This window comes from Dactylosporangium sp. NPDC005572 (assembly GCF_040605515.1).
GTDB lineage: Bacteria > Actinomycetota > Actinomycetes > Mycobacteriales > Micromonosporaceae > Dactylosporangium.
In genome coordinates this window covers 1-48605 of record NZ_JBEXCY010000075.1, presented here as the reverse complement: position 1 = coordinate 48605, position 48605 = coordinate 1, and the positions used below count along the sequence as shown (strand labels likewise).

The window sequence follows — 48605 nt, the reverse complement described above, 5'->3', positions numbered from 1 at the left end:
ATCGTTTCTTTCGGGTGGGAGAGGTTCACCAGCCGCAGCACCAGCCCGATCCCGGTGACCAGGATCGCGACCAGCCAGAAGTTCGGCGTGAACCGCCCCGGCCCGGCCAGTCGGCGGCGCACGATGTCCGGGACCGGCGCGGCGGCGCGCAGCTCCGGCTTGGTCGCTTCGGTGAGCACACCCGAGGTCATTGGGCGATCGTAGGGGGCGGGATGCCACCATCGCACATGTGCCATTGATTCTCCTTGGAGCGCCGCTCGGCAACCCGGACGACGCCTCGCCCCGGCTTCGCGAGGTGCTGGCCACGGCCGACGTGGTCGCCGCCGAGGACACCCGGCGGCTGGGCCGTCTCGCGCAGCACCTGGGCGTTGTGATCACCGGCCGTCTGGTCAGCTATTTCGAGGGCAACGAGGATCGCCGTACCCCGGAACTGGCCGAACTCCTCCGGGAGGGCCGGACGATCGCGGTGGTCACCGACGGCGGCATGCCGAGCGTGTCCGACCCCGGGTTCCGGCTGGTCCGGGCCGCGGTGGCGTTGGGCGTGCCGGTGACCGCCGCGCCGGGACCGAGCGCCGTCACCACCGCGCTCGCGGTCTCCGGGCTGCCCTGCGACCGGTTCTGCTTCGAGGGCTTCCCACCCCGCAAGCCGGGGGAGCGGCGCGCGTACTTCACGGCGCTGGCCGCCGAGCCGCGCACGCTGGTCTTCTTCGAGTCACCGCACCGGATCGCCGACACGCTGCAGGACCTGGCCCTGGCGTTCGGCGAGGACCGGCCGGCCGCGCTGTGCCGCGAGCTGACCAAGACCTATGAGGAGATCCGCCGGGGCACGCTCGGCTCGCTGGCCGAGGACGCCGGGACGGCCCGCGGCGAGATCACGCTCGTGGTGGGCGGCGCTCCGGCGGTCACCGCCGAGCGCCCGTCCGACGCCGCGCTGGCCGCCGAGGTCGCCGCCCTGGTGGCCGGCGGCACCGACCGCAAGCAGGCGACCCAGGAGGTGGCCCTGCGCCACGGCGTACCGAAGCGGGACGTCTACGCGGCGGTCGTGGCCCACAAGTAACTTTCAGTAGGACGCCAGCACGATGCCCGCGGCCAGCACCAAGGGCGCCGCAGTCGTGAGGGCCCAGACGCCAAGCCGGGTCCGCAGCCGGCCCAGCCGCCAGGCGCCGGTCAGCCACGACAGCGTCAGGCCGCACAGCACCACCAGGCCCAGCCCTACGGTCCAGCGCACCCGCAGGCCGGACGGCGCGCCGGCGTAGGCGATGCGGCCGCCGGGCACCATGCTCGCCTCGACCGAGTCGCCCGGTGCCGCTTCGAGGCCGACCAGGCCGACCAGTGGCACGCCGCTCTGCTCGTGAAACGCGGCCTGGCAGCGCCGCAGCACGCCCTTGCCCTCGCAGGCGGTCACCGTGGCCGGGCCGCGCACCTCATGGCCCATGTCGAGCCAGAACGGCTCGGCGCTCGTCCACGCGAAGAAACCGGTCAGCAGGGCGAGCAGCAGCATCGACGCGAGGCCGGTCGCCGGGTGGCGCGGCTGCCTGGGCGGCGGCCGCTTCGACCGCCCCGGCGCGACCCGCATGACCGGACGATCCCGTACCGCCACGGCGCCCGCCAGGCGCGCCGCCTCGACCGTCGGGTCGTCCGGCACCGCCACGGCGGCGGTCGTGGTGGCCGGCCAGAACAGGAAGTCGTCCGGCTCCGGCCCGGGCTCGGTCACGTCGGGAATCGTGATGGTCGACGGGGCGGGCGGGATGCCGGCGGCCTCGCCGCGCCACCACCCGGCATCCGGGCTCGGCGCCGGCCAGGGACGCTGCGATGGCTGGTCACTCACGATTTCAATTGGACAACGGGCGATCGCCGACGTTTCGGACGTCACCTCGCGTGTCGGGAGAAACTATCCGTTCGCCGAAGCACGGTACGGGTCACTACGCTTTCAGGTCATGAGTCGTGTTCTCGCCGCGGTCGCCTGGCCTTATGCCAACGGGCCGCGCCACATCGGTCACGTGTCCGGATTCGGGGTGCCTTCCGACGTCTTCAGCCGCTACATGCGGATGGCCGGTCACGACGTGCTGATGGTCTCGGGCACCGACGAGCACGGCACGCCGATCCAGGTCCAGGCCGACGCCGAGGGCGTGAGCCCGCGCGAGCTCGTGGACCGGTACAACCGCGTCATCGTCGAGGACCTGCACGGCCTCGGCCTGTCGTACGACCTCTTCACCCGCACCACGACCGGCAACCACTACCAGGTCGTCCAGGAGCTGTTCCAGGGCCTCTACGACAACGGGTACATCATCGCCAAGACCACGCTCGGCGCGATTTCCCCGTCGACGGGCCGCACGCTGCCCGACCGCTACGTCGAGGGCACCTGCCCGATCTGCGGCTACGAGTCCGCGCGGGGCGACCAGTGCGACAACTGCGGCAACCAGCTGGACCCGGAGCAGCTGATCAACCCGCGGTCGAAGATCAACGGCGAGACGCCGCGGTTCGTCGAGACCGAGCACTTCTTCCTCGACCTGCCGGCCTTCGCCGAGCAGCTCAACGCCTGGCTCGACACCCGCACCGACTGGCGCCCCAACGTCCTGAAGTTCTCCAAGAACCTCATCGACGACCTCCAGCCGCGGGCGATCACCCGCGACCTGGAGTGGGGCGTGCCGATCCCGCTCGAGGACTGGCGGAACCGCGACGACAAGCGCATCTACGTCTGGTTCGACGCGGTGATCGGCTACCTGTCGGCGTCGATCGAGTGGGCCCGCCGCTCCGGCGACCCCGAGGCGTGGCGCAAGTGGTGGCAGGACCCGCAGGCCCAGGGGTACTACTTCATGGGCAAGGACAACATCGTCTTCCACTCCGTCATCTGGCCGTCCATCCTCCTCGGCTACTCGGGCCCGAAGCCGCAGAGCCTGGGCGCCCTCAACCTGCCGACCGAGGTGGTCTCGTCGGAGTACCTGACGATGGAGGGCCGCAAGTTCTCCTCGTCCCGCCGCGTGGTCATCTACGTGCGCGACTTCCTGGAGCGCTACGACGCCGACGCGCTGCGCTACTTCATCGCCGTGGCCGGCCCGGAGTCCAACGACACGGACTTCACCTGGTCGGAGTTCCGCCGCCGCAACAACGACGAGCTCGTGGCCGGCTGGGGCAACCTGGTCAACCGCTCGATCTCGATGGCGGCCAAGAACTTCGGCGAGATCCCCGCGGCCGGCACCCTGACGCCGGAGGACGAGACCCTGCTGGCCTCGGTGCGGGCGGGCTTCGACAGCGTCGGGGCACTGCTGGCGAAGCACCGCCAGAAGGCCGCGATCACCGAGGCGATGCGGATCGTGGGCGAGGTCAACAAGTACTTCTCGGACCAGGCCCCGTGGAAGCTGAAGGAGGACAAGCCCCGCATGGGCACGGTCCTCCACGTGGCCCTGCAGGCGGTCCGCGACTGCAACACGCTGCTGACCCCGTTCCTGCCGCACGCGGCCCAGCGGATTCACGAGCTCCTGGGCGGCGCGGGCGTGCACGCCCCGATGCCGGAGATCGTGGAGGTCGAGGACCTGGACAACGGCCGGACGTATCCGATCCTGACCGGCGACTACACGGTCGGCGCCCGGTGGGAGCCGGTGGCGATCACGGCGGGCACGGCGCTGCAGGCCCCGACCCCGGTCTTCCGCAAGCTCGACGAGTCGATCGTCGAGGAGGAGCTGGCCCGCCTGTCCTCCTGACGAGCGCCTGCTCGCGTCGGCCTGGCGTCCATGATCAAGGGAAACTTCTGGCTGTCCATAGCAACCAGATCGTTCCCTTGATCATGGACCAGGACCGACGTCGGCTACAGGGTGTACCAGTGGTCGCTCTCGTGGGCGTCCGTCACCTCGCTCGCGGGGGCCCAGGCCTCGTAGACCCCGCGCTCCACGCAGTGTGCGCCCAGCCGGGCCACCTGGTCGCCGTCCGGCCGGGACAGGCGCAGGCGGAGCCAGTCGCCCTCCTGGCGCACCACCGTGCAGCGGGCCTCGCGCCACGTCGCGCGGGGGACCCGGCGGGCCAGGGCCTCCAGCGGGTAGCGGGCCGCGCGGGTCTTCGCCGCCACGCGGAACTCGCCCGGCGGGTCGACGATCGCCTCGAACATGTTGTCGCGGTACTTGCCGATGTAGCGGGTCAGCGGCGGCGCGACCGGGAAGTACTCCTGGTCGGAGGCGTCCGGCAGCAGGTGGCGCCACTGCGGGCCGTGCATCCGGGACCACGCCCGCTGCTCCGGCAGGTACGTGTAGAGCGTGACCTCCGTGCCGTCCGCCGTGTAGGCGACCAGCGACGTGTTCGCCGGCACCGGCAGCTCGGCCAGGTCGGCGGTCACGAACTCGGGGACGATGTGGCGGCCGCTCGGGGCGAAGCCCGTGCCGATCACCGGGGGGCCCAGGCGGTCGTGGGGCGGCATCGCCACCAGGCCGCCGTAGGAATCGGCGAGGGGCACGTCGTAGTCGTACGCGTCGACAGCGCGCCAGCGGATCGCGAAGACCACCTCGGCGGCCGGCTCGCCGGAGAGGATGGCCAGGTCGGCCGGGGTGCGCAGGTGGGCGACGTCGAAGGCGCGGTAGCAGAAGCCGCTGATCGGCCAGCCGCGCAGGTAGCCGGCGAGCTGGGTGCCGGTCAGGAACTTGATCATGCGGGTGCCACGGCGGACCGCGGCCGTGCGGCGGATCGGGGCCAGGCTGGCCGCCGCCGACGGGGTCTGGCTCAGCTTGTGGATCGCGGCCCAGTCCATCGCGCGGGTCACCGGCATCAGCAGCGGCTCGTCCTCCAGGCCGTCGAGGGCCGAGGCCACCTCCGTGGCGTGGATGAACCGGCGGTACGGCCAGCGCGCTCCCGGTCGCGGATTGGGAAGGAAGCCGGGTGCGGGCGTCGTGGCGTACACCTCGAATGCCGCGCCCTGGGCGATCTCCTCGGCCGGATAGGCGACCCCGTCGATGGTCACGCTGTGGGTCGCGGATCCCTCCGCGTGGCCGATGACTGTCACTTTTGCGACGCTAGGGGCGGGTGGTGTGCGTGAGGTGAACGAATGGTTAACGCCGGACCGGGGGTGGCATGCTTGACGCCGATGAGTGCGAGAAAACACAGTCGCGAGGGGACGTTCCCCCCGGCCACCGAGCCCCTGCCGGTCGCGGTGCCGGACAGTCACACCCACCTCGACATCACCCTGGAGGATGACGGCCGGGGCGGCCCCGCCACCGTAGCGGATGCCGTCGATGCCGCGACGGCGGCCGGCGTCGATCGGCTGGTGCAGGTCGGCTGCGACGTCGAGTCGTCGCGGTGGGGCGTCGAGGTCGCCGAGCAACACCCGGCGGTGGTCGCGACCGTCGCACTGCACCCGAACGACGCGGCAAGACTGACCGACCTCGACGGCGCCCTGCGGGAGATCGAGCGGCTGGCCGCGCATCCCCGGGTCCGTGGCATCGGCGAGACCGGCCTCGACTACTTCCGCACCGGCGAGGACGGCCGCAAGGCGCAGCACGAGAGCTTCCGTGCGCACATCGCGATCGCCAAGCGGTACGGCAAGACGCTGGTCGTCCACGACCGCGACGCCCACGACGACGTGCTCGCCGTGCTCGACGAGGAGGGCGCGCCCGACCAGGTCGTCATGCACTGCTTCTCCGGCGACGAGCAGTTCGCCCGGGAGTGCCTCGACCGCGGCTACCTGCTGAGCTTCGCGGGCACGGTCACCTTCGGCAACGCGGCCCACCTGCGCCGGGCGGCGGCGGTCACACCCCTCGACGGGCTGCTGGTGGAGACCGACGCACCGTTTCTCACGCCCACGCCGTACCGTGGCCGCCCCAACGCCTCGTATCTCATTCCCCTGACCGTCCGCGCCCTCGCCGACGTCACCGGCCACGGCCTCGACGCCCTGTGCGCGGCCATCTCGGCCAACGGCGACCGGGCCTTCGGGTCCTGGCGGTGAGCCTGCTCGGCCCGGCCGAGGTCCGGGAACTGGCGCACAAGCTCGGCATCCGCCCGACCAAGCAACTCGGGCAGAACTTCGTGCACGACCCCAACACGGTGCGGCGCATCGTGCGGGCCGCCGACCTCGCGCCCGACGACGTCGTGCTGGAGGTCGGCCCCGGCCTCGGCTCGCTGACCCTGGCCCTGCTGGAGCACGGCAACCGGGTGCACGCCGTGGAGATCGACCCGGTGCTCGCCGCCGCGCTGCCGGACACCGTGGCCCGGTTCGCTCCGGAGCAGGCCGACCGCCTCACGGTCATCCCCGGCGACGCGCTGCGCGCCGAGGTGCCGGCCGGCCCGACGGCGCTGGTGGCGAACCTGCCGTACAACGTGGCCGTCCCGGTCGTCCTGCACCTCCTGGCGAACCTCCCCACCCTCCGGCACGGGCTGGTGATGGTGCAGAAGGAGGTCGCCGACCGGCTCACCGCAGGCCCGGGCAGCCGGGTCTACGGGGTGCCGAGCGTGAAGCTCGCCTGGTATGCGACCGCCCGGCAGGCCGGCAAGGTGCCGCCGAGCGTGTTCTGGCCGGTCCCGAACGTCGACTCCGGGCTGGTCGGGTTCACCAAGCGAGCGCAGTCGGAAGGCGACCGCGAGGCGACCTTCGCGGTCGTCGATGCCGCGTTCGCCCAGCGCCGCAAGATACTCCGGGGCGCCCTGGCCGGCTGGGCGGGCGGCCCCGACGCGGCCGAGCGGATCCTCCGCGCGGCCGGCGTCGACCCCGGCGCCCGCGGTGAGCAGCTCACAGTGGAGGACTTCACCCGCATCGCGAGCCAGCGTCGGGCCGGCGGGGCGCCCGGGTAGGGTGCAGCAGTGACCGAGCCGCTCTTCTCCGAGGACGAGGAGTTCGACCGGCCGCGCCTGGCCGCGCACGGACCGGTCCGGGTCCGCGTGCCCGCGAAGATCAACCTCCACCTGCACGTCGGGCCTGCCCGGCCCGACGGTTTCCACGAGCTGACCACCGTGTACCACGCGATCGGTCTCTATGACGAGATCACCGCGCGGCGCGGCGACACGCTCACGCTGACCATGGAGGGCGAGGGCACCGGCGAGCTGTCGCTCGACGAGGACAACCTCGTGATCCGCGCCGCTCGTGCGCTGGCCGCGGAGACCGGGCACGAGCCGCACGCCCGGCTGCACCTCAAGAAGCAGATCCCGATCGCGGCCGGGCTGGCCGGCGGCAGCGCCGACGCGGCCGCCGCCCTGGTCGCCTGCGACCAGCTCTGGGGCACCGGCATGTCCCGCGACGACCTGGCCGCGATCGCCGCGACGCTCGGCTCCGACATCCCGTTCCTGGTGCTCGGCGGCACCGCGCTCGGCACCGGCCGGGGCGAGCTGGTCAGCCCGGTCCTCACCGGCGGCCACACCTGGCACTGGGTGCTCGCCGTGGCCGAGGAGGGTCTGTCGACCCCGACCGTGTACCGCACGTTCGACCAGCTCGGCGGCAACTCCGGCGCCGGGACCCCGGACGGGCTGCTCGCCGCGCTGCGCCAGCGCGACCCGGAGGTGCTCGCCGGCGAGCTCGCCAACGACCTCCAGGCCGCCGCGCTGCACCTGCGCCCCGAGCTCCGGGGCGTGCTCGACGCCGGGCTCGACGCGGGCGCGCTGGCCGGCCTGGTCTCCGGCTCCGGTCCGACCTGCGTCTTCCTGGCCGAGGACGCGCGGCACGCGGCGCTCCTGGCGGCCGAGCTGGAGTCGCGCGACTGCTGCCGCGCGGTGCGCACCGCCGTCGGCCCGGTGCCCGGGGCGAGGGTGCTCTGAGATGGCCAACATCGTCAACCTTGACAAGGTCTCCAAGTCGTACCCCGCCGGGCGCATCTTCGACGAGGTGTCCCTCGGCATCGACGACAGTGACCGCATCGGCATCGTCGGGCTCAACGGCGCCGGCAAGACCACGCTGCTGCGCATGCTGACGAAGGTCGAGGAGCCGGACGAGGGCCGGGTCACCCACCGGCGCGACCTGCGCGTCGCGGCGCTGCCGCAGGCGCTCGACCTGCCGCCGGCGGCGACCGTGCGCGACGTGATCGTCGGCACCGCCTGGCTGCCGGCCGGCTTCGCCGCCGAGCACGAGTGGGCCGGCGACGCGGGCGTGCGCACGGTCCTCAACGGTCTGGGCATGCCGCACCTCGGCCTCGACGCGCCGGTCGGCCCGATGTCCGGTGGTGAGCGCCGCCGGGTGGCGCTGGCCGCGCTGCTGGTCCGCCCGGCCGACCTGCTCATCCTCGACGAGCCGACCAACCACCTCGACGTGGCCGGCATCGCCTGGCTGGCGCGGCACCTGCTCCAGCGCCGTGGCGCGCTCATCGTCGTCACCCACGACCGCTGGTTCCTCGACGCCGTCTGCACCACCACCTGGGAGGTCGCCGACGCGACCGTCCGCGCCTACGAGGGCGGCTACGCGGCCTGGACCCTCGCGCGGGCCGAGCGGGTGCGGGTCGCCGCCGAGACCGAGGCCCGCCGGCAGAACCTGCTGCGCAAGGAGATCGCCTGGCTGCGCCGCGGCCCGCCCGCGCGGACCAGCAAGCCCAAGTTCCGCATCGACGCGGCCAACGCGCTCATCGCCGACGTGCCGCCGCCCCGCGACACGGTCTCGCTCCAGCGCCTCGCCGTCACGCGGCTGGGCAAGCAGGTGTACGAGCTGGCCGGGCTGGAGCTGCGGGCCGGCGACCGGGAGCTGCTGGCCGGCGTGGACTGGATCGTCGGCCCGGGCGACCGGATCGCGATCCTGGGTGCGAACGGCGCCGGCAAGACCACGCTGCTGCGCGTGCTGGCCGGCGTCCGCGAGCCCGACGGCGGGCGGGTGCTGCGCGGCACGACGGTCCGCCCGGCGTTCCTGTCCCAGGAGCTGCGCGAGCTGCCCGGCGACCTGCGGCTGCTGGAGGCGGTCGAGGAGGTCGCCAAGCGGGTCAAGCTCGGCGACCGGGAGCTGTCCGCGGCCCAGCTGGCCGAGGTCTTCGGCTTCACCGGCGCGCGGGTCTGGACGCCGGTCGCCGACCTGTCCGGCGGTGAGCGGCGCCGGCTCCAGCTGCTGCGGCTGCTCGCCACCGAGCCCAACGTGCTGCTGCTCGACGAGCCGACGAACGACCTCGACATCGACACGCTGGCCGCGCTGGAGGACCTGCTCGACACCTGGCCGGGCACGCTGATCGTGGCCAGCCACGACCGCTACCTGGTCGAGCGGGTGACCGACACCGTTTTCGGCATGTACGGCGACGGGCGCCTGGTCCACCTGCCGGGTGGCGTCGACGAGTACCTGGCGCACGTCTCCTCGGCGGCGGAGACGGGCTTCGCAACCGAGTCGAAGGCCGCGTCGACCGCCGCCCGCGGCGCCGACCTGCGGGCGTCGGACAAGGACCAGCGCGCCGCCAAGAAGGAGCTGGCCAAGCTCGAGCGCAGCATCGACCGCCTCACCCAGAAGGAAGAGGCGCTCCACGCGCAGCTGGCCGAGCACGCCACCGACTACACCCGGATCACCGAGCTGGACGCGGAGCTTCGCGCGATACAGCGGGAGAAGGCGGAAGCCGAGGAACAATGGCTCGCCCTGGCGGAGATCGCCGGTTGACCCGGCCTTAGAATCTCGACCATGGCCGCACACTTTCCGATCAACCACCACCTCCGGCCGCTCTACCGGCTGCTGGCCGGGGTGGCGGGCCTCTACATGCTGGTCTTCGGCGTGGTCGGCTTCGCGCAGACCTCCGGCGCCGAGTTCTTCACCCGCGACGAGGCCGAATGGGTGCTCGGCCTGCGGACCAACCCGGCGTTCTCGCTGCTCTCGCTCGTTGCCGGGGTCGTCGTGCTGGGCGCCAACCTCATCGGGCGCAACGTCGGGCACGCCATCAACACCCTCGCCGCTGTCGTCCTGACCGTCGTCGGCATGGCGTCGCTCGCGCTGTTGCAGACCGAGGCCAACGTCTTCGCGTTCTCGATGGTCAACGTCATCGTGACCTTCATCCTCGCCGCCATCGTCGGCACGGCGAGCCTCTACGACCGGGTCGGCTCCCACGCGGAGGCCAAGGCGGAGGAGGACTTCCGCCACGGGCCGAGCACCGCCCGAAGCGCCGCCTGACCTCAAGAATGCGAAAGGGGGCGCGCGAGGCGCCCCCTTATTCACTTGCCTTGCCGGGTCACCAGCGTCGGCTTGCCCTTCATGTTGGACAGGCCGTTCCAGGCCAGATTGACCAGGTGCGCGGCGACGACCTCCTTCTTCGGCTTGCGGACCTCCAGCCACCACCGGCCGGTCAGCGCGACCATGCCGACGAGCGCCTGGGAGTACAGCTCGGCGAGTTTGGGGTCGAAGCCGCGGCGCTTGAACTCCGAGCCGAGGATGTGCTCGGCCTGGTGCGCCACGTCGTTGAGCACGCTCATGAAGTTGCCGGTCGGGGACATCACCGGCGCCTCGCGCACCAGGACCCGGAAGCCGTCGGTCTCCGACTCGATGTAGTCCAGCAGCGCGAGGGCCGCCTGCTCGAGCAGCTCGTGCGGGTGGCCGGCGGTCAGCGCGTTGGTGATCCGGTCGAGCAGCGACCGGACCTCCCGGTCGACCACCACCGCGTAGAGGCCTTCCTTGCCGCCGAAGTGCTCGTAGACGACCGGCTTCGACACCTTCGCCCGCGACGCCACCTCCTCGATGGAGGTGGCGTCGAAGCCCCGCTCGGCGAAGAGGGCTCGCCCGATCGAGATGAGCTGTTCACGGCGTTGCGTGGAGGACATCCGGACCCGGCCTTTCGCGGGGGCCGGTGGCGGCGGTGCCGGCGGGCGCAGGTCGTCTTCTTCCGGGCTGTCGGTCACCCGTTCATCGTGCCAGCAGCGATCCGCTTGGCGTCGATGCGGTCCTTCTTCGGCCAGCGGACGTCGCTCGCCCAGCCGAACTTCTCGAAGATCCAGATGAGCCGCGCGTTGATGTCGATCTGGCCCTTGTCGACGCCGTGGCGGGCGGAGGTCGGGTCGGCGTGGTGCAGGTTGTGCCAGCTCTCGCCGAAGGACAGGATCGCCAGCGGCCAGAAGTTGCTGGCCCGGTCGCCCTCGCGGGTCTCGAACGGGCGCTCGCCGTAGACGTGGCAGATCGAGTTGATCGACCAGGTGACGTGGTGCAGCAGGCCGATGCGGATCAGGCCGGCCCAGAAGAACGCCGACAGCGCGCCCTGCCACGACCAGGTGACGAGGCCGGCGATGATCGCGGGCAGCGTCGCCGACAGGATGACGATGACCGGGAACAGCTTGTCGATGCGGCGGATGTCCTTGTCGGCCATGAGGTCGGGCGCGAAGCGCTCCCGGTTGGCCAACTCGCGGTGGAACAGCCAGCCGACGTGCGCGTAGAAGAGGCCCTTGGTCAGGCCCAGGAACGACTCGCCGAAGCGCCAGGGGGAGTGCGGGTCACCCTCGCGGTCGGAGAACGCGTGGTGGCGGCGGTGGTCGGCGACCCACTGGGTCGGGTTGCCCTCGATCGCGGTGCTGCCCGCGATGGTGAGCGCGATCCGCAGTCCGCGGTTGGCCTTGAACGAGCCATGGGTGAGGTACCGGTGGAACCCGGTCCCGATGCCCAGTCCCCCGATGACGTAGAAGACCACGCCGAGCACGACGTCGAGCCAGTTCAGCCCCCAGCCCCAGGCCACCGGAACGGCGGCGAGCAGGGCGACGAAGGGCAGGACCACGAAGCCCCACAGCGCGATCAGGATGCCGACGCTCTGCTTGCCCTCGGTGAGCGGCTTCGGCGCGCGCTCCGGGGTGTCGGCGGGGGTCGGGTCAAGGACCGATACGGACATGGCACCTCTCAAGGTTCGTCGCCGGGCGGGGGCTACGCTTACGTCACCGTAACTTACGGATGCGTAGGTTCGCCAGGCGAAGCTCGTGTCAAGTCAGTTACCCCGAGTTTTGTGTGATCTTCCTGCCAGCAACTTCACCCCGACCGACTGACTTCCAGTGCCCGTAAGGGGAAGCGGCCCTGGGGACGAAACGGATCGAAGGGCAAGCTAGGCTTCCAACGCGGCGTAATGGGGTGTGGGGTAACGGCAGCCCGCAGGCCTTTGGAGCCTCGCAGTCCTGGTTCGAATCCAGGCACCCCAGCGTGTTCGCCCGCGCATCCGTGGTGTCCGGGGCGCCTGACTACGATGAGGCCGCACCGACAATCCGTCGAGGGAGCGCGCCCGTGCGAAACGTGATCATCCTGGCCGCCGGCGAAGGCAAGCGCATGAAGTCGGCGCTGCCGAAGGTCCTCCACCCCCTGCTCGGCCGCAGTCTCGTCGGCCACGTGCTGGCCGCCACGGAGTCGTTCCTGGACAACGGGACGGTGACCGTGGTGGTCGGGCACGGCGCCGACCAGGTCCGCGCCCACCTGGCGCAGGTCGCCCCGGCCGCGGTCCCGGTCACCCAGGCCGAGCAGCGCGGCACCGGCCACGCGGTCCGCATCGCGCTGGACGCCAACCCCGACATCACCGGCACGGTCGTGGTGCTCAACGGCGACATCCCGCTGCTGCGGGCCGACACGCTCGCCGCGCTCGTGCACACCCACGAGACCACCAAGGCGGCCGCCACCGTGCTGACCGCCGAGGTCGCCGACCCCACCGGCCTCGGGCGCATCGTGCGCAACCGGGGCGGCGAGTTCTCGGCGATCGTCGAGGAGCGCGACGCCACACCGGCTCAGCGGGCGATCCGCGAGATCAACTCGGGCGCCTACGTCTTCGAGGCCGCCGCGCTGCGCGACATGCTGGGCAAGCTGTCGACCGACAACGACCAGGGCGAGGAGTACCTCACCGACGTTATCGGCCTGCTGGCCGAGGCCGGCTCGCCGATCGTCGCCCACCGCGCCCCGGACGCGACCGAGACCCTCGGCGCCAACGACCGGGCCGAGCTGGCCGGCCTGCGGGCCATCATGCGCGACCGGATCAACGACGAGTGGATGCGCGCCGGGGTGGCGATCATCGACCCGGCGACCACCTGGATCGACGTGACGGCCACCCTCTCCCGCGACGCCGTCGTCGAGCCCAACACCCACCTGCGCGGCACCACGAGCATCGGCGAGGGCGCCGTGGTCGGCCCGGACACCTCGCTCATCGACGTCGTGGTGGGCGCGGGCGCCACCGTGGTGCGCACCCATGCGCTGTCCTCGGAGATCGGCCCCCAGGCCTCCGTCGGGCCGTTCGCCTACCTGCGCCCCGGCAGCAAGCTCGGTGTCAAGGCGAAGGTCGGCACGTTCGTCGAGACCAAGGCGGCGACGCTGGGCGACGGCGCCAAGGTCCCCCACCTCTCTTATGTCGGGGACGCCGAGATCGGCGAGGGCACCAACATCGGCGCGGCCACCGTCTTCGTGAACTACGACGGGGTGAAGAAGCAGCGCTCGGTCATCGGCGCCCACGCCCGGACCGGGGCCGACAACATGTTCGTCGCGCCCGTGCACGTGGGTGACGGCGCCTACACGGCCGCCGGCAGCGTCATCGTCAAGGACGTCCCGCCGGGCGCCCTGGGCGTCTCCCGGGCCCACCAGCGCAACATCGAGGGCTGGGTCGAGCGCAAGCGACCTGGCAGCGCGGCAGCTGTCGCGGCCGCTGAGGCTAACGCTGTGTTTCAGGAACGTGAAGAACACCACGTCGACCCAGGTCCGGTGGTCGAGCGGCCCGCGCCCGACGAACAATGAGGCGCAACCACGAGACCGGGAGCGGGCGACCCCAGATGGCCAGCATTTCTTCGGAGAACCGCAAGAACCTGATGCTTTTCTCCGGCCGCGGGTTTCCCGCGCTCGCCGAGGAGATCGGCGCGGTGCTCGGGGTCGACCCGACGCCCATGGACGCATACGACTTCGCTTCGGGCGAGATCTTCGTGCGGTACCGAGAGAGCGTCCGCGGCTCGGACGCGTTCGTCGTCCAGTCGATGGTCGCGCCGATCAACGACTGGCTGATGGAGTCGTTGATCATGGTGGACGCGCTGAAGCGGGGCTCCGCCAAGCGCATCACCGTGGTGCTGCCCTTCTACCCCTACGCGCGGCAGGACAAGAAGCACCGTGGCCGCGAGCCGATCTCGGCCCGCCTGGTGGCGGACCTCTTCAAGACGGCAGGCGCCAACCGCATCCTCACCGTCGACCTCCACACGGCTCAGATCCAGGGCTTCTTCGACGGCCCGGTCGACCACCTGTTCGCGATGAACACGCTGGCCGACCACATCGAGGCCAAGTACGCGGGGCGGCCGATCACCGTGGTCGCCCCCGACTCGGGCCGGGTACGGGTGGCGGAGCGCTGGACGGACCGGCTGGGCGGCTGCCCGCTGGCCTTCATCCACAAGACCCGCGACCCCTCCAAGCCCAACCAGGTGGTCGCCAACCGCGTGGTCGGCGAGGTCGAGGGCCGCGTCTGCCTGATCGTCGACGACATGATCGACACGGGCGGCACGATCGTCTCGGCCGCTGACATCCTCTTCAACGAGGGCGCGGCCGACGTCGTGGTCGCGGCGACCCACCCGGTGCTGTCCGACCCGGCCTGCGACCGCCTGGCCGCGAGCCGCATCAGCGAGGTCGTGGTGACGAACACGCTGCCGCTGCCGGCGGACAAGAAGGTGGAGAAGATCACCCAGCTCTCCATCGCCCCGCTGCTCGCCCGGGCGATCCGCGAGGTCTTCGACGACGGCTCCGTGACGACCCTCTTCGGCGGCCTGTCGTAACCCGTAGTGGCCGTTCGGTTCGCGGTGAGCGACGTGTGCACGACAGGGCAGCGTGATCTGCACAACCGGGCGGGGAGGGTGTGAACGCCGTCTGGCGTCTCGGGTAAGCTAGTGCGGTTGCCACGGCGAGGGTGCTCCCGCGGGGCCGGGCATGCGGTTCCTGCGCAGTCGCGCAAGAAGGCATGACGGTCCAGCGAGCTCCGTGATCGACGCGGTGCTCCGGGCTTGTGCCCTGCGCGCCCCCTCGCCCGAGCGCCGCACGAGACAACTGTTACCGGTCGCGCCGGCCGGTGCCCGCCGCACCAACGCATCAGGAGTTTTCTGTCGTGTCCGAGGTAAAGATCAGCGCCGAGCCCCGCACCGAGTTCGGCAAGGGTGGTGCCCGCCGCACGCGCCGGGCCGGCAAGGTGCCCGCCGTGCTGTACGGCCACGGCGAGAAGCCCCGTCACATCGCACTCCCCGCCCGTGAGTTCGCCGCGGCGATCCGCCACGGCGGCATGACCCAGGTCTTCAACATCGAGATCTCCGACGGCAGCGCCGCCCTGGCCCTGCCGAAGGCGATCCAGCGTGACCCGATCAAGGACACCTTCGACCACGTGGACCTGCTGGTGGTCCGTCGTGGCGAGAAGGTCACCGTCGACATCCCGGTGCACCTCACCGGCGAGGCGGCCCGCGACACGCTGATCATGACCGAGAGCACCACGCTGTCGGTCCTGGCCGACGCGACCAAGCTGCCCTCGGGCCTGGAGGCCTCGATCGAGGGCCTCGAGGCCGGCAGCCACGTGACCGCCGCCGACGTTCAGCTTCCGGCCGGTGTCGAGCTTGCCGCCGACCCGGCGCTGGTCATCGCGGTCATCACCGCCGCGCCGACCCAGGTCGTCGAGGCCGAGGGCGCCGAGGGCGAGGCCGCCGAGGCGACCCCCGAGCCGGTCGAGGCCTGATACACCAGCACCACCGACGAGAAGGTCGCGGGACCGCCCTGGGCGCCCGCGACCTTTCCGCATGTTCCGCATGTTCCGTTTGAGGAGAGAACGCCGTGCCGGACACCGAGCCGTGGCTGGTCGTCGGGCTGGGGAACCCCGGGCCTGAGTACGCGCGCCACCGCCACAACGTCGGGTTCATGGTCGCCGACCTGCTCGCCGAGCGGGCCGGGCTGCGCTTCTCGCGGCACCGGCGGGTCGTGGCCGAGGTCGCCGAGGGCCGGCTGCGCGTCGGCGGGCCGCGGCTCGTGCTCGTGAAACCGATGACGTACATGAATCTTTCCGGTGGCCCGGTGGCCGGCCTGGCACAGTTCTACAAGGTGCCGGTCGGGCAGGTCATCGCCGTCCACGACGAGCTCGACGTGCCCTGGACTCAGCTGCGCCTGAAGCAGGGCGGCGGCGAGGGCGGCCACAACGGGCTGCGGTCGATGTCGAGCTCGCTGGGCAACAAGGACTACATCCGGGTCCGCTTCGGTATCGGGCGCCCGCCCGGCCGGCAGAACCCCGCCGACTTCGTGCTGTCGGACTTCTCCGCGGTCGAGCGCAAGGAGCTGGACTACTTCGTGGACCGCGCGGCCGACGCCGTCGAGATGGTGATCGAGCGTGGCCTGGAGCCGACCCAGAACCAGTATCACGCGACATAAGAGCCGATAAGGGCCCGCCTGACCGGATCACCCCGATCCCCGGCCCCTGCGCCGCCGTCCTCCTTCCGGTCCCGGCGGCTCCACTTCTGGCTGGTCTCGCGCTCGCGGTTCGCGTGGAATCGAGGGGGCCGGTACTGTTCCGGCAGATACGTGTGGGCTAGGACGGTCGCGAGCTCGTGATCTTCAAGTTCCGCACGATGCTCGTGGACGCCGAAGCCCGCCTGGCCGAGCTGCGGCATCTCAACGAGGTCGACGGCGCGCGGTTCACCCGCGTCGGACGGCTTCTGCGCAAGTTTTCGCTCGACGAGCTGCCGCAGCTGCTCAACGTGCTCGGCGGCAGCATGTCACTGGTCGGGCCCCGCCCGCCGTCGCCGGAGGAGGTCGCCGTGTATCCGGTCGACGCCCGGTGCCGGTCGGCCGTGCGGCCCGGGATGACCGGCCTCTGGCAGGTGTCCGGCCGGTCGGGCCTATCGTGGGACGAAGCGGTCCGCCTCGACCCGCAGCATGTGGAGAACCGGTCGCTCTCGTTCGACCTGGTGATCATGCTGCGGACGTCGTGCGCTGTGACCCGAGGTGCTGGAGCGTACTGAGATGACCGACCTACCACCCGCCACGGACGGCGGGTTCGCGCGCTGGCTCGCCCAGCGGGCCGGCGACCTGCTGCTGAAGCTGCGCGAGGAGATCGGGTATTCCGACCCCGCCGCGCTGCGCAAGGCCGGCGACCGGCTGTCGCACGAGCTGCTCGTGGCCCAGCTGGAGCGCTGGCGCCCCGCCGACGCCGTGCTCTCCGAGGAGGGCGCCGACAACGCCGCCCGGCTCGCGGCCGACCGCGTCTGGATCGTCGACCCGCTCGACGGCACGCGCGAGTTCGGCGAGGAGGGCCGGGCCGACTGGGCCGTTCACGTGGCCCTCTACGCGAGCCGCCGGCTGGCCGCCGGCGCCGTTGCGCTGCCGGCGCAGCACTGCGTGCTCGGCACCGACTCGCCACCGCCGTTCCCGCCGATGCCGGGCGTGCAGGGCGAGCCGATCCGGCTGGCCGCGAGCCGCACCCGCCCGCCGGCGCTGCTGGCGCAGCTGGCCGAGAAGCTGCCGATCGAGCTGGTACCGATGGGATCGGCCGGCGCCAAGATCGCCGCGGTCATCGACGGGGCCGTCGACGCCTACGTCCACGCCGGCGGCCAGTACGAGTGGGACTCGGCCGCACCGGTCGCTGTGGCGGTCGCCACGGGTCTGCATGCTTCCCGTATCGACGGGACTACGTTGGAATACAACCAGCCCGACCCACGGCTACCTGACCTGGTCGTATGTCGGAAGGCACTGGCGCCGCAACTGCTGGCCGCGATCAACAGCTGAAAGGTCCCCGCCAATGAGCGGTACGAAGCGGAGCGAAGTGGCCGCTCATCATGAACTCAGTATTCAGCTCAGGCGGCGCCGGAGCGAAGCGGAGGTGACCGCGTGAGCCGCGCCCCATACCGCGTCTCCCACCTGGACGCTCTCGAGGCCGAGAGCCTGTTCGTCATGCGCGAGGTGGTCGCCGAGTTCGAGCGGCCCGTGCTGCTGTTCTCCGGCGGCAAGGACTCGATCGTGATGCTCCGGCTCGCCGAGAAGGCCTTCGCCCCGGGCCGGATCCCGTTCCCGGTGATGCACGTCGACACCGGGCACAACTTCCCCGAGGTCCTCGCCTACCGTGACCGCCGCGTCAACGAGCTCAACGTGCAGCTCATCGTGGCGAGCGTGCAGGAGGCGATCGACAGCGGCCTGGTCCGCGAGTCGGGCGACGGGATGCGCAACCGCATCCAGACGCCCGTGCTGCTCGACGCGGTCGAGAAGTACCGCTTCGACTCGCTCTTCGGTGGCGCCCGGCGCGACGAGGAGAAGGCGCGCGCGAAGGAGCGTGTCTTCAGCTTCCGCGACGACTTCGGCCAGTGGGACCCGCGCAACCAGCGGCCCGAGCTGTGGGCGCTCTACAACGCCCGGATCGCGCCCGGCGAGTCGATCCGGGTGTTCCCGCTGTCCAACTGGACCGAGCTGGACGTCTGGCACTACATCGCCCGCGAGGGCATCGACCTGCCGTCGATCTACTACGCGCACGACCGCGAGGTGGTCGATCGGGGCGGCATGCTCTACGCGATCAACGAGTTCCTGCCGCTGAAGGCCGGCGAGACCCCGTTCACCGAGCAGGTCCGCTACCGCACGGTGGGTGACGCCTCGTGCACGGCGGCGGTCCGCAGCGACGCGGACACGATCGAGAGGGTCATCGCCGAGGTCGCCGCGACCCGCATCACTGAGCGCGGCGCGACCCGCGGCGACGACAAGGTGAGCGAGGCGGCGATGGAAGACCGCAAGCGTGAGGGGTACTTCTAGAGTGACCGCCGTGATCGAACGCCAGATGGACCTGCTCCGCTTCGCGACGGCCGGGTCCGTCGACGACGGCAAGTCGACCCTGATCGGGCGCCTGCTGTACGACTCGAAGGCCATCTTCGAGGACCAGCTGGAGGCCGTCGAGGCCACCTCCCGCTCCCGCGGCGACGAGTACACCAACCTCGCGCTGCTCACCGACGGCCTGCGGGCCGAGCGGGAGCAGGGCATCACGATCGACGTGGCCTACCGCTACTTCGCCACTCCGCGGCGGAAGTTCATCATCGCCGACACCCCCGGGCACATCCAGTACACGCGCAACATGGTCACCGGCGCGTCCACGGCTGACCTGGCGCTGATCCTGGTCGATGCCCGCAAGGGCCTGGTGGAGCAGTCCCGCCGGCACGCCTTCCTGTGCTCGCTGCTGCGCGTGCCGCACCTGGTGCTGTGCGTGAACAAGATGGACCTGGTCGACTACTCGCAGGAGGTCTTCGAGCGCATCGCCGACGAGTTCACCTCGTTCGCGGCGAAGCTGGAGGCCCCCGACCTGACGGTCATCCCGATCTCCGCGCTGCACGGTGACAACCTGGTGACGCGCAGCGAGAACATGCCGTGGTACGAGGGTCCGTCCCTGCTGCACCACCTGGAGCACGTGCACATCGCCTCCGACCGCAACCTGGTCGACGTGCGCTTCCCGGTCCAGTACGTGATCCGCCCCCAGTCCACGACGGTGGCGGACTACCGCGGCTACGCGGGCCAGATCGCGTCGGGCGTGATGAAGCCGGGCGACGAGGTCATGGTGCTGCCGTCGGGCTTCACGACCCGCATCACGAACATCGAGACGGCCGACGGCGAGCTCCAAGAGGCCTACCCGCCGATGTCGGTGACGATCCGTCTCCAGGACGAGATCGACATCGCCCGCGGCGACATGATCTGCCGCCCGAACAACGCCCCGTCGGTGGCCCAGGACATCGAGGCCATGGTCTGCTGGATGGACGAGACCCGCCCGCTGACGGTGGGCGGAAAGTACGCGATCAAGCACACGACGCGATCGGCCCGGACGGTGGTACGGGGTCTGCAGTATCGTCTGGACGTCAACACGCTGCACCGGGACGAATCAGCCACGCAGCTCACGCTGAACGAGATCGGTCGCGTCCGGCTCCGCACGACGGTCCCACTCCTCGCCGACGAGTATCGCCGCAACCGCACGACGGGCGGCTTCATCATCATCGACGAGACCACCAACCGCACGGTCGGCGCCGGCATGATCATCGAGGCCGCGTAACGCTTGTTCCTGGCTCGGGTCCGCGGAAGTTACGACCGTCGCTCCCGCCAGACACCGCTCGTGGCGCCGGTGCATCCGCCCCGGCGCCACGGACGCTGCCATCGCCGTCGCCCCAAGAACCCGCGACCTCCGGCCGCGCCGGACGCCCGCGCGTGGTCGCGCCCCGCGGCTCCTCCCGCCTGCCGGCTGCATCCATGATCGATGGCGACTTTTGGCTGCCATGGCAACCAGAACTCGCCATCGATCATGGGCCTGACTCGCCCACGCCGGCGCCGCCCCCGGTTGCGGTCAAGCCGGCCCAAGATCGGCAACTCTGCGCCTTGAACGCCGATCTTGGAGCCTCTGGACGATGCCCGGGTCCGGGAGGTCGTGGGCGGCAGGACCCGCTGATGGCCACCACCGAAGTGTGTACGGCATTCGGAGCGGAAACCGCGATCATCGAGGGGCGGGCCATGATCCAGGGAAACTTCTGGTTGTCAACGCAGCCAGATGGTTCCCATGATCATGGGGCCTCGGCCGCTCCGGGGAACAGCGACGCATCCGGCCAGGACATGCGGAGCTTGCGCGGCGTGCCGTTCAGCCGGGCCGGGTCGCCGTCCACGATCGCCGTTTCGACGTGCGCCGCGCCCGATGCCAGGTAGAACGCCTGGGCCGCCCGGTTCTGCTCCAGGACCCACAGGTACAGCGCCCGCGTCGAGGCCTGCGAGGCCGCCGACCGGGCGGCGAGGGCCAGCAGCCGGCGGCCGATGCCCGTGCGGCGCAGCGCGTTGGTCACGTGCAGGTTGTCGACCAGGCTTCCCCAGCGCGGGTCCTGGTCGAACCGCACGTGGGCGAAGCCCAGCAGCCCGCCCTCCGACGACTCGGCCAGGATGGTTGCCGTGCCGGCCCGGGCGGCCAGCCGCGCCGACCAGACCGACCGGCGGTCGGACTCCACGTCGCCGTCGAGGAACGCGTCGGAGTACGCGCCCCGGTAGTGGCGCCGCCAGCTGTCGGCGTGCAGGGCCGCCACCCGGGCGGCGTCGTCCGGAAGCGCATCGCGAAATTGCACGCGGTCGATCCTTGCAGGCATCCGCGCGACGTCATCCGGATTTCCCATCAGGTCGGCGAGCGGGGCGGAGGGACCGGCCGGGCGACCGCGACGCGGGCCACCCGGCGGCCCTCGACGGTGCGGACGTGCAGGTGCCAGCCGTCGTGGCGGACCTCGTCCCCGACGGTCGGCAGCTTGCCGAGCCGGGCCATCACGAAGCCGGCCACGGTCTCGTACGGGCCGGCGGGCAGGGTCAGCCCGGTGCGCTCCGCGAGGTCGGCGAGGTTCAGCAGCCCGTCGACCTCGTCGACCCGGTCCGTGGGCGGCGGCGGGTCGTACTCGTCGCGGATCTCGCCCACCAGCTCCTCGATCAGGTCCTCGAGGGTGACGATGCCGGCCGTCCCGCCGTACTCGTCGACGACGACCGCCAGGTGGTGCCCGCCCCGGCGCATCTCCGACAGCGCCGTCAGCACCCGCTTGCTCGCCGGCAGGCGGTGGACCTCGCGGGTCAGGCGCCGCAGCGGGACGGCCGGGTCGGGGGAGGGCAGCAGCGTGAGGTCGCGGACGTGGACGAAGCCGAGGACGTCGTCCGGATCGCCGTCGATGACGGGGTAGCGGGAATGCCGCGCCCGCCGTACCAGAGCGATCGCCTCGGGCAACGTGAGCTGGCCGTCGAGGAAGACCACCTCGGTCCGCGGCACCATCACCTCGCGGACGTGGCCGGAGCCGCTGTTGGCCGTGATCAGCGACCTGAGCTCGGCCTCGCTGACGTGCGGCGCCTCGGGGGTAGCGTGAAGACGGCGTGCCCAGCGCCGCAGCAGGGCAGCCACAGCCTGCCGTATGGTTCCGGGGGCAGGCTCCGGCATGGACGAATTGTAGGCGTCCCGCTCCCGGTCATTCACCGGCGAAGTGTAAATTTGTTGGTTCACGATGACTTTTGTGGAGGTAGGCCGTGAGACTGCTCGTGACCGGGGGCGCCGGCTATATCGGCAGCGTCGTCACCGCGCTGCTGCTTGATGCCGGGCACGAGGTGGTCGTGCTCGACGACCTCTCGACCGGCCATCAGGAGGTGGTACCGCAGGGCGCCACCTTCGTCCGCGGCCGCGTCCACGACGCCGTCGCCGACGTGCTCACGCCCGACTTCGACGGCGTGCTCCACTTCGCCGCCTTCATCGCGGCGGGGGAGAGCGTCCAGAAGCCCGAGAAGTACTGGGACAACAACGCCGTCGGCACGCTGCGCCTGCTCGACGCGATGCGCACGAACAACGTCCGGCGCCTGGTCTTCTCCTCGACGGCGAACGTCTACGGCGACCCCGACACGGTCCCGATCCCGGAGACGGCCGCCGTGCGCCCCCCGAACCCGTATGCGACCTCGAAGCTCGCCGCCGACCACGCGCTGACCGGCGAGGCGATCGGCCACGGCCTGTCGGCGGTGAGCCTGCGGTACTTCAACGTGGCCGGCGCCCTCCGCCGCGAGGACGGCTCGATGATCGGCGAGCGGCACGACCCGGAGACCCACCTGATCCCGATCGCGCTCCAGGTCGCCGCCGGCCGCCGGGAGAAGCTCCAGCTCTTCGGCGACGACTACGACACGCCGGACGGCACCAACATCCGCGACTACATCCACGTCGCCGACCTGGGCGCCGCCCACCTGCTGGCCCTGGCCACGATGGACGGCCCCGGCCACCGCGTCTACAACCTCGGCAACGGCAACGGCTTCTCCAACCGGCAGGTGGTCGACGTCGTCCGCACGGTGACCGGCCACCCGATCCCGGTCGAGATGGCCCCGCGCCGCCCGGGCGACCCGGCCCAGCTGGTGGCGTCGTCGGAGAAGGCCAAGCGCGAGCTCGGCTGGGCGCCGCAGCACGTCGACCTGGCCACGATGGTCGGCGACGCCTGGGCGTACATGAACTACTGAGCGTCCAGCTTCTGCCAGGTCAAGCCATCGACCGAGAACGCCGTGTAGATGTTCGACATCTCGTACGCCACGTAGCCGGCCTGGGTCCGCGCCAGCCGATTGGTCTGGTGCAGGCCCTCCAGCCGGTGCCAGTTCTCCCCCCGGTCCTCCGACACCAGCCAGTGCCCGACGCCGTCGACGATGAGCAGGCGGCCGTCGAGCATCGGCACCGCCTCGCCGCCGATGGTGGCATTGCCGGCCGTCGGGTGGACCGGGCCCCACGTGACGCCCCCGTCCGCCGACGAGGCCACGCCGAGCAGCCGGGCGGGAGTGGTCGCCGGGTCCACCAGGAAGGCGTACACGTCCGTGCCCAGCATCGCCACCCGGGCCTGGCCCGGCACGTCGAACTTGCGGGTCGTCCAGTTCCGGCCGTCGTCGCGGGAGACCGACAGCGCCGCCTGGCCGCCCGAGCTGCCGCCGACCCACCAGGACCCGTCGCCGGCCCGGACCGGGGACGTCCAGCACACCGAGATGTCGGAGGGCTGCTGCGGCGGCGTGATCAGCCCGGTCGGCGTGACGGCCAGGAGCGGCTGGCCGCACCCGGTGCTGTAGAGGTGGGCGGCCCCGGACAGGGGAGTGGTCGCCGGGGACGTCGAGGACACCAGCCAGGGGTCACCGACGGCGACCGTGGTACCGGAGACCAGCGCGACCTGCGAACCGGTGACCACCAGGGCCGGCACCGAGGCGAGGTCCGTCGAGCCGAGCGGGGCGGGGACCGCCTGCAGGGACCAGGTGCGGCCGCCGTCGGTGGTGGCGTAGACGCGGTTGGTGCAGCTGCCCGCGCAGTCGGCGGTGAGCAGGAAGCCCCGGTCGGCGTCGACGAACTCGACGTCGCGGATCGTCCCCGGCAGGTCGGTGGGCAGGTGCGCCAGGCCGTTGACCGTGACGTTCTCGGCGGTCCAGACCCCGGCGGGGTCGTTGGAGGCGCCCGGTGGCTGCGGCGGCTCGCCGCTCCCGCCGGCCCCCATGACGGCGACGCCGCCCGCGATCACGGCAGCCACCGCGGCGACCACCCCGCCCTGGGCGAGGCCGCGGCGCCGGCGCAGCGCCGCGGCCCGCGCCGTGATCACCGCGAGCGGCGGCTGGTCGATGTCGAGCCGGTCGCGCTCCGCGCGCAGCCGGGTCCCCAGCGGGTCAGGCACTGGTCACCTCGGCTCGATAGCCCGGCAGCAGCGCGGCGAGCGCCGCGCGGCCCCGGGACAGCCGGGACTTGACCGTGCCCGCGGGTACGTTCAGCGCGGCCGAGATCTCGTCCACGCTGAGGTCGGCGTAGTAGTGCAGCACGATGACCTCCCGGTAGCTGCGTGGTATGGCGTCGAGCGCCTGGGTCAGGTCGGCCCGGTCGGGCTCGGGACCGGTGCTGGTGAGCGCCGGCCGGTCCCGGAGCAGGATCAGGTCGAGGACCTTGCGGCGCCGCCATCGCCGGCGGACGACGTTCAGCGCGACGGTGCGCAGCCAGGCCTCCGGGTTGTCGATCCCGGTGAACCCGCCCGGCCGTGCGACCGCCCGCGCGAACGCCTCCTGGACGACGTCCTGCGCCTCGGTCAGGTCGGTCGTGAACGCGTAGAGCTGCGTGACCAGCCTGCGGTAACAGGCGTGGTACACCTCGGCCACGTCGCTCACGATGTACACGATCCCCCGGGCGGCTCCCCGGTTCCCGTCAGTTCGGCAGCACCGTCGCGGAGAGGGTCGCCTCCTGCCACGCCCGGGCGTCCTGCGAGACCCGCGGCGGCGAGCCGAGCGCCGCGAAGCCGTTCTCGACCGCGGCGAGCGGGCCGCCGGGGCCGGCGACGACGCCGAAGTGCTCGCCGTCGAGGCTCTCCAGGAAGACCATCTCGCTGTTGCCCTGGATCCACATGACCAGCGAGCGGTCCGGGCGGGTCAGCACGCCGAAGCTGCGGCCGACGAGCCCCTTGTCGCTGGTGAACTGGGCCGGCAGCTCGATCTTCGTGCGCACCTCGAGCCAGCTGTCGCCGCCGTCAGCGGTACGGAAGAACCGGATGCTGTTCGGATAACGGACGAACGCGAACGCGACGGTGCCGTCGAGCGTCGCGACCGTCGGGACGTCGAGCCCGGCGGGCGCGTCGAGCTTCCGCGCGAGCCAGCCCCGCCCCTGGTCCTTGCTCACCGCCACGGCCGGCTGGCCGGTCCCCAGGTCGGCGCCGGCCACCCACCAGCCGGCGGCCTTGGGCAGCCCGCCGGCGAGCGCCCGCCGGGCCATCGGCGGCTGGCTGGCGAGCAGGCTCAGCGCGCCGTCGCTCGACCGGAGGCCGAAGAAGTCGCCGTACTGCACCAGCTGCACCGCGGTGTCGCCCTGCTTCAGCACCAGCCGGTCGCTCGGCCCGACCACCGGCGAGCCGCTCTCCACGGGCTGCGTCGAGGCGTCGGCCGCGTCCACGCTGAACCGCACGGAGGTGCGCGAGCCCCCGCCCACCTCGCCGCTCAGCATGAACGTGTTGCCGACGATGCGGACCAGCTCGACCGACTCCAGCCTGTCCAGCGGGGACTGGCGCAGCGCGTCGAGCACGAACGGGGTGCGCCGGTCGGCCGAGCCGTCCCGCAGCATGGTCACCTGGAGGCTGCACCGGCGGTGCTGCGGCACCTCGACGCAGACGTCGACCGCCACCACCACACTGTCGGGCAGGGCACCGGCCGCCGCCCGCAGCGTCGTCGTCGACGGATACCGGCTGGCGGCCGAGACCACCGGGCTCGGCGACCAGGCTTCGCCGAGGTCCGGGTTGGGGCCCAGGGCGGCGGGCGTGGGCCGGCCGAAGATCCCGGCCAGGGCGACCGGCGCGAAGACGGCGAGCGTGCCGACGAGCGCGCCGACGACCGCCATCCGGTCGCGGATCCGCACCCGGCCGGCGCGGCGGTAGAGCGTGCTGAAGTCGGGCACCCAGGTGGCCGCCTCGATCTGCGCACGGAGGGCGCGGAAGTCCAGCTCAGGGCGCATCGCGCACCTCTTGCTGTACCTCTGGAGCCTCCACCCGCCGCCGAGGCGTCTCCGGCTCGCTCTCCCCGTCGCTGAGCAGGGTGGCGAGCATGGCCCGGCCCCGCGAGAGCCGCGCCTTCACCGTGCCCACCGGCACGCCTAACGCGTCGGCCACCTCGTGGACCGACATGTCGGCGAGATGGTGCAGCACGATCGTCTCCCGCGTCGCCTGCGACAGCTGTTGCAGCGCAGCGACCAGCGCGACCCGGTTCGGGTCGACGCCCGGCACGCTCTCCACCGGCCGGGCGACGCGGCCGCTGCGCACCAGTGTGTCGAACAGTCGGCGGCGCCGCCAGCGCGTCCGTGCAAGGTTCATGGCGACGGTGCGGAGCCAGGCCTCCGGGTCGGCCACGTCGAGGAACTGCCGCGGCCGGGCGAGCGCCCGCGCGTACGCCTCCTGGACGAGGTCCTGCGCCTCGGCGTGGTCGCCGGTCAGCGCGTAGAGGGCGGCGACGAGCCGGCGGTAGTGCGCCTGGTACGCGTCGCGGACCGCTTCGCGCGCTTCCAGCTCCTCGCCCACGCCGCGCCACCTCCCCCTCGTCGTCACGCTATCCAGACAGACGCCTGTGTGGCTCATCCGGTTGCGCCTGACAGAATGGCCGACATGTCGTCTCCGGCCCGACCGCGCGTGCTCTCCGGGATTCAGCCCACCGCTGACTCATTCCATCTGGGCAACTACCTCGGTGCCCTGCGCAACTGGGTCGCGATGCAGGAGACGCACGACACGTTCTACTGCGTGGTCGATCTGCACGCGATCACCATGGGCCACGACCCGGCGCTGCTGCGCAAGCGCACCCGGGTGAGCGCCGCCCAGCTGCTGGCCGTGGGACTCGACCCGGAGCGCTGCACGCTGTTCGTGCAGAGCCACGTGCCGGAGCACGCGCAGCTCGGGTGGGTGATGGGCTGCATCACCGGATTCGGTGAGGCCAGCCGGATGACGCAGTTCAAGGACAAGTCGCAGAAGCAGGGCGCCGACCGCTCCAGCGTCGGCCTGTTCACCTACCCGATCCTGCAGGCGGCCGACATCCTGCTCTACCAGGCGGACGCGGTGCCGGTGGGCGAGGACCAGCGGCAGCACCTGGAGCTGACCCGCGACCTGGCGCAGCGCTTCAACACGACGTTCGGCCAGACGTTCACCGTGCCCTCGCCGTACATCATCAAGGACACGGCGAAGATCACCGACCTCCAGGAGCCGACGGCCAAGATGTCCAAGTCGGCGTCGACCGCCAACGGCCTGGTCGAGCTGCTGGAGGACCCGGCGAAGGCGGCCAAGAAGATCAAGTCGGCGGTCACCGACACCGGCCGCGAGATCGTCTTCGACCAGGCGAACAAGCCCGGCGTCTCCAACCTGCTGACGATCTACGCCGCGCTGACCGGGCGCACCATCGACGACCTCGTCGCGGCGTACGACGGCAAGGGCTACGGCGACCTGAAGAAGGACCTGGCACAGGTCGTCGTCGATTTCCTCAAGCCGATCCAGGAGGCTACCAACCTGTACCTCGACGACCCGGCGCAGCTCGACAAGTTGCTCGCGATCGGCGCCGAAAAGGCGCGGGCCGTTGCCGTGCCGACGCTGAAGACGGTGTACGACCGCATCGGGTTCCTCGCGCCCGGTGCCGCACACTGAGGTGGACAAAACCACCATCGGCGTCGCCATCGACATCCCCGACCCCTGGGGCAGCGAGCTGACCGCCGCCCGGCTGGCCGCCGGTGACCCGGTCGGCGCGTATGTGCCCGCCCACGTCACGCTGCTCGGCCCGACCGAGATCGACGCCGGCGACCTGCCGGAGATCGACCGGCATCTGGCCGCGGTGGCCGCCCGCCACCCGGCCTTCGGCCTGCGGCTGCGCGGCACCGGGACGTTCCGGCCGGTGACCCAGGTGGTGTTCGTGGCCGTCGCGGCCGGGATCAGCGAGTGCGAGCAGCTGCACGCGGCGGTGCTCTCCGCGGCGGCGATCCGGGCGGACGTCCGCTTCCCGTACCACCCGCACGTCACGGTCGCCCACGACGTGGCGCCGGAGCAGCTCGACGCCGTCTTCGCCGGCCTGGCCGGCTACGAGGCGGCGTTCGCCGTCGCCGGGTTCACGCTGTTCGAGCACGACGACGGCGGTCGATGGCGTTCCCATGCGGAGTACCGCCTCGCGACGGACGATTGAGGGGTGGGCCTGTTCGACCGGCTGGAGGCCGGCTTCGACCGGGCGGTTGCCGCGGGGCGGCGCCGCTCGCGGATGTTCGATCACGTCTGGCGTGCGCAGCAGCGGTACTTCGACGTCGACGCGGCCCGGCTCGCCGCCGCGACCGCGTACTACGGCTTCTTCGCCGTTTTCGCCATGGCCGTCGTCGCGTTCTGGATCCTGGGCCGGGTGCTCGGCGGCAACCAGGCGGTCGTCGCCCGCGTGCAGGTCTATCTCCAGGCCAACCTGCCGCAACTGCACTCCGACGAGATCTTCGCCGGCAGCCAGCAGATCGGCATCATCGCCCTCGTCGGCCTGATCATCGCGGGCGTCGGCTGGGTGGAGAACCTGCGCTCCTCGCAGCGCGCGCTGTGGAAGCTCCAGGAGCACCCCGGCAACGCGATCGTCCGCTGGCTGGTGGACCTCGGCGTCCTGGTGGCGCTCGGCCTGCTGCTGCTGATCTCGATCGGCATCTTCGCCGGCGTGCAGGAGCTGCTGTACTGGCTGGCCGGCGACTTCGAGCAGGACCCGGTGCGCGTCGCGCTGCGCGGGACGTCCTCGCTGCTGTCCGGGATCGTCGACCTCATCCTGGGCGCGGCCCTGCTGGTCGGGGTGCCCCGGCTCCGGATGTCGCTGCGCCGGCTGTGGCCGTCCGCGCTGCTGTTCGCCGTCGGGCTGGGCCTGCTCAAGACCCTGGGGAAGTGGTACATCACGCGGACCGAGCACAACCCGGCCTACCAGCTGGTCGCCGGCACCATCGGGCTGCTGCTGTACATGTACCTGCTGCACCAGCTGCTGCTCTTCGCCGCCGCGCTGTCGGCGACCAGCCCGCACGGCCGGGTGAAGGACCTGGCCGGCGGCCGGCCCCCCGCCGACGTCCGGGCGGCCGAGCACGCGGCGCAGCTGGTCGAGGAGGCGGCCGAGACCACGGAGCGGGCGGCGCGGATCGTGGCTTCCGGCGGTTCGGCGCCGACCGAGCGCTCCGACCCGTCATGATGGGCGCCGTGGGTGCACTCGTGACTTTGGACCTGCCGGCCGACGCGCCGGCGCTGACGCTGCCGTGGATCATCACCTTCGGCCCGATGGACGACGAGGAGGAATGGGAGCCGGTCGTCTGCGGCCCCTACGAGCGGGCGCACGCGCTGGCCCTCGCGGAGGCGGTCGTCGCCGACGAGGACCTGATGGCGGTGGTCGAGCCGCTGCAGCCGCACGTGACCGTGGCCCAGATCCAGGGCGACATCGCCGCCTCGCGGATGGCCGCCGAGAACGAGGACCTGGAGACCGCGGCGCTGGACGAGGAGCTGGGCGACCACCACCACGACCACGATCACGACCACGAGGACGACGACCACACGCACGAGCCGCCGTCCGTCGATGACATTCGTGCCGGTTTCGCACGGATCGCGGCGAAACTCACGTCCTGATCCACGCCGTCGTGCCTTTGGCGAGCTCGTCCGTCACGGGCGAGCTCGCCGCAGCGGTGCTTTCGCCGGCGAGGCCGTGGCGTGGACCGCCCCAATCGGCGATCACCCGCGACGCCCATGATCAAGGGAAACTTCTGGCTGCACCAGCGACCAGATGTTTCCCATGATCATGGAGTCGTTCGGCCCCGTCGGCCTCAGGTCCGCCGGGGGCCGCGCTCTCCACACTCAAGATCGGCGTTTGGGGTGGCGAGCGCTCGGCCCGGTCGACGCGGAGGGTCAGGTGTGGGCTTTCAGGGCTGACAGGAACCAGGTCCAGCGGTGGGTTGTCGTCGGGATCGGGGGCCAGTCGTTGATCACGGCCATCAGCTGCCAGTAGCGCTCCGCCCGCGGGTCGATCGCCAGTTCCAGGCCCTCGATCAGCTCCGTGCGGTACGCGGCGTCGTCCACCCGGTCGAAGGCCGCCGTCCAGCGGGCCGTCACCGATGCCACCACCGCGGCCGCCGCCGGGTCCTCCGGGGTCACCCCGCGATCCATCGCCGCCGCAATGTGGTCAGTAAACCATGAAATGTCGGATATTTCGGTGGGCACCGACCTCGGCGAAGCCGACGGGCCGAACGAGCGGCGGCCCATCTCCCGCAGCCGGTCGCGGAAGGAGGGCTCCCGCACGAGCGACGCCAGCTCGATCCACGCGTCCACCTGCTCGTCCGTCGGATCGTCCGGCAGGTCCGGGCTCGCGCTGCGCATCATGCCGGCGAACTTCGCCGCCTCCTCCGAAGCGGCGGTCGGCAGGTCCGCGAAGATGCTGTCGAAGAACTCGTCGACGATCCGCCGGCGTTCGTCGGCGGACGCCTGGGCGATGCGGGCCATCCGCTCCAGCTCCGCAGGTGAGGGGTCGCGGCGCGCCACCGCGCGCAGGGCCGCCCGGCGCAGCCGCAGCACCCGGATCTGCACGCTGATCGCCTCGGCGTGGGCCGCGGCGACGCTCGCCAGGTCGACCCCGTTGTCCAGGACCCGGCGGATGGTGGCGATGTCCAGGCCCAGCTCGCGCAGGGTGCGGACGAACTCGAGGCGCACAAGCGAGCTGTGGTCGTACCGCCGGTAGTTGGCATGCGATCGCTCCGCCTCCGGCACCAACCCGACGTCCGAGTAGTACCGAATCGTCTTCACCGGCAGTCCGGTCAGGCGGGACAGCTCCCCGATGTTCACGCCACCCAGCATCGACCCTCCAGTAGGGGGAGAGTCAACGAGCCGCTACCTTGCGCTGGTGGAAGCGTTGCGTCTCATCCTGCTCTATGCCCACCTCATCGGGTTCGCCCTGCTGCTCGGTGGTGCTGTCACGCAGTACATTGCGAAACCCCTCCGGATCAACAGCGCCATGGTCTGGGGCGCCGGGATCCAGGTCCTGACCGGCCTCGGGCTGGCCGCTCCGCTGCGGGGCGGCGGCGACGCGGAGCCCGACCCGGCCAAGCTGGCCGTCAAGGGCGTCATCGGACTGATGATCTTCGTCATGGCCTTCTTCTCCCGCAAACGGGACGTGGTCAACACGGGGCACTTCCTCGCATTGGTTGGGTTAACGCTGGTTAACGCCGCCGTTGCGGTCTTTTGGAGGTAAACCGCGTGTTACAAGATCTATCTCAGTAGGTCCGACCGACTGCTGGCACGTCACGGCCCTATAACGCACTCCTCCCAACCCGGCAGCGAATGGCGGAACTGTCGGTGGGAAGGCGTACGCTCCCGCCGTTGGGTTCACCGCGTTGGGGCGGTGCTTTGGGAAGGGAGACCGTCTTGCGCCGAGTGCGTGGGATGAAGGTTCTCGCGGCCGCCGCGGTGGCGTTTGTCGCGTTGGGCACGGCCGCTTGCGGCGACGACAGTGACACGGGGACGAGCGGCGACAGCAGCGCGCCCGCCAAGAAGAACGTCAAGGTCGGCCTCGCCTTCGACATCGGCGGCCGGGGCGACAAGTCCTTCAACGACTCCGCCGCCGCCGGTCTCGACCGGGTCAAGAGCGAGCTCAATGTCGAGGTCAAGGACCTCGCAGCGGTCGCCGGCGAGAGCGAGAACGACAAGTACGCGCGGCTGAAGCTGCTCTGCGACAACGGCTACAACCCGGTCATCGCGGTCGGCTTCGTCTATGACGGCGCCGACGCCAAGAACGGCCCGCTCGCCCGCGCGGCGAAGGACTGCCCGAAGACGAAGTTCGCCATCGTCGACGGCGGCACGACCGCCGACAACGTGGCCGACCTGGTGTTCGCGGAGGAGCAGGGCTCCTTCCTGGTCGGTGCCGCCGCCGCCCTCAAGACGAAGTCCGGCACGGTCGGCTTCATCGGTGGCTGCCAGGTCGACCTGATCAAGAAGTTCGAGGCGGGCTTCGCGGCCGGCGCCAAGGCTGCCAAGGCCGACGTCAAGGTCCTGACCAACTACCTGTCGACCCCGGCCGAGGCCTGCAAGGGCTTCAACGACCCGACCGGTGGCAACACGGCCGCCAGCGGCATGTACGACCAGGGTGCGGACGTCATCTACGCGGCCGCCGGCGGCTCCGGCACCGGCGTCTTCGAGGCCGCCAAGGCCAAGAGCAAGCTGGCCATCGGCGTCGACTCCGACCAGTACAACACCGTGACCGACGCGAGCCTCAAGGCCGTCATCATGACGTCGATGCTCAAGCGGGTCGACAACGCGGTCTTCAACTTCGTCAAGGACTTCGCCGACGACAAGTTCAAGGCCGGCCCGACGGTGTTCGACCTCAAGGCCGACGGCGTGGGCTACGCCACCTCCGGTGGGCAGGTCGACGACATCAAGACCAAGCTCGACGCGTTCAAGGCCGACATCGTGTCCGGCAAGATCACGGTGCCGACCAAGTAGTAGTAGACATCCGGTGTCTGGCGGGGGACTGTGATCCGGTCCCCCGCCAGCACGTGTTAGGAGCCTCTGGATGACCGCGGAACCACCCGCCGTCGAGCTCAAGGGGATCACCAAAAGATTCCCCGGCGTTGTGGCGAACTCTGACGTCAACCTCACCGTCCGGAAGGGCACGATCCACGCGATCGTCGGTGAGAACGGTGCAGGCAAGTCGACCCTCATGAAGATCCTCTACGGCATGCAGCCGCCGGACGAGGGTGAGATCGTGATCGAGGGCAAGCCGGTCCGCTTCTCGTCGCCGCAGGGCGCGATCGAGGCCGGCATCGGCATGGTCCACCAGCACTTCATGCTCGCCGACAACTTCACCGTCACGGAGAACGTGGTCCTGGGCGCGGAGAAGCTGCACGGCATCGGCGGGCCGGCCAAGGACCGGATCCGGGAGGTCTCCGAGCGGTACGGGCTGGGGGTCGACCCCGACGAGCTGGTCGAGGACCTGGGCGTGGGCGACCGCCAGCGGGTCGAGATCCTCAAGGTGCTCTACCGCGGCGCGCGGATCCTCATCCTCGACGAGCCGACCGCGGTCCTCGTGCCGCAGGAGGTCGACGAGCTCTTCGGCAACCTGCGTGAGCTCATCCGCGAGGGCCTGACCGTCCTGTTCATCTCGCACAAGCTCGACGAGGTGCGGGCCGTCGCCGACGACATCACCGTCATCCGGCGCGGCACCACGGTCGCCTCGGTCAAGCCGGCCGACGTGACCGCCCGCGAGCTGGCGACGCTCATGGTCGGTAGTGAGCTGCCCAGCCCGGAGGCCCGCGAGTCGACCGTCACCGACGTCCCGGCGCTGGTCGTCGAGGGGCTCACGGTCCTCGGCGCGGACGGCCGCCCGCTCGTCGCCGACGCGACGTTCACGATCCACCGGGGCGAGGTCGTCGGCATCGCCGGCGTCGAGGGCAACGGCCAGGCCGAGCTCGCCGAGGCGATCGTGGGCATGCGGCCGGCCACCGGCACGATCCGGCTCGGCGACACCGACGTGTCCGGCTGGCCCACCCGCCGGCGGCGCGAGGCCGGCATCGGCTACATCCCGGAGGACCGGCACCGCCAGGGCCTGCTGCTCGACGCGCCGCTCTGGGAGAACCGGATCCTCGGCCACCAGACCGAGAAGCCCAACGCCCGCGGCTTCCTCATCGACGTCGGCGGGGCGCGGCGCGACACGACCCGGATCGTGGCCGAGTACGACGTGCGCACCCCCAGCATCGACGTCGCCGCCGTGGCGCTCTCCGGCGGCAACCAGCAGAAGCTCATCGTCGGCCGGGAGATGAGCCACGCGCCCAAGGTGCTCATCGCCGCCCACCCGACCCGCGGGGTCGACGTGGGCGCCCAGGCCGCGATCTGGGACCACATCCGCAACGCGCGCATCGCCGGCATGGGCGTGCTGCTCATCTCGGCCGACCTCGACGAGCTCATCGGCCTGTCCGACTCGCTCAAGGTGATCTACGGCGGCCGGCTGGTGGCCGACGCCGACCCGGCAACCGTCACCCCCGAGCAGCTCGGGACCGCCATGACCGGCGCATCCGGCGAGCAGGAGGCCGCAGCATGACCGCCCCCGTGACCGGCGCCCGGCGCATCGACCTCGGCAAGCTGCTGCCGCAGCTCATCGCACCGGTCGCGGCGCTGGCCCTCGCGGCGGCGATCTCGTCGATCGCGCTGCTGATCAGCGACAAGGACCCGATCAACGCCTTCAAGCAGATGTACGACTTCGGCCTCACGCCGGACTCCCAGGTGGAGATCCTGAACAAGGCCAGCGAGTTCTACATCGCCGCCGTCGCGGTCGCCATCGGGTTCAAGATGGGCCTGTTCAACATCGGCGTCGAGGGCCAGTCGAAGGTCGGCGCCTTCTTCGCCGGGGCCCTGGCCAGTGCCTCGTTCATGAGCTGGATGCCCGGCCCGCTGCGGATCGTGCTGATCATCGTCGTGGCGATGATCTTCGGCGCGCTGTGGTCGCTCATCGCGGCGCTGCTCAAGACCCAGCGCGGGGTGAGCGAGGTCATCTCCACCCTGATGCTCAACGCCATCGGCGGTCTGGTCGTCACCTGGCTGCTCAACGAGCACTGGGGCGTGCAGGAGCCGGGCGCCCAGATCAAGACCACCGGCATCCTGCCCGAGAACTCCTGGATGCCCGGCCTGCCGATCGTCTCCGGCACCGATCAGAAGGTGCTCGGCTTCCTGGTCATCGCGGTCATCCTCGGCGTCGTCTACTGGTTCGGCATCGGTCGCACGCGCTTCGGCTTCGACCTGCGGGCCACCGGCTACAACCCGAGCGCCGCCGTGGCCAGCGGCGTCGACGCCAAGCGCATGGTCATCACCGCGATGCTGGTCTCCGGCGCCATCGCCGGCCTGGTCAACCTGCCCCGCATGCTCGGCGAGAGCCACACCTACACCGAGGGCTTCGGCGGTATCGGCTTCACCGGCATCGCGGTCGCCCTGCTCGGGCGCAACCACCCGATCGGCATGGCGCTCGGCGCGCTGCTGTGGGGCTTCCTCGGACGCTCCCAGCTGATCCTCGACCTGGAGGGCATCCCGAAGGAGATCGTCCTGATCATGCAGGGCGTCGCCGTGCTCTCCGTCGTCATCGCCTACGAGCTCGCCGCCCGCATCGGCCGGCGCGCGCAGCAGAAACGGGTCGGCGTCGCAACCGCGGCCCCGGCCGGCTCGGCCCCTCTCGCCCCGACCGCCGAGAACCCGACCGCCGCCGAGGAGTCGAAGTGACCGCCGACACGATGCTCTCGACCGCCCCGGCGGCCCCGGCGGGCAAGCCGAAGACGCGGCGGTTGAGCACCCCGAAGATCCTGCTGATCATCTCCGGCGTGCTGATCGGCCTGTCCCTGGTCCACTGGCTGACCGGCGCCGACGACGTCACCTCGCAGGGTGCGATCCAGGCCGCCCTGCAGGCCGCGATCCCGCTCGGCCTGGCCGGCCTCGGCGGGCTGTGGTCCGAGCGGGCCGGCGTGGTCAACATCGGCCTGGAGGGCCAGCTCATCCTGGGCACCTGGTTCGGCGCCTGGGGCAGCATCGAGTTCGGGCCGTGGGTCGGGCTGCTGCTCGGCATCCTGGGCGGCGCGGTCGGCGGGCTTGTGCACGCGGTCGCGACCGTCACGTTCGGCGTCGACCACATCATCTCCGGTGTGGCGATGACGATCCTGGCGCCGGGGCTCGCGCGGTACCTCTCCTTCCTCGCCTGGAGCGACACGCCCGGCGCCGGCGCGACCCAGTCGCCGACCGCGCAGCGGCTGCCGCGCGTCTCGGTGCCGTTCGTCGACGACCTGGCCGGGCTCGAGCGGCGGCAGTGGTTCCTGGTCAGCGACGTCGCCGGCGTGCTGCGCGGCCTCCTGGTCGACGTGTCGATCGTGACGATCCTCGCGGTACTGCTGATCCCGCTGAGCTGGTGGCTCCTGTGGCGCACCTCGTTCGGCCTGCGGGTGCGCTCCGTCGGTGAGGATCCGCACGCGGCCGAGAGCCTCGGCATCAACGTTTACCTTTACAAGTACTACGGCGTGATCATCTCCGGCGCGATGGCCGGCCTGGGCGGCGTGTTCCTGTCGACGGTCAGCTCCGCGATCTACCGCGAGGGCCAGACGGGCGGCCGCGGCTACATCGGCCTCGCCGCCATGATCTTCGGCAACTGGCGGCCGGGCGGCCTGGCGCTGGGCGCCGGTCTGTTCGGCTACACCGACGCGCTCCAGCTGCGAAGGGGCAGCGAGTCGGTACACGCCCTGCTCATCCTCGTCGGGGCGCTGCTGCTCGCGCTCGCCGTGTGGGAGTTCCGCCGGCGCAACCGTGTGGTGGCCATCTCTTCCGCCGTACTGGGCGTCCTGTCCTACGTATTGTTCTTCTCGGTGGACAAGATCCCGACGGCACTCGTGCAGGCCGCGCCCTACATCACGGTCCTCGTGGTGCTGGCGCTCGCCGCACAACGGCTCCGACCGCCTGCCGCGGACGGCAAGCCGTACAGACGCGGAGGATGACGACGGTGGAGCTGGACTGGGCCGCGCTGCGCCGCGCGGCCGTCACGGCGATGGAGCGCGCCTACGCGCCGTACTCGAAGTTCCCGGTCGGCGCGGCGGCGCTCGTCGACGACGGCCGGGTCGTCGTGGGCTGCAATGTGGAGAACGCGTCGTACGGGCTGGGCCTGTGCGCCGAGTGCGGGCTGGTCTCCAGCCTCCAGGTGACCGGCGGCGGGCGGCTCGTCGCGCTGGCCTGCGTCGACGCCGACGGGCGCCCGCTCATGCCGTGCGGGCGCTGCCGCCAGCTGCTCTGGGAGCACGGCGGCCCGACGCTGCTCATCGACCACGCGAGCGGCCCGGTGCCGATGTCGCAGCTGCTGCCGTTCGCGTTCGACGACACCGACCTGGCGCGCATCGCCGCCGAGCGGGACCGCCAGCCGACGGTCCCGGCGGCGCTCGCGCTCAAGGTCGGCAGCGGCACCGTCTTCGTCCACCCGGACGTAGCCGACGGCCGCCAGGTCTGGACGGCGTACTGGGAGCGCTCGTCGGGCACCGGCGACGACGAGCCGGCGGGCATCCTGGAGGAGGGCCCGTCCTGGGAAACCGCCGCCGAGGGCGTCAACTGGGGCCGGATCCGCACCCCGCGCGTCGTCGTGGTCGACGCGCAGGGCACTGCGAGCTGGGCCGGGGACACCCCCCGGCCGGCCGGCATCGAGCAGGACTGGAGCGCACCATGAGCTTCGCCGCGGTCGACATCATCCGCACCAAACGGGACAGGGGCGTCCTCAGCGACGCGCAGATCGACTGGGTGGTCGACGCCTACACGCGTGGCGTCGTCGCCGACGAGCAGATGTCGGCCCTGGCCATGGCCATCCTGCTCAACGGCATGACGCCCGGCGAGATCGCCCGCTGGACCGCCGCCATGATCGCGTCGGGCGAGCGGCTGGACCTGTCGAAGGTCGGCCGCCCGACGGTCGACAAGCACTCCACGGGCGGTGTGGGCGACAAGATCACGCTGCCGTTGACGCCCCTCGTCGCCGCTTTGGGCGCCGCGGTACCCCAGCTGTCCGGCCGCGGCCTCGGCCACACCGGCGGCACGCTGGACAAGCTGGAGGCCATCCCGGGCTTCGGCACCAAGCTGACGAACGAGCAGTTCGCCGAGCAGCTCCGCACGGTGGGCGCGGCCATCTGTGCCGCGGGGGAGGGCCTGGCCCCGGCCGACCGCAAGCTCTACGCGCTGCGCGACGTCACCGGCACCGTCGAGGCGATCCCGCTGATCGCCAGCTCGATCATGAGCAAGAAGATCGCCGAGGGCACCGGCGCGCTCGTCCTCGACGTGAAGTTCGGCTCGGGCGCCTTCATGCGTGACGTCGCCGACGCCCGCGAGCTCGCCCGCACGATGGTCGAGCTGGGCAAGGCGCACGACGTCACCACGGTCGCGCTGCTCACCGACATGGAGGTGCCGCTCGGCCGCGCGGTCGGGCACTCCGTCGAGGTCGAGGAGTCGCTGGAGGTGCTCGCCGGCGGCGGCCCGGCCGACGTGGTCGAGCTGACCCTCGCCCTGGCCCGGGAGATGCTCGACGCGGCCGGGCTGCCCGACGCCGACCCGCAGGCCGCGCTGGCCGACGGCCGCGCGATGGACGCGTGGAAGGCCATGGTCCGTGCGCAGGGCGGCGACCCCGAGGCGCCGCTGCCGGTCGCCGGCGAGGTCGAGCACATCACCGCCGACCGCGACGGCTACCTGGCCACCCTCGACGCGTACGCTGTCGGCGTGGCCGCCTGGCGCCTCGGCGCCGGCCGCGCCCGCAAGGAGGACCCGGTGAGCGCCTCGGCCGGGATCATCCTGCACCGCAAGCCCGGCGCGGCGGTCCGCGCCGGCGATGTGATCATGGAGCTGCGCGCCGAGGACGCGGCGCGCCTGCCGGCTGCCCTGGAGGTGGCCCGCGGCGCGGCGACGATCGCCGACGCTCCGCCCAACCCGCGCAAGCTCATCCTGGACAGGATCTCATGAACCCTCCTTTTGGCCGCGGCCTTCGGCTCTGGGCCGACTGATGCCCGAGCTCATCAAGGCCCCGACCCAGATCCCCGTGCCCGGCGGCAAGGTGATCGACGAGTACGTCGGCCGCGTCAACTCCGGCGAGAGCGCCGTGTCCGTCGCCAAGATGCTCGCCCCGGGCGGCTGGACGGAGCCGTTCCAGACGCCGGCGTTCGATGAGTTCACCGTGGTACTGCGGGGCACGGTCCGCGTCGAGCACGACGGCGGGGTCACGGACGTGTCCGCCGGTCAGGCGATCGTGACGCGGGCCGGCGAGCGGATCCGCTACACCACGCCCACCGAGGAGGGCGCGGAGTACATCGCGATCTGCCTCCCCGCGTTCGGTCCTGAGCTGGCCAATAGGGACCCGGACTAAACAACGGGTTACAGTGCGCGGGTGACCGACACGGCGCCCGATCCGCAGCGGGTCCGGGAGACCAGCCTCGAGGAGCTGCACCGCCTGCGGCTCCCGCTCCCGCCGCCGAACTTCCCGCTGTGCTGGGAGCCGGGAGACACCGTGGAGCTGCGTCCCGGGCCCGAGATCGAGGCGCGCACCGCCATCCTCAACGTGGTCCTGGCGCGGGCCCTCGGCATGCCGCCCGAGCTTGCGATGCAGTGGCTGCTGGAGGCTCGGCTGGTCGACCGGCTGACCCCGCCGGAGTGGCAGTTCGTCTCCGACGGCAAGGGCGACGAGCGGTCGTTCGCCCTGCACGCGGAGGCGATGTTCGCGCTGTCGTGGCTGCTCGGCATCGCGATGGACCTCGACCCGATGCGCCCGTCGCCCGACGGCCTGATGGAGCGCCTGCCCAACCTGGCCCAGGGGGAGTCGTTCCTGACCTGGCGCCGCCGCACGCTCGCGGCGCCGCGTGACGCGGCCTCGGCCGCCGTCCAGCTCGACCTGTATTACTGCTTGGACTGGTCCTTCCTGGAGGCGGAGCGGCGCCGGCTGCCGCCGCCGGGACAGATCGACTCCAACGCGGTGGGGCAGCGTCGCTGGGCGCTCGAGTGGGCCGTGATCTTCGCCGGCCCGTACCACGGTAAACCCCCGAACTGGGAAGAGGTCGACCTCTCGACGTAGGCCCTCACCGGCGCCGCCACACGGTCAGCTCCACCGCTGCCGTCACGGCGATCGGCTCCGGCATCCCCCGCAGCGCGGCCTCGACCGCCGCGGGGTCGGTGTGCCACGCGCTCGGACCCATCGCCACCAGCGCCTGCGCCTCCGCGTGCCGCAGCCGCAGCGGCGCGGTCAGCCGCCGGCGTTCTTCCAGGTCGAACACTTCGCCGAGGCCGGCCGCCAGGCGGGCCGGCTTGTCCGGGCCGACGCCGAGCAGGCCCAGCGCCGCAACCAGTTCGCCGAGGTGCTCCGGGGCCGGCGTGACCACGACCAGCCGGCCGCCCGGTCGCAGGACCCGCGCGAACTCCTCCGGCGAGCGGGGCGCGAAGACGTCGAGGACGGCGTCGGCCGCGCCGTCGGCCAGCGGGAGGCCGTGCCAGACGTCGGCCCGCACGGCACCGATGCGCGGGTCGGCCCGGGCCGCCCGGCGCAGCGCGGCCTTGGACACGTCGACGGCCAGCCCGAAGGCGTCCGGTGGCAGCGCCCGGGCCAGGTGGTGGGCGGTCCCGGCGCCGACCTCGACGACGAACCCGGCGCCCGGCAGCGACGCGGCCAGCGCGTCGGAGATCAGGTCGTAGTGGCCCCCGCTCAGCAGGTCGACCCGCGCCTGGACCATCTCGGCGCTGTCCCCGGGGTGGGTGACCCGGCCCGCCGTGAGGTCGACGTACCCCTGCCGGGCGACGTCGAACGAGTGCCCCCGCGGGCAGCGCAGCGACCGCTCGGCGGCGTGCAGCGGATCCCGGCAGACCGGACAGCGCAGATATGTGATGACGGCGGGGTGCACCCCACTAGTGTCGTTCCATGTCCACCATGGCTGCTCCCACCTACGACGAGATCCGTCGCGCGCCCAAGGCCCTGCTCCACGATCACCTCGACGGGGGGCTGCGGCCCGCCACCATCCTCGACCTGGCCGCCGGGATCGGCCACGAGCTGCCCGCGGCGACGCCGGAGGGGCTCGGCGAGTGGTTCGTGGCGGCCGCCGACTCCGGCTCCCTGGAGCGGTACCTGGAGACCTTCGCCCACACCGTGGCCGTCATGCAGACCGCCGAGTCCCTGCACCGGGTCGCCCGGGAGTGCGCGCTCGACCTGGCGACCGACGGCGTCGTCTACGCCGAGGTCCGCTTCGCCCCGGAGCAGCACCTCGAGCGAGGCCTCACGCTGCCCCAGGTGGTCGAGGCGGTGCTGGACGGGTTCCGCGACGGCTCGGCCGAGGCCGCGGCCGCCGGCAGCCCGATCCGGGTCGGCACGCTGCTGACCGCGATGCGGCACGCCGCGCGGTCCATGGAGATCGCCGAGCTCTCCGTGCGGTACCGCGACGCCGGCGTCGTCGGCTTCGACATCGCCGGGGCCGAGGCAGGCTTCCCGCCCACCCGGCACCTGGACGCCTTCGAATACCTCCAGCGCGAGAACTCGCATTTCACCATCCACGCCGGCGAGGCGTTCGGGCTCCCGTCGATCTGGCAGGCCATCCAGTGGTGCGGCGCCGACCGGCTCGGACACGGTGTGCGCATCGTCGACGACATCGGGCCGGACAATTCGCTCGGCCGGCTCGCCGCCTACGTTCGCGACAAGCGCATCCCGCTGGAACTGTGCCCGTCGTCGAACGTGCAGACCGGCGCCGCCGCCTCGATCCGGGAGCACCCGATCGGGCTGCTGCGTGACCTGCGGTTCCGGGTCACCGTCAACACCGACAACCGGCTGATGAGCGGCACTTCCATGAGCCGCGAGATGGCGCTGCTGGTCGAGGCCTTCGGCTACGGCTGGTCGGAGTTGCAGTGGTTCACGGTGAATGCCATGAAGAGTGCGTTCATTCCGTTCGATGAAAGGCTGGCCTTGATCAACGATGTGATCAAGCCCGCGTATGCCAAGCTGGCCTGATCGTCGGGCCGGGATGTCCGGCTTTGTCGTCCGCGATCATCTGGGTGCATCGGGTAAATCGCCCAGGGTGCACGGACGATAGCCGGATATCCCTACCAAACGGACCTTTCTTTCATCCTGGTGCATATCGTGCAGCGCGAGACCTGGGCTTTCTTCTTGGGACGCGACATGGTGGAATCTCGGGGGTCTGGCCCAGTAGGGTCGGCCGGTCGCGGGTGCCTGCTGTTCCACAAGGCGCCGGTTCGGAGGGCGGTGAAGTGAGCAAACGGCCACAGACGCGGGAGCCCGTCTCGTCGCGTCTGCGTTTCCCGGTCGGAAGGCTCCGAGACCTGCCGATCTGGTCGAAGCTCGGCCTGATCATGATCGTCCCCATCATCGCGACGATCGTGGTCGGCACGAACGGTCTGGTGGGCAACATCGGCGAGGCGAACGACGCCGACCGTGCCCGCACCCTCTCCGGCCTGTCGCTGCAGGCCTCCCGCCTGATCCACGAGCTGCAGAGCGAGCGCGCCAACGCGGCCCTGCTGCTCGGCGTGATCGGCAAGGCCGGCGACGTCGAGGCCCGCGCCACCTTCGAGCGGCAGGTCCAGAAGACCGACGACGTGAGCAAGGACTACCGGCTCACCCGCTCCGGTCTCGCCGACCCGCCGGAGGAATTCCGCAGGCAGCTCACCACGATCGACACGCAGCTGCTCGACCTGTCCGGGATGCGCAAGCAGATCACCGAGGGCGGCAAGGAGCTGCCGGCGAGCGTCGTCGTCAGCAAGTACCGCACGCTGATCGACGACCTGCTCGGCATCCGCGACAGCGCCGCGGAGCTGTCCAGCAACCCGTCGCTGGGTGCCGACATGCGCGCCGCAGCCGCGATCTCGGAGATGAAGGAGCAGGTCGCGCTGGAGCGCGTCGTCGTGCTCCGGGCCCTGACCAGCAACGTGTTCAGCCCGCAGCTGCGCAAGGAGTTCAGCGCCACGCTCACCGGCTACGACCAGGCCGAGGAGCAGTTCCGCATCGTCTCCGAGCCCTGGCACCGCGACCTCTTCGACAAGAAGATCGCCGGTTCCGACCTGCGCGAGGCCGCCCAGTTCGAGGGCAAGCTGACGCCGGTGACCACCGACGCGCTGCCGGATGACCGGCCGACGACCCAGGCGTGGGACAACGCCATGGTCAACAAGGCGAACCTGCTCCGCGGCATCGAGAGCGAGTTCGACGAGCACAACATCGAAGCCGCGACGGCCCACCGCAACGACTTGCAGCGCCAGGTGCTCGTCACCGCCGGTGCCCTGCTCGGCATGCTGCTGCTGGCCATCCTCTTCGCCTGGATCGTGGCCCGGTCGATGGCCCGCTCGCTGCGCGAGCTGCGCCACGGCGCCCTGACGGTCGCGCAGTTCGGCCTGCCGCAGGCGGTGCAGCGACTGCGTGACCCGTCCCTGGCCACCCAGATGTCGCCACATCAGGTGGCGTTGCAGATCGCCGAACCACTACCGGTCCGTAGTCGCGACGAGTTCGGTCAGGTGGCCGAGGCGTTCAACGCCGTCCACCTGGAGGCCGTCCGCACCGCGGCCGAGCAGGCCGCGCTGCGCGCCTCCGTCGCGACGATGTTCGTCAACCTCGCCCGCCGCTCCCAGATCCTGGTCGACCGGCTCATCGGTCACCTCGACCGGCTGGAGCGCGGCGAGGAGGACCCCGACCGCCTGGCCGAGCTCTTCCAGCTCGACCACCTGGCCACCCGGATGCGCCGCAACGACGAGAACCTTCTGGTCCTCGCCGGCGCCGACTCGACCCGCATCCAGCGCGAGCCCGCCCCGCTCATGGACGTGCTCCGCGCCGCGCAGTCCGAGGTCGAGCACTACACGCGCATCGAGTTCGGCATGATCGACCGGGACATCGAGATCGCGGCCCACGCGGTCAACGACATGGTCCACCTGGTCGCCGAGCTGCTCGACAACGCGACCGCCTTCTCGCCGCCGGACTCGGCCGTCATCGTCGAGGCCCGCCGCGTGGGCGACCGCTCGGTGCTCCTGGTCGAGGACCACGGCATCGGCATCTCGCCCGAGCAGCTGGCCGAGCTCAACGACCGCCTCGCCAACCCGCCGATGGTCGACGTCGCCGTCTCCCGGATGATGGGCCTCGTCGTGGTCGCCCGGCTGGCGGCCCGGCACGGCGTCAAGGTCGAGCTGCGGACCGCGCGCGAGCGCGGCACCGTCGCCGACGTCACGCTGCCGGCCGGCGTGCTCGTGCCGCGGGCGCTGTCCGGGCGGGCGACCGCCGGGATGCCGACCGCCGGCATGCCCGCCGTCGGCCCCAACGACATGGTCCAGGCCCGGCCCATCCCGGCCGGCCCGGCCAACCAGTCCCCGCGCTCGCCGCTCGCCTCACCGCTGGCGCTGGAGAGCGGGCCCACCAACGGGCCGCGCTTCGGCACGCTCACCAGCAGCGGGCTCTTCGGCGGGCAGGGCAACACGGGCGAGCGCCCGACGGTCAACGGCTTCGCCAACGGCGCGCCGCCGCGTCCGGCCCCGCCGGTCGAGCGGCCTTCGTTCGGCGGCCCGCCGCCGCGTCAGGGTCCCTCCAACGGCAACGGCGGGCGAAGCCTGCCGGCCTGGTCCGACCTGACCGGCGTCGACAACCATGACGACGACCCCTACTCCTCGCGGCGCAACCCGCCCAGCGACCTCAACCCGCTGCCGCAGCGGCGGGCCAACGAGAACTGGACGCTCGACGGCGAGGTCGCCGACGACGCCGAGGTGAGCGGTCAGATCCCGCGTCAGCGGTCGGAGACGGTCGAGCCGCCGGCGGCGTTCGCGCCGCCCGCGTGGCCGCCGGCCTCCACCCCGGCGCCGCCGCCGCACCTTCAGCAGCCGCCCGCGCCCGAGCCGATGTACCACCAGCCGGAGCCGCAGCCGCAGCCGGCCGTCGACATGACGGCCGAGATCCCGCGGGTGCGTCTCGACTGGGACCCGGCGCCGGCGGAGACCGACACCGCGAGCTCGCGCCAGCGGTTCGTCGACGAGACGATGGAGCTGCCGATCTTCCGGGAGCTCGAGTCGGCGTGGTTCCAGACGACGAGCAAGCGGCCGACGTTCGACGACCCCGCGCCGGTGGCCCAGCCCACCGATTCGCCGGTCCAGAACGGCACGTCCGCGACCCGGCCCGTCGAGGTCACCTACAGCGACGCTCCGTCCCCATACGTGCCGCCGCAGCGATTTGAAACCCGCACTCCGGGTGAAGGTTCGCGAGGTTCGGCCGACCGGACGACGGGCGTTCCGGCAGTAAACTGGCACACTGCGGCAGACGAAGGATGGCAAGCGGCATCGGCACTCGCCGAAGCGCAGGAATTCTCTACGACCGATCGGGGTTTGCCCAAGCGGGTCCCGATGTCGCAGCTGGTTCCCGGAGGGGTCGAAAAGGCCACCGCCAGTGCGCACAAGCGGACGCCGGAGTCCGTGCGCGGCCTGTTGTCGGCGTACCACCGAGGCGTTCAGCGCGGCCGCACGCGGTCCGACGACTCGAAAACCCCGGAGCCGACTTCGGCCGGGCCTCAAAACTCGCAGGTTGGCAAGGAGCAAGAGGCATGACTTCTACGCAGGATCTCGGTTGGCTCCTCGCCAACTTCGCAGACCGGGTGCCTGGGGTGGCCCATGCGGTTGCCGTCTCGGCCGACGGTCTGCTGTTGGCGGCCTCTCGTGATCTGCCGCGTGACCGGGGCGACCAGCTCGCCGCGATCGCGTCCGGCTTGGTGAGCCTGACCCAGGGCGCCTCCCGCTGCTTCGAGGGCGGTGCGGTGCTCCAGACGGTCGTGGAAATGGACAACGGCTTCCTGTTCCTGATGTCGATCTCCGATGGCTCGTCGTTCGCGGTCCTCGCGGCCCGCGCCTGCGACGTCGGTCAGGTCGGCTACGAAATGGCGCTGCTGGTCGATAGGGTCGGTGACGCACTGACGCCTCCGCCTCGGCCAACCGCCTCTATGCTCGGCTGAAGCTGAATTAGGTGACAGAGCTCTACGAGTTATTTGCTGTTGACGAGGCCCGACGAGTGAGGAGGTGAACGGCGAACATGGCCGAACGCGATGAGCCAACGGGCGCGTTGGTAAGGCCGTACGCCGTCACCCGAGGTCGCACCAAGCCCAAGCTTGAAATTGCGATCGAGGCGCTGGTCGAGACCACCGTGCGTGGCCGTGCGGCCAATACGAGGCCGGGCGGCACGCACGGCCAGGAGCAGCAATACATCTCCACGCTTTGCGACGGTCGCTTGCAGTCTCTCGCCGAGATCGCGGCGCGCATGCAGCTCCCGCTGGGTGTCGCCCGGGTCATCGTGGCGGACATGGCTGCCGATGGACTGGTCGCGGTGTACGAGCCGACCTCGCTCGACGATAACGAGTCGGTGGGCACAGAACTGCTTGAGAGGGTGCTGAGTGGACTTCGGAGGCTCTGACGTGGCGGTCCGCCCAGGGCGGGTCACGTCAGCGAAGATCGTCATCGCCGGTGGTTTCGGCGTGGGCAAGACCACACTGGTCGGATCGGTCTCGGAGATTACCCCGCTGACCACCGAGGCCATCATGACCTCCGCCGGTGTCGGTGTCGATGACACCCGCAACGTGCCCGGCAAGACCACGACCACGGTCGCGATGGACTTCGGTCGCATCTCGATCGACCGTGATCTCATTCTGTACCTCTTCGGCACGCCGGGCCAGACGCGTTTCTGGTTCATGTGGGACGAACTGGTGCGGGGCGCGATCGGCGCGGTCGTGATGGTGGACACGCGGCGTCTCGCCGACTGCTTCGCCGCCATCGACTTTTTCGAGCACCGCCGGCTGCCGTATCTGGTCGCCATCAACTGCTTCGACGGCGTTCAGTACCACAACGCCGACGATGTCCGGGAGGCCCTCGCGGTCTCCAGCGACATCCCGGTCGTGTCGTGCGACGCCCGCTCGCGCGAGTCGACGAAGAACGTGCTCATCTCCCTGGTGGAGTATGTGCTGTCGATGCGCCGCACCCGCGCCACCGCTCCCGCGTAACCCCCGCGGCGCGCACCACTCACTCAGCCGCTGACGCGCACCGAGTAGCCCGAGAGGGACACTCGGTGCGCGTTTGTGTCCGCACAGGTTACGTTCCGCATCGCTTCGCTCACTGCGTCGAGATGGCGGGCTGCAGGGCCGCTGAGGGCATCCGGCAGCGTCGATGGTATACCCGGCTACCCCCACGACTCACGGCGGCCGCTGCGGGCCACTGAGGGCATACGAAAGGGCCGCCCACCGGAAGTCCGGGGGCGGCCCTTGTCGCGTTCGTGGTGTCAGCGGCGAGCCGAGCGGTACTCGTACTCGCGCTCCTGGTAGTCCCGGCTCGCCTCGCGGCTGAAGTCCCAGCCGCCGGCCGACTCGCGGCCCGGCCGGCCGCCGACCGCGAAGCCGCCGACCTCCTGGCCGCGGCGCCAGCCGCGGAAGTAGCCGGTGGTGTGCGCGGCGATCTGGGCCGCGTCGCGGACGATGCGCAGCGGGCGCTCCGGCGCGTTGACCGGGGCACCGGGCACCAGGTTCTGCTGCGGGACGCGCCGCGGCAGGCCCGAGTGGGTCTCCTCGACGACCTCCGGCGCGCTGGCCCGCTGGGCCGCCTGCCAGGCCGAGTCGTTCGAGTTCTCCCAGCTGACGGCCGGACGCTCGACCGGCTGCTCGGCGTCTGCGTCGGCGTCCCAGTCGGTGAACCAGGCGGACCGGGCCGCGGCGAAGATCAGCAGGTCGCCGTCGCCGTCGTCGGCGGGCTTGGCGGCGGCCTCGGCGCGCTCGGCCGCGGCGCGGCGGCTGCGGCCGGCGCCGCTGCCGCTGCTGCGGGCCGTGGCGCGCTCGGTCGACTGCTCCACCAGGCGGAGCGCGGGCGGCTCGAAGCGGAACTCGCCGCTGTAGTCGCCGCTCAGTTCGCCGCTGTAGCCCGCGGCCAGGGCCGGGTCCGGCACCGGGGCCGGCTCGACCAGCCGAAGGCCCGCCGGCTCGGCCGGCAGGTCGCCGGTCTGCCACGGCGGGGGCACACGGCCCTCGCGCTGGCGGGGCAGCTCGACCTGGCGCTCGGCCGGACGCTCAGCGAGGCGCTCGGCCGGACGCTCAGCGGGGCGCTCGGCCGGACGCTCAGCGGGGCGCTCGGCCGGACGCTCCGACCGGGACCGCTCGCTGCGCGGGATCTCGCCGCGGGGACGCTCGGACCGGGGGATCTCCGTCCGGGGCCGCTCCGACCGCGGTATCTCGGTGCGGGACCGCTCGCTGCGGGCCGGCTCGGCTTCGGCGGCCTCGGCGCGGTTGCGCTCGGCCCGCCGCGACTCGGAACGCGTCGGCTGCTCGTCGAACTCGGCCGAGCGGCTCCGCTCGGAGCGGCTGCGCTCGGACCGGGGGCGGTCCGACCGGCTCAGCTCGGACCGGCTCAGGATCTCCGACCGCCCGATGTCCGACGAACGACCCAGGTCGGCGGACCGCTCCAGGTCGAGGTCGGCCGGCGGCGCCGGGATGTCGCTCAGGCGGGGCAGGCTGCTCAGCTCGGACGACGGCGCCAGGGGGTCGGAGAACGAGAACGGCTCTGAGCCGTTGAGCGGCCATCCGGGTCGGGGGCCCGGCGCCTGGGCGGCCGGGTCGAGGACGGGCGGCTCGCCGAGCGAGCTCAGGTCGCTCAGCCGCATCGAGCCGGTGTCGACCGGCGGCACCGAGGTGACCGAGGCGGCCGGCGGTGCGGAGGCCGAGGCGAGCGGGTCGTAGCCGTACGAGGTCTCGAAGCGCGAGGGAAGCGAGGGCTCGGCCGGCTCGAGGCCCGCGATCAGCGGGGCGATGCCCGGCGGAGGCGGCGGCATGAGCGAGGTGAACTGCGGCTCGGTCGCCGTGGGCGGCGGGATGACCGGCTCCGGCGCCACGGGCGGCGGCGCGACCGGTGCGGGCGCCACCGGCAGCGGCGCCACGGGCTTCGGCTGCGGAGGCGGACCCTGCAGCGGTACCGGAATCGACTGCATCGACGCCGGAACGGGCTGCTGCTGGAAGGTCGGCGGGATCGGCGGCGCCGGCGCGTAGGTCGGCGCCGGCGGCGTGTAGGGCGCCGGGCTGTACCCGGGCGGGGTCGACGTGACCGGCGGCGCCGAGGTCACCGACGCGGCGGCCGGCGTGTAGCCGGGCGGCGTCGAGATGACCGGCGACGTGGACAGCCCGGGCGGCGCCGACACGACGGCGGCCGGCGGCGCGGAGACGACCGGCGGCTGGGCCTGGAGGCGTACCTCATCCGCGAGGCCGGCGTCGACGGCTCAC

General features: G+C 71.6%; 47 protein-coding genes, 1 tRNA gene and 1 pseudogene. 35 read left to right on the top strand and 14 right to left on the bottom strand.

Annotated features, from left to right (window positions below; all coding sequences use genetic code 11):
- Positions 1–191: hypothetical protein (locus ABZS66_RS30635; RefSeq protein WP_354763671.1), on the bottom strand; the 191-nt coding region annotated here is incomplete at its 3' end.
- Positions 192–220: 29 nt separating this feature from the next.
- On the opposite strand from ABZS66_RS30635, the gene rsmI reads away from it, so the two are divergent.
- Positions 221–1057 carry a 16S rRNA (cytidine(1402)-2'-O)-methyltransferase gene (gene rsmI, locus ABZS66_RS30630; RefSeq protein WP_354763678.1) on the top strand — a complete coding sequence of 279 codons (837 nt, stop codon included), beginning with the start codon at positions 221–223 and terminating at the stop codon, positions 1055–1057.
- A 3-nt stretch (positions 1058–1060) separates the two neighbouring features.
- Here the strand turns inward: rsmI and ABZS66_RS30625 are convergent, their stop codons facing one another.
- Positions 1061–1828, bottom strand: coding sequence for a hypothetical protein (locus ABZS66_RS30625; RefSeq protein ID WP_354763669.1), 768 nt, complete (start codon positions 1826–1828; stop codon positions 1061–1063).
- Between the two features lie 109 nt (positions 1829–1937).
- Between ABZS66_RS30625 and metG the strand changes: the two genes are divergently transcribed.
- The gene (metG, locus tag ABZS66_RS30620; protein ID WP_354763667.1) at positions 1938–3701 is read left to right on the top strand and encodes a methionine--tRNA ligase; all 1764 of its coding nucleotides are present in this window, start codon (positions 1938–1940) and stop codon (positions 3699–3701) included.
- Between the two features lie 104 nt (positions 3702–3805).
- On the opposite strand, the gene ABZS66_RS30615 is transcribed toward metG, so the two are convergent.
- Complete coding sequence (locus tag ABZS66_RS30615) at positions 3806–4987, bottom strand: hypothetical protein (protein ID WP_354763665.1); 1182 nt, start codon at positions 4985–4987, stop codon at positions 3806–3808.
- Between the two features lie 81 nt (positions 4988–5068).
- Between ABZS66_RS30615 and ABZS66_RS30610 the strand changes: the two genes are divergently transcribed.
- Genes ABZS66_RS30610 through ABZS66_RS30590 form a run of 5 tightly spaced genes read left to right on the top strand, consistent with a single transcriptional unit; the run spans position 5069 to position 10030 of the window.
- Complete coding sequence (locus ABZS66_RS30610; RefSeq protein WP_354763663.1) at positions 5069–5926, top strand: TatD family hydrolase; 858 nt, start codon at positions 5069–5071, stop codon at positions 5924–5926.
- Positions 5917–6768 (top strand): 16S rRNA (adenine(1518)-N(6)/adenine(1519)-N(6))-dimethyltransferase RsmA, encoded by an 852-nt coding sequence (gene rsmA / locus ABZS66_RS30605; RefSeq protein ID WP_354763676.1) that lies wholly within the window; start codon positions 5917–5919, stop codon positions 6766–6768. Before ABZS66_RS30610 ends, rsmA begins: the two co-directional genes overlap by 10 nt.
- A gap of 9 nt (positions 6769–6777) precedes the next feature.
- Positions 6778–7725: a 4-(cytidine 5'-diphospho)-2-C-methyl-D-erythritol kinase gene (locus ABZS66_RS30600; RefSeq protein WP_354763661.1), complete on the top strand. Its 948-nt coding sequence runs from the start codon at positions 6778–6780 to the stop codon at positions 7723–7725.
- Between the two features lies 1 nt (position 7726).
- A complete protein-coding gene (locus tag ABZS66_RS30595) occupies positions 7727–9526 on the top strand; it encodes an ABC-F family ATP-binding cassette domain-containing protein (RefSeq protein ID WP_354763659.1) in 1800 nt (599 codons plus the stop codon).
- 21 nt (positions 9527–9547) lie between these two features.
- Positions 9548–10030, top strand: a complete 483-nt coding sequence (locus ABZS66_RS30590) for a DUF4383 domain-containing protein (RefSeq protein ID WP_354763657.1) — start codon at positions 9548–9550, stop codon at positions 10028–10030.
- A gap of 41 nt (positions 10031–10071) precedes the next feature.
- Here the strand turns inward: ABZS66_RS30590 and ABZS66_RS30585 are convergent, their stop codons facing one another.
- Together ABZS66_RS30585 and ABZS66_RS30580 are read right to left on the bottom strand one after the other, a co-directional pair.
- Positions 10072–10674: a TetR/AcrR family transcriptional regulator gene (locus ABZS66_RS30585; RefSeq protein WP_190257882.1), complete on the bottom strand. Its 603-nt coding sequence runs from the start codon at positions 10672–10674 to the stop codon at positions 10072–10074.
- A gap of 74 nt (positions 10675–10748) precedes the next feature.
- On the bottom strand, positions 10749–11726 hold the full coding sequence (locus ABZS66_RS30580) for an acyl-CoA desaturase (RefSeq protein WP_354763655.1): 978 nt from the start codon (positions 11724–11726) through the stop codon (positions 10749–10751).
- 229 nt (positions 11727–11955) lie between these two features.
- Between ABZS66_RS30580 and ABZS66_RS30575 the strand changes: the two genes are divergently transcribed.
- From ABZS66_RS30575 to cysN, 9 genes and pseudogenes are all read left to right on the top strand, one after another.
- Positions 11956–12027: transfer RNA gene (locus ABZS66_RS30575), tRNA-Gln, on the top strand.
- 82 nt (positions 12028–12109) lie between these two features.
- Complete coding sequence (gene glmU / locus ABZS66_RS30570) at positions 12110–13594, top strand: bifunctional UDP-N-acetylglucosamine diphosphorylase/glucosamine-1-phosphate N-acetyltransferase GlmU (protein ID WP_354763653.1); 1485 nt, start codon at positions 12110–12112, stop codon at positions 13592–13594.
- Positions 13595–13629: 35 nt separating this feature from the next.
- The gene (locus ABZS66_RS30565) at positions 13630–14610 is read left to right on the top strand and encodes a ribose-phosphate diphosphokinase (protein ID WP_190257873.1); all 981 of its coding nucleotides are present in this window, start codon (positions 13630–13632) and stop codon (positions 14608–14610) included.
- A gap of 326 nt (positions 14611–14936) precedes the next feature.
- On the top strand, positions 14937–15551 hold the full coding sequence (locus ABZS66_RS30560) for a 50S ribosomal protein L25/general stress protein Ctc (RefSeq protein WP_354763651.1): 615 nt from the start codon (positions 14937–14939) through the stop codon (positions 15549–15551).
- Between the two features lie 95 nt (positions 15552–15646).
- Positions 15647–16234, top strand: a complete 588-nt coding sequence (gene pth / locus ABZS66_RS30555) for an aminoacyl-tRNA hydrolase (RefSeq protein ID WP_354763649.1) — start codon at positions 15647–15649, stop codon at positions 16232–16234.
- A 53-nt stretch (positions 16235–16287) separates the two neighbouring features.
- Positions 16288–16824, top strand: a pseudogene (locus ABZS66_RS30550) (sugar transferase); the annotation flags it as partial.
- 1 nt (position 16825) lies between these two features.
- Positions 16826–17587, top strand: a complete 762-nt coding sequence (locus ABZS66_RS30545; protein ID WP_354763647.1) for a 3'(2'),5'-bisphosphate nucleotidase CysQ — start codon at positions 16826–16828, stop codon at positions 17585–17587.
- Positions 17588–17689: 102 nt separating this feature from the next.
- Positions 17690–18598 (top strand): sulfate adenylyltransferase subunit CysD, encoded by a 909-nt coding sequence (gene cysD, locus ABZS66_RS30540; RefSeq protein ID WP_354763645.1) that lies wholly within the window; start codon positions 17690–17692, stop codon positions 18596–18598.
- A 10-nt stretch (positions 18599–18608) separates the two neighbouring features.
- On the top strand, positions 18609–19877 hold the full coding sequence (cysN, locus tag ABZS66_RS30535; protein ID WP_354763643.1) for a sulfate adenylyltransferase subunit CysN: 1269 nt from the start codon (positions 18609–18611) through the stop codon (positions 19875–19877).
- Positions 19878–20379: 502 nt separating this feature from the next.
- Here the strand turns inward: cysN and ABZS66_RS30530 are convergent.
- Both ABZS66_RS30530 and ABZS66_RS30525 read right to left on the bottom strand, forming a co-directional pair.
- On the bottom strand, positions 20380–20925 hold the full coding sequence (locus ABZS66_RS30530) for a GNAT family N-acetyltransferase (RefSeq protein WP_354763641.1): 546 nt from the start codon (positions 20923–20925) through the stop codon (positions 20380–20382).
- A 47-nt stretch (positions 20926–20972) separates the two neighbouring features.
- On the bottom strand, positions 20973–21770 hold the full coding sequence (locus ABZS66_RS30525; RefSeq protein ID WP_354763639.1) for a hemolysin family protein: 798 nt from the start codon (positions 21768–21770) through the stop codon (positions 20973–20975).
- An 86-nt stretch (positions 21771–21856) separates the two neighbouring features.
- On the opposite strand from ABZS66_RS30525, the gene galE reads away from it, so the two are divergent.
- Positions 21857–22822, top strand: coding sequence for a UDP-glucose 4-epimerase GalE (gene galE, locus ABZS66_RS30520; RefSeq protein WP_354763637.1), 966 nt, complete (start codon positions 21857–21859; stop codon positions 22820–22822).
- Here galE and ABZS66_RS30515 read toward each other — a convergent pair.
- From ABZS66_RS30515 to ABZS66_RS30500, 4 genes are read right to left on the bottom strand one after another with little or no spacing between them, the layout of a single operon-like run.
- Positions 22816–24003: a sialidase family protein gene (locus ABZS66_RS30515; RefSeq protein WP_354763635.1), complete on the bottom strand. Its 1188-nt coding sequence runs from the start codon at positions 24001–24003 to the stop codon at positions 22816–22818. The two genes, galE and ABZS66_RS30515, sit on opposite strands and share 7 nt — an antisense overlap.
- Complete coding sequence (locus ABZS66_RS30510; protein ID WP_354763633.1) at positions 23996–24484, bottom strand: sigma-70 family RNA polymerase sigma factor; 489 nt, start codon at positions 24482–24484, stop codon at positions 23996–23998. The genes ABZS66_RS30515 and ABZS66_RS30510 overlap by 8 nt, the downstream gene beginning before the upstream one ends.
- A 37-nt stretch (positions 24485–24521) precedes the next feature.
- Positions 24522–25814, bottom strand: coding sequence for a hypothetical protein (locus ABZS66_RS30505; RefSeq protein WP_354763631.1), 1293 nt, complete (start codon positions 25812–25814; stop codon positions 24522–24524).
- Positions 25804–26373 (bottom strand): sigma-70 family RNA polymerase sigma factor, encoded by a 570-nt coding sequence (locus ABZS66_RS30500; protein ID WP_354763629.1) that lies wholly within the window; start codon positions 26371–26373, stop codon positions 25804–25806. Before ABZS66_RS30500 ends, ABZS66_RS30505 begins: the two co-directional genes overlap by 11 nt.
- 75 nt (positions 26374–26448) lie before the next feature.
- Here ABZS66_RS30500 and trpS point away from each other — a divergent pair, with 75 nt between their 5' ends.
- Genes trpS through ABZS66_RS30480 form a run of 4 tightly spaced genes read left to right on the top strand, consistent with a single transcriptional unit; the run spans position 26449 to position 29451 of the window.
- Positions 26449–27480 carry a tryptophan--tRNA ligase gene (trpS, locus tag ABZS66_RS30495; protein ID WP_354763627.1) on the top strand — a complete coding sequence of 344 codons (1032 nt, stop codon included), beginning with the start codon at positions 26449–26451 and terminating at the stop codon, positions 27478–27480.
- Position 27481: 1 nt separating this feature from the next.
- Positions 27482–28009 (top strand): 2'-5' RNA ligase family protein, encoded by a 528-nt coding sequence (locus ABZS66_RS30490; RefSeq protein ID WP_354763625.1) that lies wholly within the window; start codon positions 27482–27484, stop codon positions 28007–28009.
- A gap of 3 nt (positions 28010–28012) precedes the next feature.
- Entirely contained in the window at positions 28013–29023 is a 1011-nt protein-coding gene (locus tag ABZS66_RS30485; protein WP_354763623.1) for a YhjD/YihY/BrkB family envelope integrity protein, read from the top strand.
- Positions 29024–29031: 8 nt separating this feature from the next.
- Entirely contained in the window at positions 29032–29451 is a 420-nt protein-coding gene (locus ABZS66_RS30480) for a hypothetical protein (RefSeq protein WP_354763621.1), read from the top strand.
- Between the two features lie 276 nt (positions 29452–29727).
- Here the strand turns inward: ABZS66_RS30480 and ABZS66_RS30475 are convergent, their stop codons facing one another.
- Positions 29728–30657 (bottom strand): MerR family transcriptional regulator, encoded by a 930-nt coding sequence (locus ABZS66_RS30475; RefSeq protein ID WP_354763619.1) that lies wholly within the window; start codon positions 30655–30657, stop codon positions 29728–29730.
- 58 nt (positions 30658–30715) lie between these two features.
- On the opposite strand from ABZS66_RS30475, the gene ABZS66_RS30470 reads away from it, so the two are divergent.
- The 9 genes from ABZS66_RS30470 (at position 30716) to ABZS66_RS30430 (ending at position 39421) form a co-directional block, all read left to right on the top strand.
- Positions 30716–31063: a hypothetical protein gene (locus ABZS66_RS30470; protein WP_354763617.1), complete on the top strand. Its 348-nt coding sequence runs from the start codon at positions 30716–30718 to the stop codon at positions 31061–31063.
- Positions 31064–31254: 191 nt separating this feature from the next.
- Entirely contained in the window at positions 31255–32310 is a 1056-nt protein-coding gene (locus tag ABZS66_RS30465; protein ID WP_354763615.1) for a BMP family ABC transporter substrate-binding protein, read from the top strand.
- A 70-nt stretch (positions 32311–32380) separates the two neighbouring features.
- On the top strand, positions 32381–33904 hold the full coding sequence (locus ABZS66_RS30460) for an ABC transporter ATP-binding protein (protein ID WP_354763613.1): 1524 nt from the start codon (positions 32381–32383) through the stop codon (positions 33902–33904).
- On the top strand, positions 33901–35073 hold the full coding sequence (locus ABZS66_RS30455; RefSeq protein WP_354763611.1) for an ABC transporter permease: 1173 nt from the start codon (positions 33901–33903) through the stop codon (positions 35071–35073). The genes ABZS66_RS30460 and ABZS66_RS30455 overlap by 4 nt, the downstream gene beginning before the upstream one ends.
- The gene (locus ABZS66_RS30450) at positions 35070–36329 is read left to right on the top strand and encodes an ABC transporter permease (protein WP_354763609.1); all 1260 of its coding nucleotides are present in this window, start codon (positions 35070–35072) and stop codon (positions 36327–36329) included. The genes ABZS66_RS30455 and ABZS66_RS30450 overlap by 4 nt, the downstream gene beginning before the upstream one ends.
- A 5-nt stretch (positions 36330–36334) precedes the next feature.
- On the top strand, positions 36335–37045 hold the full coding sequence (locus tag ABZS66_RS30445; RefSeq protein ID WP_354763673.1) for a cytidine deaminase: 711 nt from the start codon (positions 36335–36337) through the stop codon (positions 37043–37045).
- The gene (locus ABZS66_RS30440) at positions 37042–38319 is read left to right on the top strand and encodes a thymidine phosphorylase (protein WP_354763607.1); all 1278 of its coding nucleotides are present in this window, start codon (positions 37042–37044) and stop codon (positions 38317–38319) included. The genes ABZS66_RS30445 and ABZS66_RS30440 overlap by 4 nt, the downstream gene beginning before the upstream one ends.
- Before the next feature lie 40 nt (positions 38320–38359).
- Positions 38360–38719, top strand: coding sequence for a cupin domain-containing protein (locus ABZS66_RS30435; RefSeq protein ID WP_354763605.1), 360 nt, complete (start codon positions 38360–38362; stop codon positions 38717–38719).
- A gap of 21 nt (positions 38720–38740) precedes the next feature.
- Positions 38741–39421, top strand: coding sequence for a DUF4272 domain-containing protein (locus ABZS66_RS30430; protein WP_354763604.1), 681 nt, complete (start codon positions 38741–38743; stop codon positions 39419–39421).
- A gap of 4 nt (positions 39422–39425) precedes the next feature.
- Here the strand turns inward: ABZS66_RS30430 and ABZS66_RS30425 are convergent, their stop codons facing one another.
- A complete protein-coding gene (locus ABZS66_RS30425) occupies positions 39426–40241 on the bottom strand; it encodes a putative RNA methyltransferase (RefSeq protein ID WP_354763602.1) in 816 nt (271 codons plus the stop codon).
- Between the two features lie 26 nt (positions 40242–40267).
- On the opposite strand from ABZS66_RS30425, the gene ABZS66_RS30420 reads away from it, so the two are divergent.
- From ABZS66_RS30420 to ABZS66_RS30400, 5 genes are all read left to right on the top strand, one after another.
- A complete protein-coding gene (locus tag ABZS66_RS30420) occupies positions 40268–41335 on the top strand; it encodes an adenosine deaminase (RefSeq protein WP_354763600.1) in 1068 nt (355 codons plus the stop codon).
- Between the two features lie 359 nt (positions 41336–41694).
- On the top strand, positions 41695–44910 hold the full coding sequence (locus ABZS66_RS30415) for a nitrate- and nitrite sensing domain-containing protein (protein WP_354763598.1): 3216 nt from the start codon (positions 41695–41697) through the stop codon (positions 44908–44910).
- Positions 44907–45311 (top strand): roadblock/LC7 domain-containing protein, encoded by a 405-nt coding sequence (locus ABZS66_RS30410; protein WP_033358336.1) that lies wholly within the window; start codon positions 44907–44909, stop codon positions 45309–45311. The genes ABZS66_RS30415 and ABZS66_RS30410 overlap by 4 nt, the downstream gene beginning before the upstream one ends.
- A gap of 77 nt (positions 45312–45388) precedes the next feature.
- The gene (locus tag ABZS66_RS30405) at positions 45389–45766 is read left to right on the top strand and encodes a DUF742 domain-containing protein (RefSeq protein WP_238008035.1); all 378 of its coding nucleotides are present in this window, start codon (positions 45389–45391) and stop codon (positions 45764–45766) included.
- Positions 45747–46349, top strand: coding sequence for an ATP/GTP-binding protein (locus tag ABZS66_RS30400; protein WP_354763595.1), 603 nt, complete (start codon positions 45747–45749; stop codon positions 46347–46349). The genes ABZS66_RS30405 and ABZS66_RS30400 overlap by 20 nt, the downstream gene beginning before the upstream one ends.
- Before the next feature lie 275 nt (positions 46350–46624).
- Here the strand turns inward: ABZS66_RS30400 and ABZS66_RS30395 are convergent, their stop codons facing one another.
- Positions 46625–48523 carry a hypothetical protein gene (locus ABZS66_RS30395; RefSeq protein WP_354763594.1) on the bottom strand — a complete coding sequence of 633 codons (1899 nt, stop codon included), beginning with the start codon at positions 48521–48523 and terminating at the stop codon, positions 46625–46627.
- Positions 48524–48605 lie beyond the last annotated feature (82 nt).

What these genes read in the sequence shown, in the direction of transcription:
- metG (WP_354763667.1), top strand. Translation starts at nt 1,938, where the DNA reads ATGAGTCGTGTTCTCGCCGCGGTCGCCTGGCCTTATGCCAACGGGCCG.
- ABZS66_RS30610 (WP_354763663.1), top strand. Translation starts at nt 5,069, where the DNA reads ATGAGTGCGAGAAAACACAGTCGCGAGGGGACGTTCCCCCCGGCCACC.
- ABZS66_RS30595 (WP_354763659.1), top strand. Translation starts at nt 7,727, where the DNA reads ATGGCCAACATCGTCAACCTTGACAAGGTCTCCAAGTCGTACCCCGCC.
- ABZS66_RS30590 (WP_354763657.1), top strand. Translation starts at nt 9,548, where the DNA reads ATGGCCGCACACTTTCCGATCAACCACCACCTCCGGCCGCTCTACCGG.
- ABZS66_RS30585 (WP_190257882.1), bottom strand. Translation starts at nt 10,674, where the DNA reads ATGTCCTCCACGCAACGCCGTGAACAGCTCATCTCGATCGGGCGAGCC.
- ABZS66_RS30580 (WP_354763655.1), bottom strand. Translation starts at nt 11,726, where the DNA reads ATGTCCGTATCGGTCCTTGACCCGACCCCCGCCGACACCCCGGAGCGC.
- ABZS66_RS30565 (WP_190257873.1), top strand. Translation starts at nt 13,630, where the DNA reads ATGGCCAGCATTTCTTCGGAGAACCGCAAGAACCTGATGCTTTTCTCC.
- ABZS66_RS30545 (WP_354763647.1), top strand. Translation starts at nt 16,826, where the DNA reads ATGACCGACCTACCACCCGCCACGGACGGCGGGTTCGCGCGCTGGCTC.
- ABZS66_RS30525 (WP_354763639.1), bottom strand. Translation starts at nt 21,770, where the DNA reads ATGCCGGAGCCTGCCCCCGGAACCATACGGCAGGCTGTGGCTGCCCTG.
- ABZS66_RS30505 (WP_354763631.1), bottom strand. Translation starts at nt 25,814, where the DNA reads ATGCGCCCTGAGCTGGACTTCCGCGCCCTCCGTGCGCAGATCGAGGCG.
- trpS (WP_354763627.1), top strand. Translation starts at nt 26,449, where the DNA reads ATGGCCGACATGTCGTCTCCGGCCCGACCGCGCGTGCTCTCCGGGATT.
- ABZS66_RS30465 (WP_354763615.1), top strand. Translation starts at nt 31,255, where the DNA reads ATGAAGGTTCTCGCGGCCGCCGCGGTGGCGTTTGTCGCGTTGGGCACG.
- ABZS66_RS30460 (WP_354763613.1), top strand. Translation starts at nt 32,381, where the DNA reads ATGACCGCGGAACCACCCGCCGTCGAGCTCAAGGGGATCACCAAAAGA.
- ABZS66_RS30455 (WP_354763611.1), top strand. Translation starts at nt 33,901, where the DNA reads ATGACCGCCCCCGTGACCGGCGCCCGGCGCATCGACCTCGGCAAGCTG.
- ABZS66_RS30440 (WP_354763607.1), top strand. Translation starts at nt 37,042, where the DNA reads ATGAGCTTCGCCGCGGTCGACATCATCCGCACCAAACGGGACAGGGGC.
- ABZS66_RS30435 (WP_354763605.1), top strand. Translation starts at nt 38,360, where the DNA reads ATGCCCGAGCTCATCAAGGCCCCGACCCAGATCCCCGTGCCCGGCGGC.
- ABZS66_RS30420 (WP_354763600.1), top strand. Translation starts at nt 40,268, where the DNA reads ATGGCTGCTCCCACCTACGACGAGATCCGTCGCGCGCCCAAGGCCCTG.
- ABZS66_RS30415 (WP_354763598.1), top strand. Translation starts at nt 41,695, where the DNA reads ATGATCGTCCCCATCATCGCGACGATCGTGGTCGGCACGAACGGTCTG.
- ABZS66_RS30410 (WP_033358336.1), top strand. Translation starts at nt 44,907, where the DNA reads ATGACTTCTACGCAGGATCTCGGTTGGCTCCTCGCCAACTTCGCAGAC.
- ABZS66_RS30405 (WP_238008035.1), top strand. Translation starts at nt 45,389, where the DNA reads ATGGCCGAACGCGATGAGCCAACGGGCGCGTTGGTAAGGCCGTACGCC.